At 63.2% G+C, this 47,783-nt stretch carries 46 protein-coding genes, 1 other RNA gene and 1 riboswitch; of the genes, 19 read left to right on the top strand and 28 right to left on the bottom strand.

Annotation, left to right across the window (positions count from 1 at the left end; all coding sequences use genetic code 11):
* Positions 1-203: 203 nt before the first annotated feature.
* Both L1069_RS16795 and L1069_RS16790 read right to left on the bottom strand, forming a co-directional pair.
* The gene (locus L1069_RS16795) at positions 204-419 is read right to left on the bottom strand and encodes a hypothetical protein (protein ID WP_237456442.1); all 216 of its coding nucleotides are present in this window, start codon (positions 417-419) and stop codon (positions 204-206) included.
* Positions 420-550: 131 nt separating this feature from the next.
* A complete protein-coding gene (locus L1069_RS16790) occupies positions 551-1,291 on the bottom strand; it encodes a Crp/Fnr family transcriptional regulator (protein WP_129369755.1) in 741 nt (246 codons plus the stop codon).
* Between the two features lie 61 nt (positions 1,292-1,352).
* Here L1069_RS16790 and hemN point away from each other — a divergent pair, with 61 nt between their 5' ends.
* Positions 1,353-2,708 carry an oxygen-independent coproporphyrinogen III oxidase gene (hemN, locus tag L1069_RS16785; RefSeq protein WP_237456441.1) on the top strand — a complete coding sequence of 452 codons (1,356 nt, stop codon included), beginning with the start codon at positions 1,353-1,355 and terminating at the stop codon, positions 2,706-2,708.
* A gap of 319 nt (positions 2,709-3,027) precedes the next feature.
* Here the strand turns inward: hemN and L1069_RS16780 are convergent, their stop codons facing one another.
* The 4 genes from L1069_RS16780 to L1069_RS16765 form a co-directional block, all read right to left on the bottom strand.
* Positions 3,028-4,620 carry an ABC transporter ATP-binding protein gene (locus tag L1069_RS16780; protein ID WP_237456440.1) on the bottom strand — a complete coding sequence of 531 codons (1,593 nt, stop codon included), beginning with the start codon at positions 4,618-4,620 and terminating at the stop codon, positions 3,028-3,030.
* Positions 4,621-4,723: 103 nt separating this feature from the next.
* The gene (locus L1069_RS16775) at positions 4,724-5,830 is read right to left on the bottom strand and encodes an ABC transporter permease (RefSeq protein WP_237456439.1); all 1,107 of its coding nucleotides are present in this window, start codon (positions 5,828-5,830) and stop codon (positions 4,724-4,726) included.
* A gap of 3 nt (positions 5,831-5,833) precedes the next feature.
* The gene (locus L1069_RS16770; RefSeq protein WP_129369751.1) at positions 5,834-6,919 is read right to left on the bottom strand and encodes a microcin C ABC transporter permease YejB; all 1,086 of its coding nucleotides are present in this window, start codon (positions 6,917-6,919) and stop codon (positions 5,834-5,836) included.
* 9 nt (positions 6,920-6,928) lie between these two features.
* Positions 6,929-8,854: an extracellular solute-binding protein gene (locus L1069_RS16765; RefSeq protein WP_237456438.1), complete on the bottom strand. Its 1,926-nt coding sequence runs from the start codon at positions 8,852-8,854 to the stop codon at positions 6,929-6,931.
* 217 nt (positions 8,855-9,071) lie between these two features.
* Here L1069_RS16765 and L1069_RS16760 point away from each other — a divergent pair, with 217 nt between their 5' ends.
* Positions 9,072-9,308 (top strand): DUF333 domain-containing protein, encoded by a 237-nt coding sequence (locus L1069_RS16760; RefSeq protein ID WP_129369749.1) that lies wholly within the window; start codon positions 9,072-9,074, stop codon positions 9,306-9,308.
* 85 nt (positions 9,309-9,393) lie between these two features.
* Here L1069_RS16760 and L1069_RS16755 read toward each other — a convergent pair whose 3' ends face one another.
* Positions 9,394-9,900 (bottom strand): cytochrome c family protein, encoded by a 507-nt coding sequence (locus L1069_RS16755; protein WP_237456437.1) that lies wholly within the window; start codon positions 9,898-9,900, stop codon positions 9,394-9,396.
* Positions 9,901-10,019: 119 nt separating this feature from the next.
* On the opposite strand from L1069_RS16755, the gene L1069_RS16750 reads away from it, so the two are divergent.
* The gene (locus L1069_RS16750; RefSeq protein WP_129369747.1) at positions 10,020-10,853 is read left to right on the top strand and encodes a prephenate dehydratase; all 834 of its coding nucleotides are present in this window, start codon (positions 10,020-10,022) and stop codon (positions 10,851-10,853) included.
* 219 nt (positions 10,854-11,072) lie between these two features.
* Here L1069_RS16750 and ffs read toward each other — a convergent pair.
* Together ffs and L1069_RS16740 are read right to left on the bottom strand one after the other, a co-directional pair.
* Positions 11,073-11,171: signal recognition particle sRNA small type (gene ffs, locus L1069_RS16745), an RNA gene on the bottom strand.
* Positions 11,172-11,235: 64 nt separating this feature from the next.
* Positions 11,236-13,095: a 5'-nucleotidase C-terminal domain-containing protein gene (locus L1069_RS16740; protein ID WP_237456436.1), complete on the bottom strand. Its 1,860-nt coding sequence runs from the start codon at positions 13,093-13,095 to the stop codon at positions 11,236-11,238.
* Between the two features lie 334 nt (positions 13,096-13,429).
* Here L1069_RS16740 and nudC point away from each other — a divergent pair, with 334 nt between their 5' ends.
* Both nudC and L1069_RS16730 read left to right on the top strand, forming a co-directional pair.
* A complete protein-coding gene (gene nudC, locus L1069_RS16735) occupies positions 13,430-14,413 on the top strand; it encodes an NAD(+) diphosphatase (protein WP_129369745.1) in 984 nt (327 codons plus the stop codon).
* Positions 14,414-14,470: 57 nt separating this feature from the next.
* Positions 14,471-14,938: an SRPBCC family protein gene (locus tag L1069_RS16730; RefSeq protein ID WP_129369744.1), complete on the top strand. Its 468-nt coding sequence runs from the start codon at positions 14,471-14,473 to the stop codon at positions 14,936-14,938.
* A gap of 24 nt (positions 14,939-14,962) precedes the next feature.
* On the opposite strand, the gene L1069_RS16725 is transcribed toward L1069_RS16730, so the two are convergent.
* A complete protein-coding gene (locus L1069_RS16725) occupies positions 14,963-15,841 on the bottom strand; it encodes an alpha/beta hydrolase (RefSeq protein WP_237456435.1) in 879 nt (292 codons plus the stop codon).
* A gap of 84 nt (positions 15,842-15,925) precedes the next feature.
* On the opposite strand from L1069_RS16725, the gene L1069_RS16720 reads away from it, so the two are divergent.
* Together L1069_RS16720 and L1069_RS16715 are read left to right on the top strand one after the other, a co-directional pair.
* Positions 15,926-16,516 carry a TetR/AcrR family transcriptional regulator gene (locus L1069_RS16720; RefSeq protein ID WP_237456434.1) on the top strand — a complete coding sequence of 197 codons (591 nt, stop codon included), beginning with the start codon at positions 15,926-15,928 and terminating at the stop codon, positions 16,514-16,516.
* A gap of 18 nt (positions 16,517-16,534) precedes the next feature.
* Positions 16,535-16,757: riboswitch (cobalamin riboswitch) on the top strand.
* Positions 16,758-16,866: 109 nt separating this feature from the next.
* On the top strand, positions 16,867-17,271 hold the full coding sequence (locus L1069_RS16715) for a hypothetical protein (RefSeq protein ID WP_134830692.1): 405 nt from the start codon (positions 16,867-16,869) through the stop codon (positions 17,269-17,271).
* A gap of 79 nt (positions 17,272-17,350) precedes the next feature.
* On the opposite strand, the gene L1069_RS16710 is transcribed toward L1069_RS16715, so the two are convergent.
* A complete protein-coding gene (locus tag L1069_RS16710; protein WP_237456433.1) occupies positions 17,351-17,881 on the bottom strand; it encodes a protein-tyrosine phosphatase family protein in 531 nt (176 codons plus the stop codon).
* A gap of 194 nt (positions 17,882-18,075) precedes the next feature.
* Between L1069_RS16710 and L1069_RS16705 the strand changes: the two genes are divergently transcribed.
* Together L1069_RS16705 and L1069_RS16700 are read left to right on the top strand one after the other, a co-directional pair.
* Positions 18,076-19,884, top strand: coding sequence for a DNA polymerase III subunit gamma/tau (locus L1069_RS16705; protein ID WP_134830694.1), 1,809 nt, complete (start codon positions 18,076-18,078; stop codon positions 19,882-19,884).
* 192 nt (positions 19,885-20,076) lie between these two features.
* Positions 20,077-20,421: a YbaB/EbfC family nucleoid-associated protein gene (locus tag L1069_RS16700; RefSeq protein WP_024088825.1), complete on the top strand. Its 345-nt coding sequence runs from the start codon at positions 20,077-20,079 to the stop codon at positions 20,419-20,421.
* Between the two features lie 62 nt (positions 20,422-20,483).
* Here the strand turns inward: L1069_RS16700 and L1069_RS16695 are convergent, their stop codons facing one another.
* Positions 20,484-20,975: a GNAT family N-acetyltransferase gene (locus tag L1069_RS16695; RefSeq protein ID WP_129369738.1), complete on the bottom strand. Its 492-nt coding sequence runs from the start codon at positions 20,973-20,975 to the stop codon at positions 20,484-20,486.
* A gap of 183 nt (positions 20,976-21,158) precedes the next feature.
* On the opposite strand from L1069_RS16695, the gene recR reads away from it, so the two are divergent.
* Positions 21,159-21,758 (top strand): recombination mediator RecR, encoded by a 600-nt coding sequence (gene recR / locus L1069_RS16690; protein ID WP_129369737.1) that lies wholly within the window; start codon positions 21,159-21,161, stop codon positions 21,756-21,758.
* Positions 21,759-21,840: 82 nt separating this feature from the next.
* On the opposite strand, the gene ltaE is transcribed toward recR, so the two are convergent.
* Together ltaE and L1069_RS16680 are read right to left on the bottom strand one after the other, a co-directional pair.
* Positions 21,841-22,890, bottom strand: coding sequence for a low-specificity L-threonine aldolase (ltaE, locus tag L1069_RS16685; protein ID WP_237456432.1), 1,050 nt, complete (start codon positions 22,888-22,890; stop codon positions 21,841-21,843).
* Positions 22,887-23,564, bottom strand: coding sequence for a hypothetical protein (locus tag L1069_RS16680; protein WP_237456431.1), 678 nt, complete (start codon positions 23,562-23,564; stop codon positions 22,887-22,889). Before L1069_RS16680 ends, ltaE begins: the two co-directional genes overlap by 4 nt.
* A gap of 139 nt (positions 23,565-23,703) precedes the next feature.
* Here L1069_RS16680 and L1069_RS16675 point away from each other — a divergent pair, with 139 nt between their 5' ends.
* Positions 23,704-24,600: a LysR substrate-binding domain-containing protein gene (locus L1069_RS16675; protein ID WP_237456430.1), complete on the top strand. Its 897-nt coding sequence runs from the start codon at positions 23,704-23,706 to the stop codon at positions 24,598-24,600.
* A 159-nt stretch (positions 24,601-24,759) separates the two neighbouring features.
* Here the strand turns inward: L1069_RS16675 and L1069_RS16670 are convergent, their stop codons facing one another.
* On the bottom strand, positions 24,760-26,907 hold the full coding sequence (locus L1069_RS16670) for an ATP-binding protein (protein ID WP_237456429.1): 2,148 nt from the start codon (positions 26,905-26,907) through the stop codon (positions 24,760-24,762).
* A gap of 309 nt (positions 26,908-27,216) precedes the next feature.
* Positions 27,217-27,984, bottom strand: a complete 768-nt coding sequence (locus L1069_RS16665; protein ID WP_129369732.1) for a cell cycle transcriptional regulator TrcR — start codon at positions 27,982-27,984, stop codon at positions 27,217-27,219.
* 130 nt (positions 27,985-28,114) lie between these two features.
* On the opposite strand from L1069_RS16665, the gene L1069_RS16660 reads away from it, so the two are divergent.
* Positions 28,115-28,759 (top strand): ribonuclease T2, encoded by a 645-nt coding sequence (locus L1069_RS16660; protein WP_237456428.1) that lies wholly within the window; start codon positions 28,115-28,117, stop codon positions 28,757-28,759.
* A 286-nt stretch (positions 28,760-29,045) separates the two neighbouring features.
* On the top strand, positions 29,046-29,903 hold the full coding sequence (locus L1069_RS16655; RefSeq protein ID WP_129369730.1) for a DUF2189 domain-containing protein: 858 nt from the start codon (positions 29,046-29,048) through the stop codon (positions 29,901-29,903).
* Positions 29,904-29,969: 66 nt separating this feature from the next.
* Here L1069_RS16655 and L1069_RS16650 read toward each other — a convergent pair whose 3' ends face one another.
* From L1069_RS16650 to L1069_RS16640, 3 genes are all read right to left on the bottom strand, one after another.
* On the bottom strand, positions 29,970-30,953 hold the full coding sequence (locus L1069_RS16650) for an NAD(P)H-quinone oxidoreductase (protein ID WP_129369729.1): 984 nt from the start codon (positions 30,951-30,953) through the stop codon (positions 29,970-29,972).
* A 255-nt stretch (positions 30,954-31,208) separates the two neighbouring features.
* Positions 31,209-31,634, bottom strand: a complete 426-nt coding sequence (locus L1069_RS16645) for a hypothetical protein (RefSeq protein ID WP_129369728.1) — start codon at positions 31,632-31,634, stop codon at positions 31,209-31,211.
* Positions 31,635-32,006: 372 nt separating this feature from the next.
* Positions 32,007-32,708 carry a COQ9 family protein gene (locus tag L1069_RS16640; RefSeq protein WP_237456427.1) on the bottom strand — a complete coding sequence of 234 codons (702 nt, stop codon included), beginning with the start codon at positions 32,706-32,708 and terminating at the stop codon, positions 32,007-32,009.
* 118 nt (positions 32,709-32,826) lie between these two features.
* Here L1069_RS16640 and rpsU point away from each other — a divergent pair, with 118 nt between their 5' ends.
* On the top strand, positions 32,827-33,033 hold the full coding sequence (gene rpsU, locus L1069_RS16635; RefSeq protein ID WP_024088814.1) for a 30S ribosomal protein S21: 207 nt from the start codon (positions 32,827-32,829) through the stop codon (positions 33,031-33,033).
* 719 nt (positions 33,034-33,752) lie between these two features.
* Positions 33,753-34,805 carry a CAP domain-containing protein gene (locus L1069_RS16630; protein ID WP_134830705.1) on the top strand — a complete coding sequence of 351 codons (1,053 nt, stop codon included), beginning with the start codon at positions 33,753-33,755 and terminating at the stop codon, positions 34,803-34,805.
* 84 nt (positions 34,806-34,889) lie between these two features.
* Here L1069_RS16630 and ppk2 read toward each other — a convergent pair whose 3' ends face one another.
* Both ppk2 and L1069_RS16620 read right to left on the bottom strand, forming a co-directional pair.
* Complete coding sequence (gene ppk2, locus L1069_RS16625) at positions 34,890-35,807, bottom strand: polyphosphate kinase 2 (protein WP_237456426.1); 918 nt, start codon at positions 35,805-35,807, stop codon at positions 34,890-34,892.
* 228 nt (positions 35,808-36,035) lie between these two features.
* Positions 36,036-36,494: an Lrp/AsnC family transcriptional regulator gene (locus L1069_RS16620; RefSeq protein ID WP_027257950.1), complete on the bottom strand. Its 459-nt coding sequence runs from the start codon at positions 36,492-36,494 to the stop codon at positions 36,036-36,038.
* A gap of 139 nt (positions 36,495-36,633) precedes the next feature.
* On the opposite strand from L1069_RS16620, the gene ald reads away from it, so the two are divergent.
* The 3 genes from ald (at position 36,634) to L1069_RS16605 (ending at position 39,959) form a co-directional block, all read left to right on the top strand.
* Positions 36,634-37,752 (top strand): alanine dehydrogenase, encoded by a 1,119-nt coding sequence (gene ald, locus L1069_RS16615; RefSeq protein ID WP_237456425.1) that lies wholly within the window; start codon positions 36,634-36,636, stop codon positions 37,750-37,752.
* Between the two features lie 226 nt (positions 37,753-37,978).
* Positions 37,979-38,938 carry a calcium-binding protein gene (locus L1069_RS16610; protein WP_237456424.1) on the top strand — a complete coding sequence of 320 codons (960 nt, stop codon included), beginning with the start codon at positions 37,979-37,981 and terminating at the stop codon, positions 38,936-38,938.
* A 214-nt stretch (positions 38,939-39,152) separates the two neighbouring features.
* Positions 39,153-39,959, top strand: coding sequence for a mechanosensitive ion channel domain-containing protein (locus L1069_RS16605; RefSeq protein ID WP_129369722.1), 807 nt, complete (start codon positions 39,153-39,155; stop codon positions 39,957-39,959).
* Positions 39,960-40,066: 107 nt separating this feature from the next.
* On the opposite strand, the gene L1069_RS16600 is transcribed toward L1069_RS16605, so the two are convergent.
* The 5 genes from L1069_RS16600 to L1069_RS16580 all read right to left on the bottom strand — a co-directional run bounded on the left by L1069_RS16600 (position 40,067) and on the right by L1069_RS16580 (position 43,199).
* Positions 40,067-40,603 carry a hypothetical protein gene (locus L1069_RS16600; RefSeq protein WP_237456423.1) on the bottom strand — a complete coding sequence of 179 codons (537 nt, stop codon included), beginning with the start codon at positions 40,601-40,603 and terminating at the stop codon, positions 40,067-40,069.
* A gap of 270 nt (positions 40,604-40,873) precedes the next feature.
* Positions 40,874-41,416, bottom strand: coding sequence for a GNAT family N-acetyltransferase (locus L1069_RS16595; RefSeq protein WP_129369720.1), 543 nt, complete (start codon positions 41,414-41,416; stop codon positions 40,874-40,876).
* On the bottom strand, positions 41,413-41,862 hold the full coding sequence (locus L1069_RS16590; protein ID WP_237456422.1) for a YtoQ family protein: 450 nt from the start codon (positions 41,860-41,862) through the stop codon (positions 41,413-41,415). Before L1069_RS16590 ends, L1069_RS16595 begins: the two co-directional genes overlap by 4 nt.
* The gene (locus tag L1069_RS16585) at positions 41,853-42,515 is read right to left on the bottom strand and encodes a phosphoribosyltransferase family protein (protein ID WP_237456421.1); all 663 of its coding nucleotides are present in this window, start codon (positions 42,513-42,515) and stop codon (positions 41,853-41,855) included. The genes L1069_RS16590 and L1069_RS16585 overlap by 10 nt, the downstream gene beginning before the upstream one ends.
* A gap of 48 nt (positions 42,516-42,563) precedes the next feature.
* Positions 42,564-43,199 carry a class I SAM-dependent methyltransferase gene (locus L1069_RS16580; RefSeq protein ID WP_129369717.1) on the bottom strand — a complete coding sequence of 212 codons (636 nt, stop codon included), beginning with the start codon at positions 43,197-43,199 and terminating at the stop codon, positions 42,564-42,566.
* 87 nt (positions 43,200-43,286) lie between these two features.
* Here L1069_RS16580 and L1069_RS16575 point away from each other — a divergent pair, with 87 nt between their 5' ends.
* Positions 43,287-44,165 carry a LysR family transcriptional regulator gene (locus L1069_RS16575; RefSeq protein WP_237456420.1) on the top strand — a complete coding sequence of 293 codons (879 nt, stop codon included), beginning with the start codon at positions 43,287-43,289 and terminating at the stop codon, positions 44,163-44,165.
* A gap of 93 nt (positions 44,166-44,258) precedes the next feature.
* On the opposite strand, the gene pheT is transcribed toward L1069_RS16575, so the two are convergent.
* Together pheT and L1069_RS16565 are read right to left on the bottom strand one after the other, a co-directional pair.
* Positions 44,259-46,655 (bottom strand): phenylalanine--tRNA ligase subunit beta, encoded by a 2,397-nt coding sequence (pheT, locus tag L1069_RS16570; RefSeq protein ID WP_237456419.1) that lies wholly within the window; start codon positions 46,653-46,655, stop codon positions 44,259-44,261.
* A gap of 87 nt (positions 46,656-46,742) precedes the next feature.
* A complete protein-coding gene (locus L1069_RS16565) occupies positions 46,743-47,558 on the bottom strand; it encodes a polyhydroxybutyrate depolymerase (RefSeq protein ID WP_237456418.1) in 816 nt (271 codons plus the stop codon).
* Between the last annotated feature and the right edge of the window lie 225 nt (positions 47,559-47,783).

The raw sequence follows: 47,783 nt of genomic DNA, 5'->3' as shown, positions 1-47,783 counted from the left end.
AAGGCTGTGCGGTGCCACGCCCAAGGCTGCCAGCGGGTCCGGCACAGCCGGGCACGCGCAGGCGCGGGAGACCCCCTCCCTGTTCTTCCAGTCTTAGCCCTGGCGGACGTAGTGCATCCCTTGAAAAGCCTCGCGGAACTCTGCAGTTTTCCCCGCCAGCGCCACCGGGACCTCTGGCCGCAGGCCACAGGTCATCAGCTCCGCTAAGCGCCGTCGTGCTTTGGCTCCACCCCGCGGCGCACCAATTCAGAGGTCCCGATGCGCAACCCGATCATGCCGCCCGGCACCTGTGCCTGTGCCTGTGCCTGTGCCTGTGATAGATACGCCATGGCCTGGGCATAACCCGAACCGTGCTCCCCCCAATCCGGCAGGCTCATCGCCAGAGCCGCTGCTGGCCAGCGGCAAGCTGGTGGCGGCATTTGACATCCGGGCCAGCCTGCCACGGGACCTGCGGCTGTGGAGCCTGCGCGCCTCAGGCCCGCTCAGCCCCGCGGTACGGGTGGCGGGCTGGCTGGTAGAGAACAAATATGGGATTGCAGGAAATGCGGCCTTAGCCCAGGAAGCCGCCGTCGCTGTCGTCGCCGGCCTCTTCCATCAGGCGGCGCATGTCGGGCACTGTGACGTGACGCTTGCCTTCCAGCTCAATAACACCGTCCCTCTTCAAAGCCGAAATCTGCCGGCTCACGGTTTCCAGTGTCAGGCCCAGGTAATCCGCCATCGCCTCGCGGGTCAGCGGCAGGTCGAACACCATGCGGCTGGTGGCGCCGCGCGGTGTCAGCGAGGCATCGCGCCGGGCAATGATCGACAAGAGGCTGGCAATCTTCTCGCGCGCTGTCTTGCGGCCCAGCACCAGCATCCATTCGCGGGCGGCGTCCAGCTCATCCAGCGTCATCTCCAGCAGCCGGTGGGCGATATGCGGGGTGCGCTCCATCAGCTCTTCAAACGGTTTCTTGCGGAAGCAGCACATCACGACGTCGGTGGTCGCCACCACATCATATGCCGCCCCTTCACGTCCGGGCCGGCCGACAAAATCGCTGGGCAGCAGCAGCCCCACCATCTGGGTGCGCCCGTCCTCCATCGTCTGGGTCAGCGAGGCAATGCCCGACACCACGGACCCGACAAAGGTCATCACATCGCCGGACCAGATGACCGGCTGGCCGGCCTCATAGGTGCGGTAGTATTTGACCGCATCCAGCTCCTCCAGCTCATCCGCGTTGCAGCGCGCGCAGACGGCGCGGTGGCGGATCGGGCAGTCGCCGCATCTGGACTGTGACAATACTGGAGCGTGCATCAGGGGATCCCGGTTGATCTGGGTCAAGGTTTGCCTGTCAGGCGTGCCTAAAACTAAAGGAATGGATCAGAAACCTCAATTGGCCGAACTCGGATTATTCGACGCCAAAGTGCCGCGCTATACAAGTTACCCGACGGCGCCGCATTTCGGAAACGCAGTGGATCCCGCCCGGTTTTCCAGCTGGGTGTCAAAGGTTGCCCCCGGCAGCAGTATTTCCATGTACGTGCATGTGCCGTTCTGCCGCAGGCTGTGCTGGTTCTGTGCCTGCCGCACCCAGGGCACCCGCTCGGACGCGCCGGTGGAGGCCTATGTTCAGGTATTGAAGGCCGAGATTGCACTGCTGCGGCAGCAGCTGCCAGAGGGCGTGACGCTGTCACGCCTGCATTGGGGCGGCGGCACTCCGACGATCCTGAACGCTGAGCTGATCCGCGATCTGGCCAGAACCATCGCAGAGGCCATTCCACTGGCGCCCCGGGCGGAGTTCTCGGTTGAAATCGACCCGAATGAGATCGGGGACCGGCGGCTGGAGGCGCTGGCCGGGTCCGGCATGACTCATGCCACGGTCGGGGTTCAGGATTTCGACAGCACCATTCAGCAGGCGATTGGCCGCATCCAAAGCTTCGAGGCGACCCGGACGGCCATCGAACAGCTGCGCAGCCATGGGATTGACGGCCTGAACGCCGATATCCTGTACGGGCTGCCCTATCAGACACCGGCAGGAATGACCGAAAGCGTGCAAAAGCTCGTTTCGCTGACCCCAGGCCGGGTGGCGGTTTACGGCTATGCCCATGTGCCCTGGATGGCCGGGCGGCAAAGCATGATCCGCTCGGACACTCTGCCAACGCCCGAAGCCCGGCTGCAGCTGTTTGAGACCGCCCGCCGGCTGTTTCTGAGGGACGGCTACCGGGAGGTCGGTATCGATCACTTTGCACGGCCCGATGACGGGCTGGCGGTGGCGCAGCGGACCGGGCGGCTGCGGCGTGATTTCCAAGGTTATACAAATGACCCAGCGGAGGTGCTGATCGGGGTCGGCGCCTCGGCGATCTCACGGTTTCCACAGGGCTATGCGCAAAATGCACCGGGCACATCGGCCTATATCCGTGCTATCCGCGACGGGCAATTCGCCACTGCTCGCGGCCACGGGTTCAGCGGCGAAGATCTCTTGCGGGCACGGCTGATCGAGGCGCTGATGTGCGACTTCCGGATCAGCCGGGAGGAGATCCTGTCGCGCTTTGCCGTGCCTGCCGCAAGATTGGAAAGGATGTTCGCCGAGGCCGGCGCCGCCTTCCCTGGCATGCTTTCGGTGTCCGCCCAAGGCCTTGCGATCCGCGAGGAGGCCCGTCCGCTGACCCGGATGATCGCCCGCAGCTTTGACGCCTATGATCTCAGCACGGCTGCCCACAGTACAGCGGTCTGAAATCTCTCCCGGATTGCCAGCCTCTCCCGCCCGTCGCCGCTGCGCCATATGGCACAGCGCTTCCGTTGGGCCAGGCTCAGCGCCAGCGGCGCTGAGCCTGGCCCAAGGCCGCCAAGGCCCGTCCGGCATCAGCCGGGCGGGCCTGCGGGCGCGGGAGGTTTCCGCCTGTTCCGGGGTGACACAGATAGGTCAGCACCGCTGCCGCAATGTTTCGCGCGCGAAACATTTGGTCAATCGCACTGCCGCAACTTGTGGGCGTTGTGCCGGCAGCGCGCGCATAAATGCTGCAAAGCCTGCCAGAGGGTTAACCCGGGGCGGGTTACCCCGCCGCCGCCAGCAGCCTGCGGGTGTAGTCTGCCTGCGGGTTGGTGAACAGCGCCTCCGCCGCACCGGTCTCTACCACGTCGCCCTGGTTCATCACCACCACCTGATGCGACATCGCCCGCACCACGTTGAGGTCGTGGGAAATGAACAGATAGGCAAGCCCGTAACGGGTCTGCAGGTCGCGCAGCAGCTCGACAATCTGCACCTGCACCGTCATGTCCAAGGCCGAGGTCGGCTCGTCCAGCACCACCAGTTTGGGGCGCAGCACCATGGCGCGGGCGATGGCAATGCGCTGGCGCTGACCGCCGGAAAACTCATGCGGGTAACGGTCCATCGCCGCCGGGTCCAGGCCGACCTCCTGCATCACCTCGGCCACCAGCTCGCGGGGTTTGCGGTGCTGGTCGACCTTGTGGATCGCCAGCCCCTCGGAGATGATCTGAGCGCAGGTCATCCGCGGGCTGAGCGAGCCGAAGGGATCCTGGAACACGATCTGCATATCCTTGCGCAAAGCACGCAGGTCGCGGGTGGACCATTTGCGCAGGTCCTGCCCCTGGAATGTGACCGCGCCCTCGGAGGCAATCAGCCGCATGATGGCAAGTGCCAGCGTGGTCTTGCCGGACCCGGATTCGCCGACGATACCCAGGGTTTCGCCACTCCGCACCGAGAGCGACATCGGGTTCACCGCCTTCACATGGCCGACTGTGCGTTTCAACAGGCCGCGCTGGATCGGGAACCAGACTTTCAGGTCCTGCGCCGCCACCAGCTCTTTGGCGTCATCCGGCACCGGCGGAGGCGTTCCCGATGGCTCGGCTGCCAGCAGTTTCCGGGTGTAGGCGTGCAGCGGATTGGCAAAGATCTCTGCCGCCGGGCCTTCCTCGACTATTTCACCGTCCTTCATCACGCAGACACGGTCGGCGATGCGGCGCACGATGCCAAGATCATGGGTGATGAACAACAGCCCCATGCCCTCGCTTTTCTTAAGGTCCGCCAAAAGGTCCAGAATCTGCGCCTGGATGGTCACATCCAGCGCCGTCGTGGGTTCGTCCGCGATCAGGATGTCGGGTTTGTTGGCCAGCGCCATGGCAATCATCACCCGCTGCCGCTGGCCGCCCGACAGCTGATGCGGATAGGCGCTGAGCCGGCTTTCCGCGTCACGGATGCCGACCTTGTTCATCAGCTCCAGAATACGCTCCCGCGCCGCGCGGCCCGTCAGCCCTTGGTGCAGGGCGATGGATTCCTCCAGCTGGCGTTCAATGGTGTGCAGCGGGTTGAGCGAGGTCATCGGCTCCTGAAAGATGAAGCTGATGTCATTGCCGCGCACATCCATCAGGTGCTTCTCATCGGCGCCCACCATTTCGGTGCCGCCGTAGGTGACGGAGCCGCTCACCATGGCGCTGTCGCCCAGCAGCGACACAGTGGAAAGAGCCGAGACCGATTTACCCGAGCCGCTTTCGCCCACCAGGGCAACCGTCTCGCCGCGGCCGACGGAGAAGGAGACGCCGCGCACGGCCTCTGTCACCTTGCCGTCCTGGCGGAAGGAGACGCGGAGGTTCTGGACGTTCAGGAGGGGGGAAGAATTTGCGGTCATTCTTTTGCGGCTCCATTGCCCCGTTCTTCGCCCGGGACGTTTGCGGCCCGGGCTGCGCCTCCCCAGGCAGGCTTCGCCCTATTGCCGTGCTTCGACAGCATCCTCATGAAAACGTCTTCCGCGGGTCGAAGGCATCGCGCACGCCCTCAAAGATGAAGACCAGCAGCGACAGCATGATGGCAAAGGTGAAGAAGGCGGTGAAGGCCAGCCAGGGGGCCTCCAGGTTCTGCTTGGCCTGCAGGGTCAGCTCCCCCAGGCTTGGCGCCGAGGACGGCAGGCCGAAGCCGAGGAAGTCCAGCCCCGCCAGCGCCGAAATAGTGCCGGTCACGATAAAGGGCAGCATGGTCAGCGTTGCCACCATTGCATTGGGCAGCATGTGGCGGAACATGATGGTCATATTGCCGACCCCCAGCGCCTTGGCGGCACGGACGTACTCAAGATTGCGGGCACGCAGGAATTCGGCCCGTACCACGCCGACCAGCGCAGTCCAGCCGAACAGGATCATCAGGAACACCAAGAGCCAGAAACCGCGCCCCAGGATCGCAAACATGATGATGATCACATAAAGCGTCGGGGTGGAGCTCCAAATTTCAATGATGCGCTGGAACACCAGATCCAGCCAGCCGCCGAAAAAACCCTGCACCGCACCGGCCAGGATGCCCAGCACCGTGGCAGCACCGGTCACGATCAGGGTGAACAGGATCGACAAGCGGAAGCCGTGGATCACTCGTGCCAGCACGTCGCGTTTGGTGTCATCGGTGCCCAGCAGGTTCTGGCCATTGGGCGGCAGCGGCGCGGCACCGGGACGGTCAACGGTGGTGTTGAAGCTGTAGGGGATCGGCGGCCAAAGGGTCCAGCCCTGCTGGAACCCCTCCGCGGCATAGGTGCCAGCGGCGATTTCTTCCAGGATCTGTTCGGGTTCGTCAAAGCAGTCCTCGATCCCGCCGGAGCGGATCAGGCATTCCACCTCAGGATCGCTGTAGATCGCCTCGGTCTGGAAATCGCCGCCGAAACGGGTTTCGGGGTAGAATTTGAACACCGGTGCGTAGATCCCGCCGCGGTAGCTCACCAGGATTGGTTTGTCGTTGGCGATGAACTCGGCAAAAAGCGAACATGTGAACAGCACGGTGAACAGGATCAGCGACCAGTAGGCGCGCTTATTCTTGCGGAAATTGTTCCAGCGGCGCTGGTTCAGGGGGGAAAGTGCCATCAGTCAGCCCTCCCGCTTGTCAAAGTCGATGCGCGGGTCGACCAGCACATACATCAGGTCCGAGACGATGCCGACAACCAGACTCATCAAGCCGAAGATGAACAGAGTGCCGAAAATCACCGGGTAGTCGCGCGCCACCGCGGCCTCAAACCCCAGCCGGCCAAGTCCGTCGAGCGAGAAGATCGTCTCGATGATCAGCGAGCCGGAGAAAAACACGCCGATAAAAACCGAGGGAAAGCCGGCAATCACAATCAGCATCGCGTTGCGGAACACGTGACCGTACAGCACCCGGTTCTCGCTGAGGCCCTTGGCGCGGGCGGTCATCACATATTGCTTCTTGATCTCGTCCAGAAAGGAGTTCTTGGTCAGCAGCGTCAGCGTGGCAAAGGCGCCGATGGTCGAGGCGAGCACCGGCAGCGCGATGTGCCAGGCATAATCGCCGATCTTACCGATCAGGCTCAGCTGATCCCAGTTGTCGGAGGTGAGGCCCCGGAGCGGGAAGATCTGCCAGTAGGAACCGCCGGCAAACAGCACCAGCAGCATAATTGCAAACAGGAACGACGGGATCGCATAGGCGGCGATGATGAAACCGCTGGTCCAGGTGTCAAAGCGCGAGCCGTCCCGCAGCGCCTTGCGGATGCCCATCGGGATCGAGATCATATAGGCGATCAGCGTGGACCACAGACCAAGCGAGATTGAAACCGGCATTTTCTCCAGCACCAAGTCGGTCACGTCGATCTTGCGGAAATAACTCTCGCCGAAATCAAAGCGGGCATAATTGCCAAGCATTGTCAGAAAGCGCTCCAGTGGCGGCTTATCAAGGCCGAACTGCTGCTGCAGTTCCTCGATCAGCTCAGGCGGCAGGCCCTGACGGCCGGCGTAGTTTTCATTGGCGCTGATCGCCTCGGTGCCGGTGTCGCCGCCGCCGCCGGCAAAGCCCTCGAACACGTCGCCGCCGCCTTCCAGCTGGGCGATGATCTGCTCCACCGGGCCGCCGGGTACAAACTGCACCAGGGCAAAGTTCACCAGCAGGATGCCGAACAGCGTCGGGATCACCAACAGCAGGCGTCTGAAGATATAGGCTGCCATGTCTCTGTCTTACCGCAGCGCGCCGGCGGATTTGAGTTCGGCCTCGCGGGACGCATCGATCCACCACAGGTCCAGCATGCCGGTGTCATAGGGCGGCAGGTTGTCCGGCTGGCGGTACATGTCCCAATAGGCGATCCAGCTGACATCCAGATACCAGGCCGGCACCATGAACCGCTTGGCCCGCAGCACCCGGTCCAGCGCGCGGGCATTGGCGCGCAGGTCTTCCTGGGTTTTTGCGTTGACGATATTGCCGATCAGCGCATCCACCGCCGGGTCTGCCAGCCCTGCCGGGTTGAACACCGAATATTCATGCGCCTCGGATCCGAAATACTGGTACAGGCCGGTCGAAGGCTCCAGCGACATCCGGTAGGCCGAGGAGATCATATCGAACTCCTTTTCCCGGCGGCGGCTGGTGTATTGCGCGTAATCGACCCGGTTCAGCACCGCATCCACGCCCATGGTGCGCAGGTTGGTGACATAGGGCTGCACGATGCGTTCAATTGTCGGGCTGTCGGCCAGAAACTCCAATTTCAGCACGTCGCCTTGCGCATTGCGGCGCAACCCGTCATCGCCGACGGCCCAGCCGGCCTCATCCAGCAGTTTCATGGCGCGGCGCAGGTTTTTGCGGTCGCCAGGGCGCGACGCCTTGGAGCTATGCGCCATCACCGGTTCCGAGGTCAGCAGCGCAGGGTCGATCTGATCGCCCAGCGCCTCCAGCACCTCTTTCTCGCGGCCCTCAGGCAGGCCCTGCGCGGCCAGCGGCGAATCCTGCCAGAAAGAGGAGCGATGGCGGAACAGCCCGTACTGCAGGCTTTCGTTGGTCCACTCAAAGTTGAACGCCAGCTGCAGCGCCTCGCGGACGCGGATGTCCTGGAACTTGGGCTTCAAGAGGTTCATCACAAAGCCATTGGCAGAGGGCACATTGCCGTCGGGGATTTCACCCTTGATCACCTGCCCCTTATCCACCGCGGCAAAGTCATAAGACGTGGCCCAGCTTTTCGAGTTGTTCTCGGGGCGCAGTGTATAGACGCCCGCCTTGAACCCCTCCATCGCGGCAATTGCGTCGCCGAAGTATTCAACCCGGATGCGGTCATAGTTGTGGCGGCCGATGTTCACGTTCAGCCCTGCGCCCCAATAATCCGGGTTGCGGCGGTAGGTGATGCGCTGGTTCACCTCGGCGCTTTCCAGCACATAGGGGCCGGAGCCGATGCCCGGATCCAGCCGCGGCTCATCCAGGCGGCGGTTTTCGGGGTCGGCCTCAAACCAGGCCTTGGAGAACACCGGAGTGCCGCCGACCTGAGTGATCATCGCCCGGCGGGGAAAATCCGGACTGAAGTGGAATTTGACCCGGTGCGGATCCAGTGCCTCGGCCTTGGGGATGCGTTTGCGCACCGCTTCGGCATAAGATTTCAGCCCCTGATCCAGCAGGATATTGTGGGAAAACACCACGTCATCAGCGGTGACCGGGCTGCCATCGGAGAATTTTGCCTCGGGGCGCAGGTTGAAGATCACCCAATCCTGGCTTTCGGGGTATTCCAGGCTTTCGGCAATCAGCCCGTAATAAGAGCCGGGCTCGTCATAGGATTCCACCAGCAGGCTTTCGAACTGGTCCGAGGACAGGGCCCCCGCCCGCCCGTTACGAGTATAGGGGTTCATGCTGTCAAAGGTGCCGACGGCAGAGATCGACAATTCACCGCCCTTGGGGGCTTCAGGGTTCACATAGTCGAAACGGGCAAAGCCTTGCGGGTATTTCAACTCGCCGAATTCGGCAAAACCATGTGCCTTGATGACAGTCTCTTCCGCCTTGACCAGCGTCGCCGCAGCCAATGCCAGGAAAAGCCCCAGTATCAGTACCGGGGCCAATGCCGCCGCAGCCTGCAGCGGAGTCGCCCTTTCTTTTGCGCGCACGCGCGCCGCGGCTCGAGCGGTGTTCATCTGCCATGACCTCCTTTGCCCGGAACTTCGGCCCGGATTTCTGCTGCCAAGCTAATGGCCGGGGGCGGTAACATTCAAGTTGAGATTAAGTGATACCCCCGGCTCTCTTGGCACAAAGCAGCCGAAAACCATGCTTTTACAAGGCGGCGCTTGCCCGCAATAAAATTGCCTGCCAGCCTCGCATCACGATTGCGTTATATAACGAGGGAGTTTGCCGATGCCGACGTCAATGAAACTTGCCGCCCTTGCGGTTGCCGGGGCCGCCGCGCTTAGCGCCTGTGCCCAGCAGGAAGAGGAAGTGGTCTACAGCAGCCCGGAAGAGGCGTATTGCGTGCAGACCGGCGGCAGTTATGTGCTGCGCAGCGGCAAAGCGGGCACTATCGGCGTCTGCATTCTGCCGGACGGCCAGGAGCGCGATGCGCTGGCCTATTACCGGGAAAACAACCCGGCCTAAGGCGGTCCGGTTCATACCCGCATCAAAAAAGCCGCTGCAAATCTGCAGCGGCTTTTTAATTCGATAGCTGGGACAGCGGTCCGGATCAGCCGTCCAGGCTGTCCAGATAGGCAATAAGATTCACCCGGTCCTTTTGCTTCTTCAAACCTGAGAACGACATGGTGGTGCCCGCGGCATAGGCGGACGGCTTGGTCAGGAAGGCGTCCAGCGCCTCGGCAGTCCAGTCGCCGTCCAGGCCGGTCAGGGCGCCGGAGTAGCCAAAGCCCGGGGCCGCTGCGATATCGCGGCCGACAACGCCGTACAGATACGGGCCGGTCGAGTTGGCGCCATCTTCCAGCTTGTGGCAAGCAGAGCATTTCTTGAAAACCTTGGCGCCTTTGGCAACGTCGGCAACGGCCATCAGCTCTTCAAAGCTGACTTCCGGCTCGTCGCTGGCGGCGGCATCGCCCGAGGCGACTTCGATCACATAGGACGCCTCACCGTGGCTGTCCATGTGATACAGGCCGCTGGCGGCCCATTTGCCCAGCAGGAGAACCAGGAACGCGCCGCAGACGCCTGCGGTCGCTTTGGTAAGGGTCATTGTGTCAAACATGAATCGCGGGTCCATTTAGCTGTCTGCGTGGCTGTCTAAGGCTTCCCCTTCAAAGTGGCAAGGTATAGACAGCGCGACGAAACGCCCAATTCTTGAAGTTTTGCACGGGGAACACACCCATGAGCCGCAAAATCGCCATTCAGGGGGAGCTTGGCTCCTACAGCCACGAGGCCTGCCGCAATGCCCGGCGTGATCTGGAGGTGCTGCCGTGCCGCACCTTTGAAGACGTGATTGCAGCGGTCAAAAGCGGCGAAGCCGAACAGGCAATGCTGCCGGTGGAGAACTCCACCTATGGCCGGGTGGCCGATATTCACCGGCTGCTGCCGCACAGCGGGCTGCACATCATCGACGAGGCCTTTGTGCGGGTGCATATCAATGTGCTGGGGGTGCCGGGCGCCCGGCTGGAAGACATCCGCGAGGCGAAATCGCATCTGGTGCTGCTGCCGCAATGCGGGACTTTTCTGCGCGAGCACGGCATCACCGGCCGGATCAGCCCCGACAACGCCCGCGCGGCGCGGGATGTGGCGGAAGCCGGAGATAAGCATGTGGCGGCGCTGGCCAGCGAATTGGCGGGCGAGATCTACGGGCTGGAGGTGCTGGCCCGCCATATCGAGGACAACGGCGACAACACCACCCGCTTCCTGATCATGTCGCCGGAGCCGGACTTCCGCCGCCGCGGCGCCCACAGCATGATCACCAGCTTCGTGTTCCAGGTCCGCAACATCCCCGCGGCGCTCTATAAGGCGATGGGCGGTTTTGCCACCAATGGCATCAACATGACCAAGCTGGAAAGCTATATGGTGGACGGATCCTTCACCGCGACGCAGTTTTATGCGGATATCGAAGGCCACCCGGAAGATCCCAATGTGCAGCTGGCAATGGATGAGCTGAGCTATTTCACCACCAATGTGGAAATCCTCGGCGTCTATCCCGCCAACAACGGCAGATTCTGAGGCACGGAACGGGATGGGGCGCTGCCCCTCTTGGCCTTACGGCCAATTCACCCCGGGGTATTTCAAACCAGAAAGAAGCGGCACCCCGCCGCGCGTCAGCGCGGCGCCCGGCCCAACGGCCGCTGGGCAATCTTTGATTGCGCCGGGGCGGGCGGGAGCAAACCCGTCAATTGCCGCGCGCGCCTGTTTGTCGCGGATGGGTGATAGAGGGGCGGGGAAAAGTGAGAGGCTGGACATCGACCCAAGCGGGGCTCGTTGTGGCTGCTTCCTTCCGGATCTGACCAGGTTGGCGAGGCGCCTGCCCGCGCCAACCTCTCGAATCCCGATATAAGCGCCGCCGCCGGGATTGGCAAGTGCCCCCGCCTGTCCTGCCTTCTGCGTTTTAAAGCTGCAGCGCCAATTCCAGAAAGCCGCCGCTGTTGTGCCCTCGCGGCTCAGCCAGCCCGGCAGGCAGTTCCTCCAGATACCCGATGGCTCCCGGCCCGGTAACGGCAACCGCGCTAGTGCCGGGCACCGGCGCAAGTTGCCAGGGATAAGGCGCCTCTGCCAGCGGATCAGCGGGCAACCGCCCGGCGATGTAGTCGCGGATTGCCTGGCGGATCCGCATCGGCGGCAGCGGCAGATCTTTGGCCTCGCGCAGCATGCTGAAGCTGCCGCCGCCGCTGACCCGGTAGCTGTTGGCCGCGACCGCAAAATGCTGGCCTGGCTCCACAGGCCGGCCGTTCCAGCACAGGTTCCGGATCCGCCGGGCGCCTGGGTTGATCCGCACGCCCGCTGCCGAAAACCGCGGCGGCTGGACTGGGTCAATCTGATAACTCAGCCCGAAAATCACATCGAAATTATGCCCTGCCCGCTGCGGGTCGGCCAGCAACTGCCCTGAGCTGCCCGGCGTGATCCGGCTGAACAGCCCTGCCGACATTTCCAGCCAGTCCAGCAGCTGTGCACCAGTGACCTCGACCACCCGCAACTCATTGGGGAAGACCTGCAGATCAGCGATATTGCGGGCACAGAGATCCCCGGCCGCAATGTCGGTATAAAAATGCGGCCCGGAGCGGCCGCCGAATTTGCACGGTGCAACAGCCGATAGCAGCGGCAGGCTTTTTCCGCCGGCACTCTCAAGCAACGGCCGCACTGCAGCAGCCTGGGCACTGCCCACCAGTGCCAGGCCGCGATCCGGCGCGAAGAAAGTAAAATAGGAATGCATCGCAACCGAGCTGTAGCCCGCCGGCTGGCGCATACGTTGCAAAGTGCGCGCGTGGTCTTCTGCCAGCGCCTCCGTAAAACCAGGGTCCTCCGGCACCAGCGGCTGGGCAGCCCCGGCTTGCTGGTGGCGGCCCGCCGGCTGCAGGCTGGCCGAGCCGCCGGCAGGATGCCAGGCTCCGCTGCGATGCTCCAGATCCAGCCTCAGAACACCCAGATGCGAGCCATGCGCACCGGGCATCACGACGGGCTTGGCAAAAGGATGCGCGGGATTCGGCAGCGTCAGATGCGTGTGGCCGCCCACAACGGCATCAATTTCCGGCAGTGCGGCAAGCTGCTCCAGCTCATTTTCGCCGCGGCCCGCTCCGGCATTGCTGTCAATTCCGGTATGCGCCAGCGCCAGCACCAGATCGCAGCCCTGGGCCCTCAGCTGCCGGGCCTGGGCCGCGGCGGTTTCAACGATGCCGCCCGCGGCGAGTTGCTGCTGCAACGCCTTGCCGCACCAGATCAGGGTCTGCGGCGGCAGCACCGAAAACAAACCGATCCGGACCGGTGGCAAACCGGGACAGCCAGGCACCGCCCGCTCCAGCACCGCCCAGGGCACAAACGGCAGCCGAAGATCAGGCTGCCGCGCCGTCAGGCTTGAGCACAGCACCGGACATGGCACGTCTTTCAGGACGCCTGCCAGCGCCTCCAGGCCGAAATCAAAGTCATGATTGCCAAGACCAACGGCATCATATTCCAAAAACCGGAATGCGCGCGCCAGAGGATGGGGGCCTTTGGCGCCCGGCACGATGTCCCCCAGCGGCGACCCCTGGAAGCCGTCGCCGTTATCGACCAGAAGGCAGGCCGCGCCCAGGCGGTCAGCCTCAGCCCGTGCGCGGTTGATCAAGGTGGCAGCGCGGGACAGGCCGATGGCCCCGTCCGGGCGGTCGGCATAATAATCATGGCTCAGCAGATTGCAGTGCAGGTCCGTAGTGGCCAGCACGTGCAGCAGCCCGGTGGTGGTCCGGGAGTGCGAGGCGCGCGCCCCGCTTGTCATGTCCGATATTCCGCTGACACCGCCTGCTGCTGCTCCTTCCCGCACCGTTTGGTGCCGTTCTTGGTTTGCGGCTATTTGAATCAGCGTTTTAACGATTTGCAAAGAACCCTTTTTATTGCATTTGATTTTTTCCTGCTGCCGAGGCTTCAAACGGGCCGGCACGCCCTGTCCAGCAGTGAAAAGCCGCAATTCCCGCCCGGCAGGTGTGGCGGTGCAGTGACAGCCAAGCGCAGATCGCTGCCGATTGCTGGAAACGCCTGCGGCACACTGCCATGGATGGCGCTATTTCATCCATGGCACCCGAAAAACCGCAGCCAGCCAAAGGAGAGCCGCAATGAAACACGCAGAACAAGTGACTTTCGGCGGCGGCGGGCTGGAGCGGGCGGCCCATCTGCGCTTGGATACCGCTGCGCTGGAAGCGGCCTGGAACAGCGCGGAGGCGCAGGTGCTGCTGATGTGGCGCGGCAAGCCGCTGACCCGGCGCGAAAGGGATGCGGATCTGCCCTGCGGGCTGGGCTGGACCGATCCGGTGCATCCGCTGGCCGCTGACTGCAAGGATGCCGCATTGTTTCTTGGCCTGGCACCTGGCGGTGCGCCGTGTTTTGCCTGCGATATCAGCGGCTGGCAGCCCGAAGGCCTGGATCAGGAGGCGCTCAGCAGTTTTGCCGATGCCAGCGAGCAGCAGCACCCTGATCTGCCCGCGTCCCATGCCTTTGCCGAGCTGCGCCGGGTGATGACCTGCCTCACACCGCTGGAGGCGGAACTGGCCACCACCGCCAAGGCGCTGCTGGCCTGGCACCGCAGCCACCGGTTTTGCGCAGCTTGCGGCGCGCCCAGCGATTTGGCGCAGGCCGGCTGGCAGCGCATCTGCCCCGCCTGCAAGGCACCGCATTTCCCGCGCACCGACCCGGTGGTGATCATGCTGATCACCCATGGCGATGCTGTGCTGATGGGCCGTTCGCCCGGCTGGCCCGAGGGGATGTATTCGCTGCTCGCAGGATTTGTCGAACCGGGTGAGACGCTGGAAGCAGCCGTGCGCCGCGAAACATTTGAAGAAACCGGCGTGCAGGTCGGGCCGGTCAGCTACCTGTCCAGCCAGCCTTGGGCCTTTCCGATGTCGCTGATGTTCGGCTGCGCGGGCGAGGCGCTGAGCACGGACATCACCATCGACCCGGCTGAGATCGAAGACGCGCTGTGGGTCAGCCGCCAGGAGATGATGACGGTCTTTGCAGGCGAACACCCGGTTCTAAAGCCGTCACGTCAGGGAGCAATTGCGCATTTTCTGCTCCGAAACTGGCTTGCGGACACGCTGGACTAAAGCGCATATTGCAAAAAACAGCGCGGCAGCACGGCGGCGCAACTGAAGCAGGCGAGCATGGAATTTCAAAGCAAAGAAGATATCGAAGCCCCGATTGCCGACGTCTTTGGCGCGATCTCCGATTTCAGCCTGCTGGAGCGCTCGGCCCTGCGGCGCGGCATCGACGTAGAGCGGACTGGCGATACCGCGCATCCTGAAAACGGCCTGGCCTGGGATATCGGCTTTCGGTTTCGCGGCAAACAGCGCGACATCCGGCTGACACTGGCGTCTTATACCCCGGTCACCGGGTTGGCGCTGACCGGCAGCGGCAGCGGCCTGGACGGCCAACTGGAGATCGAGCTGCTGGCGCTGTCGCCGCGGCGGACCCGGATGTCGGTGCAATTGAAACTGGCGCCCACCACCCTGACCGGCCGGCTGCTGGTGCAATCGCTGAAACTGGCCCGCAGCAACCTCACCCGCCGGTTCAAGCTGCGGCTGGCCGACTATGCCCGGATCACCGAAGAACGGCTGAACCGCTCCGCCTGACTCCAAGGTTTGGGGGAAGCCGTGCTATTGCGGCGGCAGCAGCCGCGGCCACAGGTCGGCGTTGGCGCGGGCAAAGGCGCCCAGATGGCCAATCTTCTGCACGCCCGCCTCCTGCGGCACCAGCACCGTCCGGCACTGCGGCACATCGCCAAAGACGTCCCCCAGCCGCCAAACGGCCGCAGGCGGCACAACGTCGTCATCCGCCATCGCATACAGATCCACCGGCACGCCGGCGTCTGCCCATTTGGGCCGCGGCAAGGCCGAGCCGGTTTCCGGCAGGTAGCTGCCCGGCGTGGTGCACCAGCGCCGCCACTGCCAGTACACCCCGGCGGGCAAATCGGCCCCGAACCCCACCGCGCGCCCGGGCAGATACCCCAAGGCACGGACCAATGGCGGCACATGGCCGAACCAGAAAGCCAGCGCCAGCGCGCGGTAGGGCCAGGGATGATCGTGGTGATGCACCAAGCCGCCCGCAACCACGATCATGCGGGCGACGTCCTTCAGGCCATCCTGCAGGGGCATCAGCATTGCCCCCAGCGAATGGCCGATCACCCACAACGGCACGCCCGCATAGTGCCGTTGCAGTTCGGCCCGGGCAGCCGGCTGATCTTCCAGCGCCCATTGAGCCATTGTCGCATCGGAACGGCGCGGATGGCCCCGCGCCGAGTCTCCGAAATCCCGGTAGTCATAGGTCAGGCAGGCCACCTGCTGCTCTGCTGCCAGCCAGCGTGCGAAATGCCGGTAATAGCGCTGCGGCACCCCGGTTGCGCCATTCAGCACCACTGCTGCCCGCGCCTGCCCCGCCGGGTGGTACAGCCGCCCAGCCAGCAAGTGGGTGCCGGATGCAAACTGCAGTTCTTCCTCGCGGATAACCGCGGTATGTCCTGCGCTTTTATCCAGCATGGCAACCTCCTGAGTCGATTGGCCTAGACCGATTGGTCCAATCCATCTCTGGACCAATCGGTCCAATGCTGTCAAGCTGCCGCCATGAATGACGTGACGACAGCCAAGGCGGGCGGAACCAGCCCGCCCCCGACCCGCGAGCGGCTGATCCGCGCCGCTGCCGGCCTGTTCCGCAACAAGGGCTACAGCGGCACCGGACTGGCGGAATTACTGGCAGAGGCGGGGGCGCCCAAGGGCTCGCTCTACCACCATTTCCCCAGTGGCAAATCCGACCTGGCCCTGGCCGCGGCGGACTGGGCGTCAGGGCAGATGCTGCTGCTGATCGAGGCGTCTTTCACCCCGGCGCCCACCTTCCGGGAGGGGGCCAAGACGGTTTGCTACAAACTGGCGAAACTGTTTGACAAGCAAGGAAAATGGAGCGGCTGCCCGGTCTCTGCCACCCTGTTCGAAGGGCCGGAGAACGAGGCGTTCCACCAGCACGCCGCGCATCTGTTCGAGGGCTGGATTACTGAAACCACCCGCCACGCCCGCCGCCTGGGCCTGCCCGAACCTGAGGCCCGCGCGGCGGCGGAGAATTTCTATATCCTGCTGCAGGGCGGCTGGCAGCTGGCACGGGTGCGGCGGGACTCGGACTTGATCCGCGGGCTGTATTTGCAGATGCAGAAAAACGATTGACGACTCAGGCGTCCTGCCGCTACCGCTTGTGGCGATGGTTCCCGAGCCACAGAATCTTGTGTCCGGGATGAAAAGGGAACACGGTACGGCCCGCGCAAGCTGGCCAAGTCCGAGACTGCCCCCGCAACTGTAAGCGGCGAGCGACCCCGATAGAGCCACTGGCCCTCAATACGAGGCCGGGAAGGATCGGGAAAGCGACGACCCGCAAGTCAGGAGACCTGCCATCGGACGTGTAACTCGAACCCGGGCGGGGTGTCCGGACAGGGTCTGATGGCTGCGGCGGCTGTGATCCGTCTTTCATCCGGTCTCTTGTCCCCCAAACCCCCGTGCCACGCGCGGAGGGCGCAGATATGATGTGGACCGACAAGACGCATTTCTATGCGGCAACAGATTGCAAGTATTTGGGGCGCCCCTGCCCCGCGGCAGAGCGGATGATCGCCAAACTGGCCGAAGCGATGACCAAGGCCAAGCCGCTGACCCAGGAGGATTTTGAGATCACCGGCACCACCGCGCTGGACGGCTGCCCGCGCAACTGCCCGGCGCAGTTTGCCGCCAGCCATGACCGGATCCGGCTGTATTGCGGCGTCGGTGAAGAGGCGCCGCGCGAGGGGCTTGACCGCTTTGCCGATGCCATCCTCAGCCGCGACGGTACCGGTTTTGCCGCGTCCAAGCTGGACACCCGCCCCTGCGCGCTGATGGAGGCGCTGCCGAAAACCGCCGAAGCACGGCAGGCGGAACAGATGCTGGCGCTTTAGTTGAATACCTGAAGAGTGCTGTCCGGCTTATCGGCCGGGCGGTGCAGTATCTCATTGCGGTGCGCCTCTGGCGGCTGCTCTACGGTGAACAGGCCCAGTGCAATTGGTCCTTGGTTTCCACCGCACAGGGCCGTACCGCCCGCAGCCGGGCCAGCGCCTGCGCCGGGGCTTCGCCGCATTCGATCATCAGCCGCAGCACCGCCATGCCGGACCGCCCGCAGCCGCCCCTGCAATGCACCAGCACCCGGCCGCCGCCGCCCAGTGCTTGCCGTGCAGACCGGCTGGCCGCCGTCCATTTCGCCGCCACAGCGGGCGGCGGCACCTGGAAATCCGGCACCGGCAGATGCAGCCAGCGGCAGGCCATGCTTTGAATATCAATCCCCAGCCGCGGCACATCTGCGGCTGCGTGCTCGGCCTCGGTGGTCATTGAGATGACCAGACCCGGTTGCCACTGATAGATCTGGATCAGGTCATTGCGGTAATCGCCTCCCGCACCGGGCAGCGGGCATAGCGCCAGAATACCGCCGCCTGCTGACAGCGCGTGGATGGTCAGGCCTGCCGGCGCCGCGCCGTCCGGCGCCGCAGGTTCCGGTATATCCTCAGTTCGCATACCGCCTCCTTAGCCGCTGCGTTCCTGCATTTCCCCCGCAGTCCCCTGCCTTTGCAGCCTAGCGGTTAAGCAGGCAATCCCAAAGCTCTTTTGCGGCCCCGGACCAGCCCAACGGCGGTGGACGAACGGGCTGCGCTTCAATACCCTGCGCGCAACGCGGAGCACCCCGCATCCCGAATCCGGCACGAGACATCATGAACGATACCCCCAGCGGCACCTCCGGCGCATCCGGCCAATCCCAATACCAGGTTCTGGCCCGCAAGTACCGGCCCGAAACCTTTGCCGATCTGGTGGGGCAGGACGCCATGGTGCGGACGCTGAAAAACGCCTTTGCCGCTGACCGGATTGCCCAGGCTTTTATTATGACCGGCATCCGCGGCACCGGTAAAACCACCACTGCGCGGATCATCGCCAAGGGCATGAACTGCATCGGTGCAGACGGCCAGGGCGGCCCCACCACCGATCCGTGCGGCCAATGCGAGCATTGCACCGCGATCATGGAAGGCCGCCATGTCGACGTGATGGAGATGGACGCGGCCTCGCGCACCGGCGTGAATGACATCCGCGAGATCATCGACAGCGTGCAGTACCGCGCCGCCTCGGCCCGCTACAAGATCTACATTATCGACGAAGTCCACATGCTGTCGACCAGCGCCTTCAACGCGCTGCTGAAGACGCTGGAGGAACCGCCCGCGCATGTGAAGTTCATCTTTGCCACGACTGAGATCCGCAAGGTGCCGGTGACCGTGCTGTCGCGCTGCCAGCGGTTTGATTTGCGCCGGATCGAGCCGGAGGTGATGATTGCGCTCTTGCGGAAGATCGCCACCGCCGAGGGCGCCGAAATTGCCGAAGACGCGCTGGCGTTGATCACCCGCGCCGCCGAAGGTTCCGCCCGCGACGCTACCTCGCTGCTGGATCAGGCGATTTCCCATGGCGCCGGTGAAACCTCTGCCGATCAGGTCCGCGCCATGCTGGGTCTGGCCGACCGCGGCCGGGTGCTGGACCTGATGGACATGATCCTGCGCGGCGATGCGGCGGCCGCGCTCACTGAACTCAGCGGCCAGTATGCCGAAGGCGCCGACCCGCTGGCGGTATTGCGCGATCTGGCCGAGATCACCCATTGGGTCTCGGTGGTGAAAATCACGCCGGATGCGGCGGAAGACCCCACCGTCAGCCCGGATGAACGTGCCCGCGGCAAGGCGATGGCGGATGCGCTGGCGATGCGCGTCCTTACCCGGATGTGGCAGATGCTGCTGAAGGCGCTGGAGGAAGTCGCCGCGGCACCAAACGCTATGATGGCCGCCGAGATGGCGGTGATCCGCCTGACCCATGTGGCCGACCTGCCCAGCCCCGAAGAACTGATCCGCAAGCTGAAGGACACCCCGCCTCCGCCGCCGAATGGCCCCGGCGGCGGTGCGCCGATGCAGGGCATGGGCGCTCCGGCTTTAGGCGGCAGCGGCGGCGCTTCCGGTCATGGCGGCCAAACTGGTCCCGCAGGCGGCGCGCCAGTGGCACATGGCGGCGGCGGCACTATGGCGGCACTGGCGCCGCAGGTCAGCTCAGCACTGGCGCGCTATCCGTCCTTTGAACATGTGGTCGAGCTGATCCGCACCAATCGCGACGTGAAATTGCTGGTCGAGGTCGAGGGCGGCGTGCGTCTGGTCTCCTACCAGCCGGGACGGATCGAATTCACCCCGTCCTCGCAAGCGCCGCGCGACCTGGCGGCCCGGCTTGGCACGGCGCTGCAGAACTGGACCGGTGCGCGCTGGGTGGTGTCGATCGCGCCGGACGGCGACGCGGCCACGATTGCCGAGGTCCGCGATGCCGCCGAGAACGCCCTGCGTGAGAAAGCCGCCGCGCATCCGCTGGTGCAGGCGGTGCTGGAAAGCTTTCCCAAGGCAAAGATCAAACGCATCCGCACGGCGCAGGAGCTGGCCGCCGAAGTCGCCGCCGAGGCCCTGCCCGAGGTGGAGGATGAATGGGACCCGTTCGAGGACGGGTGACAAAAGTGACCCCGGGCATCGCCTGACCTTGGGTGGCCGCGATGGCGCTTTCCTTGGGGGAAGGTCAGGCGCTGCCCGGCCTGCCAGCCGGGCGGAAGGGTGTTAAACTCCGGCACCGAGGCAATCCTCCCCTTGTTTCACGCCCTCGCGGCCCGTATCTGTGCCCCGAACCGGAATCTCAGGAGATGACAGATGCTCAAAGGCCTCGGCGGCCTTGGCGATATGGCCAAGATGATGAAATCGGCACAGGAACTGCAGGGCAAAATGGCCCAGATGCAGGAAGAGCTGCACAATGTAATGGTGACGGGCGAGGCCGGCGCCGGCCTGGTCAAAGCGACCGCGTCCGCCAAGGGCGACCTCAAAGGCCTGGACATCGATCCGTCGATCTTCAATGGCGACGACAAGGAAGTGGTCGAGGACCTGATCCTGGCCGCGATTAAGGACGCCCAGGCCAAGGCCGCGGAAAAGGCGCAGGAAGAGATGGCCAAGCTGACCGAAAGCATGGGTCTGCCCAAGGACATCAAGCTGCCGTTCTAAGCGCTGCCAGCGATGCCAATCTAAAGGCGGCCCGTCAGGAGCCGCCTTTTTCTTTGCCTTGTTCAAGCTGTTTCCAACCGGAATTTCAGAAAACGCTGCCCCTCATACAGCACTTCATCGGTTTGCACCGCGCCCAGCCGTGCCAGCGGCCGCAGATGGCGCCGCGTCGGCGGCAGCAGGAAAGTCACATGAGGGATGCGCGGATCGCGGCGGGCAAACGCCAGCGCTTGCCGGGCAATGGCCGGCCCCAGGCCAAAACAGCCGGGCCTTAGGACCAGCCCGAAATCCCACTCGTTCGCCTCTTTCTGAAAACCGCCCCAGCCAAGATATTGCCCCTTTTGCACAAACGCCCAATGACCCAGTCCATCCCTTTGCCAGCAGTTCTCCTTGGCGGTAACAAAGTCTCTGGCAGTTTCTTCGTCCCAGGCGCCTGTCAGCAGCGGCATATGCTCTGCCATCCGCGGATCTGACATGTGGCGGGCAATCTCCAGCGGCGCGATCCCGGTCAGCCGGGCAAAACGCACCGGGTGCTGGGTGTTGTCCTGCCGTCCCATTGCCGCCCCTTTTCTTTCCCGCGCAAGATGTGCTGCAACAGATACGCCCTGCCGCCCGCCAGCTCAATTGCCCTTACCCTTGCAGTTGCCGAGGCAAAACAAACCCTGAACATTTTGCCGCCCTGCCCTTGCGCTTTCCGGCTGCAATCAGCCTATATAGCACGGCATACAAAGGCCCGGAGCATGATCAGAAATTCCACCAGCGATATCGAAGACCTGATTGCCCTGATGGCCAAGCTGCCAGGGCTCGGCCCGCGGTCTGCCCGCCGTGCGGTGCTGCATCTGATCCGCAAGCGGGCGCTGCTGCTGACGCCGCTGGCCGATGTGATGACCGAGGTCGCCGCCACCGCGCGCGAATGCCTCAACTGCGGCAATATCGGCACCAGCGAGATCTGCCCGCTTTGCACCGACCCGGAACGCGCCAATGGCGAGCTGTGCGTGGTCGAGGATGTCGCCGACCTTTGGGCGATGGAGCGCTCAGGCGACTTCAAGGGCCGTTACCACGTGCTGGGCGGCACCCTGTCGGCGCTGGACGCCGTGGGTCCGGAAGATTTGCGTATCCCGCGGCTCGCTGACCGGGTCGCAACCGAAGGTATCAGCGAGGTGATCCTGGCGCTGAACGCCACCATCGACGGCCAGACCACGGCGCATTACATCGCCGACCAGTTGCAGGGGCAGGTCAGGCTCACCTCGCTGGCGCAGGGCGTGCCGATCGGCGGCGAGCTGGACTATCTGGATGACGGCACGATCTCTGCAGCGCTCAGGGCGCGGAAGGAAATCTGACGGTGCCGCCGGGCGTGCAAAATTCTTCAAAGAATTTTGGCCGGAAAATTCGAATTTTCCGGAGCCACGCCCGCCTTTGGTTTCAGCAGTAGAAACTCTTTAGCCCTTGGACCGCGCGGTCCAATGCGCCGTTATCCACATCTTTGTGCAGCACCATGCGGATGGCGCCGGAACTGCCGCCACCGATTACTACGCCCTCAGATGCCAAATGCATCCGCAACGCATCATTGCTCCCGTCCCCCGGAGTGAAAAACACCATGTTAGTGGCCTGGGAAACCTCCCCCGCCCCCAAACCGCGCAGCACATCCGCCAGTTCCGCCGCGCGGTCATGGTCCTGCGCCAGCCGCGCCACGTTATGCTCCAGCGCATAAAGCGCCGCCGCCGCCAGCACGCCTGCCTGCCGCATGCCGCCGCCCAGCATCTTGCGCCAGCGCCGCGCCTTGGCAATCAGGTCTGCAGGCCCCGCCAAAACCGATCCAGCCGGCGTGCCCAGTCCTTTGGAAAGGCAGATGGACACCGTATCCATCAGCCCGGCCAGTTCCGCTTCCGAACACCCCAGCGCCACCGTCGCATTAAAGAACCGCGCGCCGTCCAGATGCACCGCCAGCCCCGCCGTCCGGCCCGCCGCCGCCGCCGCCGCCACATCCGCCAGGGGCACTGCAAGCCCGTTATGGGTGTTCTCCAGCGACAGCAGTCGGCTCACCGCCAGATGGCTGTCATCCGCCTTGATCGCCCCGGCAATCACCTCCGGGTCCAGCGCGCCATCGTCCCGCACCGGCACCGGGCACAGCGATAACCCGCCCAGCACCGAGGCCCCCGCGGCCTCATAGGCATAGACGTGATAGCCCGCGCCCAGGATGACTTCCTCGCCGCGCTGGCAATGGGCCAAGAGACCAGCCAGGTTGCTCATCGTGCCGGAGGGCAGGAACAGCGCCGCCTCCTTGCCCAGACGCTCGGCCAGCACAGCCTCCAGCCGGTTCACCGCCGGGTCTTCACCATAGACGTCGTCGCCCAGCTCCGCCGCTTGGATCGCCCGCATCATGCCCGCATCTGGCCGCGTCAGCGTATCACTGCGCAGATCGCAAAGGGCGCCGCCGCTCCCCACGCCCGCAAGCCCTGCGTAATGGCTCATTCCGTCACCTGATCATAAGCCAGCGCTGCCACGATATGCACCCGCCGGGTCTCGCCGCCGTTCAGCGCAGTGTGATAGCCGCGGGTATCGGTGAAATACACCGAGCCATCGGCCGGCAGATGCGTGACGTGATGATTCACTATGAACAATGAGCCGGGATTGGAGACCACCGGAATATGCAGCCGCGGCTCCGGGTCGCGGTGCCAGGAGTTGCAATTGTACAGCCCCTTGGACAGCACCCGTGTGCGCCCGATCGGAAACCGCTTGGCCAGCTCTGCGTGCACATACTCGAAGTAGGTGCCTGCGAATTTGGGATTAAATTCGGAAAAATCCACCTCCGGCACCAGATCCTCGCGCGGCTCTTCGACATAGCGGCTATCGGCGCGCAGCCAGTAGCGGCCCGACAGGTCATTGGCGGTCCATTCGGTCTGGCCCGGCCGCTGGGTCAGCGGCAGCGCGGCAAAGCCCTGGTCCTGCAAGCCGCCCATAAAGGCCTCGCGTTTCAGGCACTCCTCCAGCGCCTCCTGCAGCCTTTCGATGTCAAACTTCAACTCCAGCCTTTGGATACCCGGTCCGGGCACAAACTCTGCCACCGATGCAGAATCCGGCAGGGTGCCCATGGCCCTGGTGACAGCCTGCACATCGGTGTCGTTGATCTGCGGTTCAAAACTCATGTCGCGCGTTCCCATTCTTTGTGCTGATCGCAAGAGGGTGATGCTTTGAATGCGATACTGGCAGGCCAAGAGTCCGGGAAAAAGCCGGGATTTTGCAATCTATATTGCAAAAATTGCAACATATGGCAGGGTGCGGGCCATGCGCCGCAAGATCCCGCCCACCTCTGCCCTCTTGTGTTTCGAGGCCGCCGCCCGGGCCGGCAGCTTTGCCGGAGGAGCGCGGGAGATGAACCTGTCGCAAAGCGCTTTCAGCCGCCAGATCCAAAGCCTGGAGGCGCTGACCGGCCAAACCCTGTTCAAGCGTGAACGCCAGCGGGTGCAGCTCAGCGGTGCCGGACGGATGCTGCAGGAGGAGCTGGCACCGCAACTGGAAGCGCTGGAGGCCACCTTTTACCGTTTGCGCACCCGCGACAACCCATATGGCGCGCTCAATATCGGCACCTACCCGACACTGGGCAGCCGCTGGCTGATGCCGCGCCTGGCAACGCTGGCACAGGCGCAGCCGCGGCTGACAATCAATACCATCACCTATCTGGACAATAGCCAGGTGGACCCCAGCCTGGTGGATCTGGCCATCGTGCAGGGCGATCCGCCCTGGCCGGGCTTTCGCGCGGATCTGCTGATGCCGGAAACCCTGATTGCCGTTGCAGCACCTGATCTTCTGGATGGCCCGCTGCCATCCGCCGCCGGGCTTCTGGAATTTCCGGCCCTGCAGCACAGCACCCGGCCGCTTAGCTGGCAGATTTGGTTCGAGGATCAGACCGGAAGCCTCACTCCCCGCCCCACCGGGCCGTTGTTCAGCCAGTTCGAGATGCTGATCGACGCGGTGAAATACGGCCATGGCGTTGCCATTCTTCCAGAGCTGCTGGTGCGCCGGGAGCTGTCCGAGGGCACGCTGATCCAGGCCCATCCGCACCGCTGCACCCCCGCCAGCGCCTATTATCTGCTGACACCGCAGGCCAAGACGGGCACCAGCCGGATCGAGCGGGTCCGCGACTGGCTGCTGCGTGACGCCTGCAGCCCTGGCGCAGGCTGACCAGCCATTGCCCGCAATAATCCTGCAGCAAAATGCTACGTTTCTGCCGGGCGCATCCCGCCGCGCGCCAGCGCGGCGCCAGGCCCAAGGCCGCCAAGGGGCCCCGCCAGGGGCACATGCGGGCGCGGGAGCTTTCCGCCAGCGCCAAAGCCGACGCCCTTAGGTGAAAACCGCCTTATACAGCTTTTCCTTGGTAAACGGCTTGTCAAGCACCGGAACCCGGGACAGATCCGGAAACCCCGCCGCCACGGCGCTGATGGCAAAGCCGCTCATCATCACCGCCTTCAGCCCGGGCTGGATCTTGCGCAGGCCCGCCAAGGTCTCCCAGCCGCCGCGCCCCGGCATGCTCATGTCGATCACCGCGCCGTCAAACGGCCCTGCTGCCTGCAGCTGCGCCAGCGCCGCGTCATAGCCATCGGCCTGCAGCACCTCACAGCCGCGCAGCTGCAACAGCCCGGCCACTGCCCGACGCACGGTTTCCTCGTCATCCACCACCAGGATCCGCCGGATCTCCGCACCGCGCCGCTGCGCCGGCGGCCCTGCCGCGCACGCTTCCGCCACCGGCTCAGCGGTGCAGGCAGGAAAGTAGAAGCGGAAGGCACTGCCCTCGCCTTCGCGGCTTTCAACCGCCAGGCCGCCCTGATGGCGGCTGATGATCCCCAGCGCCGCAGCCATGCCGAGGCCGCGCCCGCCGGGTTTGGTGGTAAAGAACGGGTCAAAAATCCGGGTCACAGTCTCGCGGCCCATACCGCTGCCGGTATCGCGCACCTCCAGCAGCAGGCAGGCGCCGGCCGGCATGTTCCGCCCCTTCAGCAGCTTGCGCCGCTCTGCATCGCTCAGGCTGGTCTTGCGGGTGGTCACCGTGACAATGCCCGCACCGGGCCCGATGGCTTCTGCCGCATTGAAGACCAGGTTCAGCAACAGCTGGCCCACCTGAGACGGATCCATCTGCGCCGTCAGCGCCCCTTCTTCCAGGTCAAGCACCACCTGTTTACCCATCTTGCGCTCAACCGGGACCAGCGCCATGGTCTCTTGCACGATCCCGTTCAGATCGCATGGCCCCTGCTCCCGGCTGCCGCCGCCCTTGGCGTAATTCAACAGCTGCCGGACCAGCAAGGCAGAGGCCTGCAGCCCCTGCTCGACCACTTGCAAATGCCCTTGCGCCGGATGCGCGGCCTCCAGATGCGCCAGCGCCAGTTCGGCGCGGCCCTGCATCGAGGCCAGAAGGTTGTTGAAATCATGCGCGATGGTGCCCGCCAGCAATCCCAGGCTCTCGGTCTTGCGCTTGATCAGCAGCGCCTCTTCCGCCCGGGCGCGGCGCCTTTCGGCCTTGCGGCGGCGCAGCTCCAACCCGATCCGCGCGGCAAACAGCGCGATCAGATCAGTCTCCAGCTTGCGCTGTTTGATCTCCCGGTCGTGCTGCAGCGCAAAGTGGCCGATCACCCTGCCCTTCATATCGGTCAGCGGGATGCCCAGGTATGAGTGCAGATTCTGGCTGCGGAACTGTGCCTGCTCTGGAAACGCCTCCTGCAGCCCGTCCGGCACCAGGAATTTCTCCCGCCCCTTTAAATACGCGCAAGGGGTGCCGTCAAAAGGCACAACCGTGTCTTCCACCTCCTCCATTTGCTGCCCTTCAAAGCAGCAGGCCAGCACCCGGAAACACCCAGGTTTGTCGCCCAGGCATTCCGCAATGAAGGCCGAACGCACCTTGAGCGCGCCCTGCAGCTGCCCGGCCAGCTGCCGGAAGGCCTCACGCGCAGATGTGCCGCTTGGCCCTTCGGCCAGAACTGACAGCGTGGCCAGTGTCTGCAGCCCGGCGGTCTCGGCCCCTAGCCGGGGCGCGAATTGCTGCATTACAGCCGCGATATGCTGCGCCAGGGCGTCGTCGATTTCATAGCGCCACGAGGCCTGGACCAGGCCGATCGCCTCGCCATCGGCGTTTTTCAGGGCGACCCCGACATAGCTTTGGATGCCTTCCTCGATGAACATCTCGTCATCCGGATACAGCTCCTGCACCCGGCAGGGAAAGACATGCGGATCGCCGCTCAGCACCACGTCATGGCACGGCGTCACACAAGCCTCGTATTCGAAATCCCCCAGCTGCAGCCCGTCAAACCAGCTTGCCAGCACCTTGATGCGCTCGGTCTCCATGACCTTCAGCTCACCCACGGTGACCAGATCGGCCCCATAGACCTGCGCCAGCTGATCCACAAATTCCTGGCAGAACTCCAGGCCGCTCAAACAGGCCAGTGTCTCCAGATCCAAGCGGCTGCTTTCCCCAAGCGCCGCGGCCCCTGCTGCGTCCATTGCTTGTACTCCTGCCATCCCTTTGCGGACAGGCCTGCAAGACCGGACCGCTGGCAATACTCTGTAACGTCCCGTTCCTTACACTTTGGAAAACCGCCCCGGAACAAAAGGCCTTTCCCGCACCCTGGTCTTTGCGGGCAATCTGGAACACAACTGCCCCGCAACATCATGCTGCGCAAAACAGGGGTACATAGTCAACATATTGTAACGTAGAGAGTCAATTCTATCAGAAAAAGCCGCAAATCCTGAGTAAAGGATCTGCGGCTTTTTAATAAAATTCTTTAGCCGGCAGCGCCGGGGCAGATGGGATCAGAAGCGGGGATCTTCGTCGTCTTCCTCGTCGTCCCCGCCAGCAGGCAGGTTGAAGAAGCTGTCCGCGTCGGGGATTTCCTCTTCCTTCTTCCGGTCATCATCACTCAAACCGCCGCCCAGGGTAAAGGTCTCCAGCCCCTCGATCGCGCTTGGGATCTTCGGCTCGGCGTCCATCTCCAGAGACTGTTCGGTAGAGACCAGCTTGCGGCGCTCATCGTCGCTCATCACGCCGCCTTCGGCGGCTTTCTTGGCCGCGGCCTTCTGCACGACGGCATCCAGTTCGGACTGGCGGCACAGGCCCAGCGCCACCGGGTCGATCGGCTGCATGCTGGAGATGTTCCAATGGGTGCGCTCGCGGATCGACTGGATGGTCGGCTTGGTGGTGCCGACCAGTTTGGCGATCTGGCCATCGCTGAGTTCCGGGTGGAATTTAACCAACCACAGGATTGAGTTCGGACGGTCCTGGCGTTTGGACAGCGGGGTATAGCGCGGGCCGCGGCGCTTTTCCTCGCCGGCGGCAGCCGGGTTGAACTTGAGCTTCAGCTTGTGCAGCGGATTGGCTTGCGCCCTGTCGATCTCATCCTGGGTCAGCTGGTTGTTGGCCATCGGGTCGAACCCTTTGACGCCAGCGGCCACTTCGCCATCAGCGATGCCCTGGATTTCCAGCTCGTGCATGCCGACGAAATCGGCGATCTGCTTGAAGCTGATCGTGGTATTGTCCACCAGCCACACGGCGGTTGCCTTGGCCATCAACGGTTTTGCCATGCGCTCATCTCCTTAAAACACATCTTCCCCGCCGCCTGGATCAAGGCTGCCCCGCTTTCGGGGTCTGGTTTCCGTTGTCGGGGAACTTCAGGCCTGTATAGTCGGCTTCATTGCATAAGGAAAGAGGCCAATGCGCAAGTTATTGCTGGGGCTGGCGGCTGTTTTGGCCGGTTTTGCCACGTTTGCCGCAGCTGAGGGCGAGCCGGCCGGGGAGTTCGACTATTACGTGCTGGCGCTCAGCTGGTCGCCGAACTGGTGCGAGCAGGAAGGCGATGCGCGCCGCGCAGAGCAATGCGCGCCGCGCCAGGATTACGGCTGGACCCTGCACGGGCTGTGGCCGCAATTCCATCGCGGCTGGCCCAGTTACTGCCGCACAGCCGAAGCGCCGCCCAGCCGCCGCATGAGCCGGGAAATGGCGGATATCATGGGCAGCCCCGGCCTGGCCTGGCATCAGTGGAAGAAACACGGCACCTGTTCCGGCCTCAGCGCAAGGGCCTATTACACCCTGATGCGCGAAGCCTACCGGCACGTGGCCCGCCCCGCCGTCTTTCGCAAGCTGGACAAGCCCGTGACCCTGCCCGCCGCAGTGGTAGAGGAAGCTTTTCTCAAGGAAAACCCAAGCCTGGCGCCAGACAGCCTGACCATCACCTGCCGCAGCGGAGCCATCCAGGAAGCCCGCATCTGCCTGTCGAAAGCACTGCAGCCGGTACCCTGCGGGCGGGATGCAATCCGCGACTGCACGTTGAAAAACGCCCGCCTTGCGCCGGTGCGCTAAGGCGGAGGCGGAGTCAGGGGCGCTGCCCCTCTTGGCCTGACGGCCAATTCACCCTGGGGTGTTTTCCACCAGAAAGAAGCAGAACCCGCACCTTTGTCAGACCGCGTGATCCGCACAGCTGCCCCCCTGTCCCTTTGCCGGGAGTAGCCCTGCCCCGCTGCGCGCGCGGCAATAAATGGCCTGTGATCCACACTTCCCGGGGTTTTGTGCTAGTATTATGAAACGTGCCGCGCCCGGCCCTGCCTGAACGGCACTTCCGTTATGGTCAGCGAGGAGGAAGAAGCGCATGGCAAAGACAATCGGGAACCCGCTCAGCTGGCTTCTGCAGGGGGCAGAATCCACCGGGCAGCATATCGGCCAGACGGTCGAAGAAATGGGCAGCGACGGCGTCAAGGAACTGCCCAAGGCCTGCACGCTCACCATGGACGACATCATACATTCGCTGGCCGCCGGACTGGAGGACTTTGCCGCCTGCCGCAGCGATGCCATGTTCCTGGTGCTGTTTTATCCGCTGATCGGCATCACGCTGATCGTAATGAGCCTGTCGATGAATTTGCTGCCCCTGATCGTGCCGATGATCATGGGTTTTGCGATCCTTGGCCCGGTGGCCGCGGTTGGGCTTTATGAAATGTCCTCGCGCCGTGAAGCCGGGTTCGAGCCGCGCTGGATGGATGCCTTCGGCGTCCTCCGCTCGCCTGCGTTTGGCGGTATTCTGGTGCTGGGGCTGTATCTGGCAGTGCTGTTCATTGTTTGGCTGGTGGCCGCGGACATGATCTACAGCCGCACCCTGGGGCCGGAACCGCCGGCTTCGATTCTGGGCTTTGCCGCGGAAGTGGTGACCACCCGCGAGGGCTGGATCATGGCCATTGCAGGCGGCATCACGGGCGCGGTCTTTGCCTTTGCCGCACTGGCGATGAGCCTGGTGTCTTTCCCGCTGCTGCTGGACCGCCATGTGGGCCTGCCGGTGGCTGTGGCCACCTCGATCAAGGTGCTGCGCAAGAATCCGGTAATCTGCATGACCTGGGGGGTGATCGTCGGCACCGCGCTGGTGGTGGGCGCAATTCCCTTCCTGGCCGGGCTGATCATTGTGGTGCCGGTCCTTGGGCACGCGACCTGGCATTTGTACCGGCGCGCCGTGCAGTAAGGAAATCCGCATATCAAAACGGGCCGGCAGATCTGCCGGCCTTTCTGTGTCAGGCACCCTGAAGTTTCAGCCCACTTTCAAAACAATCTTGCCGATATGGCCGGAGCTTTCCATCCGCGTGTGTGCAGCGGCGGCCTGCTCCAGTGCAAATTCGCTGTCCATCACCGGTGCCACCTTGCCTGCTTCGATCAAGGGCCAGACCGCTTCGCGCAGGTCCCCGGCAATCTGCGCCTTGGCCAGATCGCTCTGCGGCCGCAGGGTCGAGCCGGTCAGGGTCAGCCGCTTGACCATCATCAGGGCAAAGTTCAGCTCCACCTTCGGCCCCTGCAGAAAGGCGATCTGCACCAGGCGGCCGTCTTCGGCCATTGCCTTCACATTGCGCGGAATATAGTCGCCGCCGACCATGTCGAGGACCAGATCAGCGCCGCCTTCGGCCTTCAGAACCTTGACGAAATCCTCGTCGCGGTAGTTGATTGCGCGTTCGGCGCCGAGATCCAGGCAGGCCTGGCATTTCGCATCCGACCCGGCGGTGGAAAACACCCGCGCACCAAAGGCCTTGGCCAGCTGGATCGCCGTGGTGCCGATCCCGGAAGAGCCGCCATGCACCAGGAAACGCTCGCCCGCTTTCAGCCCGCCGCGGGTGAAGACATTGGACCAGACGGTGAAAAACGTTTCCGGCAGGCAGGCCGCCTGTTTCAGATCCAGTCCGGCAGGCACCGGCAGGCAATGGGCGGCTGGAGCCGCCACATATTCCGCATAGCCGCCACCGGGCAGCAGCGCGCAGACCAGATCGCCCGCGCGGATGCCGCTGACACCTGCACCCACAGCCGTCACCTCGCCCGAGGCTTCCAGCCCCGGCAGGTCACTGGCACCCTTGGGCGGATCATAGGCGCCCGCGCGCTGCAGCGCATCGGGCCGGTTTACCCCGGCATAGGCCACCTTGATCACTACCTCGCCGTGGCCCGGCTGCGGCACCGGGCGCTGGCAAGGCTGCAGCACTTCCGGCCCGCCGGGTTTGGTGATCTCCACCGCGCGCATCATCTCTGTCATGGCAATTTGTCCTCCTGATCCTTGCCCCTTGCCTAGCACCCGTCCGGGGGAGCGCAAACAGCAAAGGCGCCGCAGTTGGGGCGCTTTGCGGACAGCACGATCCGGGAGAAGACTCTTGCCCGAACGGAATGCAAACCCAGCAAGGACATTGGAAGGTGCCGCGCAACTGTGCGAAAGCCCGGGGTACCGGCACACGCTGGATCAAGCGGAACGCCGGTGGCGCCAAGAAAAGCGCCACCGGTAGACTGGCAGGGCTTAGGTCAGCTTGCCGGTGCTGCAATCAAATGTCGCTTTGGTACCTGAGAGCTTCGGAGCAATTTTGAAGACACTCTTGCACGCGGCCGTCAGTGCCTTGTTCGGATCACCCTTGAAGTACTTGTTTGCAGTCCATTCTTTGCCAAGTTTGACGTGGTATCCTGTAATTTTGGTCCCCTTCGGGTGTCCCTTCTTGAAGGCCTGGTCCAGCTTCCCCTTCGCCGCCTTGAGCGGTTTGTCGTCAATCGTTATGTCTTCGGGAGGACCGCTCCGGCAGGATGTCGTCACAAAATGGTGCATCGTGCCGACTTGCTTGTTCTTGTCATAGGCCACAATGCAGATGCAGTCTCCCAGACCCGAGGTCTCAAGCGGATCCCACTTGTCGCTGTGCCCGAACCCGCCGATTTTGACATTCACTTTTCCCATTGGAATACCCCTCAACTGAAAATTCCAGTTTCATCAGCACACTGCCGGTTTCGCTCGCAATGTACTCAAGCAGCCCGTTTGACGATCAACGGCAGACTGGCTGCCCACATGCTGAGCAGCGCTCGCACCAGCGCTGCGGCAATGCCTTCTGCATAGTGCGGCAGAGGTTTACTTTGGATTAACAGGAGAAATGCTCCGGCTGGTCATCGCCGCCCGGCCAAGGCACATTTGCCGGCGCAGGGAATCCATTCTGCACCAGGGCAGCATGGGGCGGCACGCATTTGCGTAATGTGCTTCAGGGTACTGAAAGCCTGCCTTTGCTTTTTACCGGGAGTGGCAGCGGTGACAGCCCAGGCACCTCTGGCCTCCGCCCTACCGCCGCGGGTTAATCGACCCCGGCAGATCGTCCCGCCCTTTTGGCGGCTTGATCTGTTCGGCCAGCCAGTTCGGCCCCACCAGCAGCGGCTTCAGCAGCGGGTTTTTCTGCAGCCCTGCCTTCAGCTTTTCAAAATCCATCACATTGCCGATCCGGCGGTCGAGGAATTCCCAGGTTGCCTGATGCTCAAGACTGTCATCGCCCAGCCAAAACAGCACGGTGGCGGAATAGATCCCGGCCAGCGATGCGCGCTTGGTATACCAGTTCAGATCATCCGAGCCGTCGCCCAGCGTCTCCCAGATCAGATCGCAGGTGCCCCAGATCGCCTTGATCCCGTCGCCGGCATATTGCGGCAGTGTCAGCAGCGTTGTGCCGCGGCGCACCGCTTCCTTGTCATCCACGGCTTCCAGCCGGAACCGTACCGCCGCCGCCACCTTGTCGCGGAACCGCAGGCCGGACAGGTCCTCGGCGTCCAGCCGCGCCAGCATCCGCGAATCGCCGCGGGCGTGATAGGCCAGTGCCAGGTCCACCCCGCCGCGCGGGCAAACCGCATGGGCCAGCACTTCAGCCACCTGCACGTCCTGGCAGGCGGCCCGGAATGTCACCTCGGACCAGCCGTCAAACGGCACATGATTCAACGCCGCATCCAGCAGCTTTTCCTTGATATCGTCCTGCGCGCGATCCTGGTCTTCGGTCATGTCACCCTCCCGCTTTCAGCGTCCTGATACCCTACTAGACAAAATAGCCGGCCTTTGCTATACGGCCACTTCCTGCAATTTCCTTGCAACTCAAACTTAGAAAGGTGGTGAAAACCACATGCAGGTTAGTGTTCGCGACAACAATGTCGATCAGGCGCTTCGTGCCCTGAAGAAAAAGCTGCAGCGTGAAGGCGTATTCCGCGAAATGAAGCTCAAGCAACATTTCGAGAAGCCGTCCGAGAAAAAAGCGCGCGAGAAAGCTGAAGCGATCCGCCGTGCCCGGAAACTGGCACGTAAGAAGCTCCAGCGCGAAGGTTTGCTCTAAGCGGCAGGCCGTCCGGCTTTGGACAGCACTGGGCCGGTCTTGCGACCAGCCGGAACTTAAGTTCAGACGACCCCCGCGGCTCTGCCTCGGGGGTTTGTCATTTCTGCGCTCCTAAAGAAATTGCCGTTTCTTAAGTGGATACACAGAAATACCGCAATTTTGCCCGAATTACATCTTTAGGGTGTATTTCGTTAATTTTCTCTGCTATACAGAGTATACGGCAGGGTAAATCTGATGCGTTTCCCTAAACACTGCCCCGCCGTCCGGGATTGGAACACCCGGTTCATTGAAACCCGGGGCAGGCCGCGTCTCCCCCCCCAAACGACTCCGGCGCCTGTCTTGGTCCCTGCAAACAAGACATTGCCTCTCCGGGTTTTCAGTATTGCCGGGCACCGACAGCTTCCCCCCGACGGTGCCCGGCCCCCCTTCTTCTTCTGATTCTGCGGCACAAACCTGTCTCCTTACGGCAGCTGCCCCCCGAATCCTGCGCTGCCCGGCCCGTTGCCCCGCAGCAGGATTGCGCCGATGCCCTGCCAGCAGTTGCTCAGCGCTGCCCGCGGCCGCCGCGCGCGCAGAAATCCGCGTATCCGCCCCCATGCGACGGGCAGAGCTTCGCCGCATTTCTGCTGCTCCACCTTCCGGCCCTTTCGGCGCCTTAAATTTCCGTTAACCGAAGGGAGCACCGCCGCACAGCCGGCACACTCACGGAGCAGTTACAGATGTCACAGGCAAGCCAACTCGAGCGCCAGATGCTCGACCTGATCAACGCCGAGCGCACGTCGCGCGGGCTCAACCCGGTCCAGCTGGAGCTGCGCCTGAACGATTCGGCCGAAGACCACAGCGAATGGATGCTGCAGCAGGATGTCTTCTCCCATACCGGCTCTGGCGGTTCCAGCGCCGGCGACCGGATGAAAGATGCCGGCTTTCAGTTCTCCGGCAGCTGGACCTGGGCCGAGAACATCGCCTGGCAAAGCGAACGCGGCGCCGCCGGGCTGGCTGATGATGTCGTCAACCTGCACGAATCGCTGATGAACAGCCCCGGCCACCGCGCCAACATCCTCAACGCCAATGTCGAGGTGATCGGCATCGGCATCGAGCAGGGCAATTTCAACGGCTGGGATGCGGTGATGGTCACCCAGAACTTCGCCCGCACCAGCGCGGACCTGCAGCTGGATTCCGGATCCGGAGGCGGTAATGGCGGAGGCTCCGGCGGCAATACCGGCACCGGTGCCACCTCCGGCAACGATGCCCTGACCCTTGGCAGCGCAGGCAGCCTGGACGGTCTCGGCGGCAATGACACGCTGACCGGCAGCAGCGGCCAGGACCGTCTCGACGGCAGCGAAGGCCGGGATAAACTGCACGGCAAGGCCGGCGGCGACGAGTTGAACGGCGGCTCAGGCAATGACACGCTGCGCGGCAACAACGGCGCGGATGAACTGAACGGCGGCAGCGGCAATGACAAACTGTTCGGCGGCCGCGGCAAAGACACCCTGGACGGCGGCAGCGGCAACGACAAGCTGGTCGGCAAGGGCGGCGGCGACCTCTTCATCTTCAGCGGCGGCGATGACACCGTGAGTGATTTCAACCCGGATGCCAGCGGCGAGCGCATTGACCTGGGCGCGGCGACAGGCATCACCGGCTTCAGCGACCTGATGAACAATCACACCAGCCAGACCAATGCCGGCCTGCTGATCAGCGACAGCGATGGCGACAGCCTGCTGCTCAGCGGCATCACAGAGCAGGAGCTTCAGGCCAGCGACTTCCTGTTCTGACCCTCGCCGGGCAACCATGCAAAGGGCGTGCCTTGGCGCGCCCTTTCGCAATTTCAACGCCGACAGCCAGGCCCCCTGCAAGCCTCAATAGATCTTGGGCACGTACAATTCATCCGGCAGCACCTGGCGCTCGTAGTCGGGATTGTACTTGCGGTCTGGCAGATCCACCTTTTCGTGCTGCACCTCGGCATAGGGGATCTTGGTCAGCAAGTGTTCGATGCAATTCAGCCGTTCACGCTTTTTGTCATTGCCTTCAACAATATACCAAGGCGCCTCTGGGATGTTAGTGCGCTTGAACATCTGTTCCTTCGCCTTGGTGTACTTTTCCCAGCGGATCCGGCTTTCCAGATCCATCGGCGACAGTTTCCACTGCTTCATCGGATCGTGAATGCGCATCATGAACCGCAGCTGCTGTTCCTCGTCCGTGATCGAGAACCAGTATTTCAGCAGAATAATGCCCGAGCGCACCAGCATCCGTTCAAATTCCGGAACGTCCTGGAAAAACTGGTCGACCTGGTCGTCGCTGGCAAAGCCCATCACCCGCTCGACACCGGCCCGGTTGTACCAGGAGCGGTCGAACAGAACGATCTCGCCCCCCGCCGGCAGATGCGGCACATAGCGCTGAAAATACCATTGGCTTTGCTCGCGGCGGTTCGGTGCCGGCAGCGCCACCACCCGCGCCACCCGCGGGTCCAGCCGCTGGGTGATCCGCTTGATCACCCCGCCCTTGCCCGCCGCATCGCGGCCTTCAAACAGGATACAGACCTTGGCGCCAGAGTTCTGCACCCAGTCCTGGACCTTGATCAGCTCTGCCTGCAGCCGCAACAGGTTGCGGAAATAGATCTGCCGGTCGAGCATTTCCGGGTGCTGCTCGCGGTAGATCTTGCGGATCTCCTGGCTCAGCATCGGCTCCGAGAATTCAATCTCGATATCCTCGTCCAGCGTGTCCTGCAGTTCCGCTTCCAGCCAATCAAGGGATGCGGTTTCAAATTCGCGGGTCACGGGCAGGGTTCCTTCCTTGTCAGGTCGTGCAAACGCCGCCTTTTACGGGCGGCATGCGACTGTTTGATGTCACGCGGCCGGGGCGGCAGCAGAAAGCAGTCACCGCCGCACGGGCGGCTCGGGCGGCAAACATGCGGCCCCGGCTGCGCCTTCCCCCAAGGCAACCGGAATTTACACCGGGGTTCAAGCGCAAAAGCCCCGGACCCGGCCATCAGCATCAAAGCCGCATCAAACCGGCAGCGCCGTGGTCTTGAACACCGTGCGCAGCGCAAAACTCGACTGCATCTGCGCCACCCCCGGCAGCCGCGCCAGATGCTGGCGGTGGATGCGGGCGAAGTCCTCGGTGTTTTCCGCCACCACCTTAAGGATATAATCCGCGGTGCCTGCCATCAGGTGGCATTCCAGCACATCCGGTATCCGCGACACCGCTTTTTCAAACGCGTCCAGCACCTCATCCGCTTGGCCGGACAGGGTGATCTCGACAAACACCGTGGTCGGCACGTTCATCTTGCGCGCGTCCAGCAGCGCAACATAATCACGGATGTATCCGTCAGCCTCCAGCCGCTGCACCCGCCGGTGGCAGGCCGAGGCCGACAGGTTCACCCGCTCCGATAGGTCGGCGTTGGAGATGCGGCCCTGCTTTTGCAGCACCGAGAGAATGCGACGATCTGTTTCGTCCAGCGACATTTCGCGAAGATCCTTGCTGTTCAACACCATTATACGCGAAGAATCTTCGAAAGGTATGTTTTTCTTCCGCCCAAAAAAGAAGCACATTTTGCCAGCGCTGCGGCAAAATGCCCGCACAGAGTTTTGAGGAGATACTCACATGAAAATCGGCTGCCCCACCGAGATTAAACCCCAGGAATTCCGTGTTGGCATGACCCCGGATGCTGCCCGCGAAGCGGTGTTCCACGGCCACGGCGTTGTGATCCAGAAAGGCGCCGGCCTGGGCGCCGGCTTCACCGACGAGGACTATGTGTCCGCCGGTGCCGTGATCCTGGACACAGCCGAGGAAATCTTTGCAACCGCCGACATGATCGTCAAGGTGAAGGAACCCCAGGCGGTTGAGCGCAAGATGCTGCGCGAAGGCCAGCTGCTGTTCACCTACCTGCACCTGGCCCCCGATCCGGAGCAGACCCACGACCTGCTGGAATCCGGTTGCACCGCGATTGCCTATGAAACCGTGACCGACGACCGCGGCGGCCTGCCGCTGCTGGCGCCGATGTCCGAAGTGGCCGGCCGTCTGGCACCGCAAGTGGGCGCCTACACCCTGCAAAAGGCCAACGGCGGCCGCGGTGTGCTGATGGGCGGCGTGCCCGGCGTGGCCCCGGCCAAGGTTGTGGTGATCGGCGGCGGCGTCGTCGGCACCCACGCGGCCAAGATCGCAGCCGGCATGGGCGCGGATGTCACCATTCTGGACCGTTCGCTGACCCGCCTGAAGTATCTGGACGACGTCTTTGGCCGCACCTTCAAGAACCAGTACTCCACCGCCGGTGCAACGGCTGAGCTGGTGCGTGAAGCCGACATGGTGATCGGTGCGGTGCTGATCCCCGGTGCTGCGGCGCCGAAACTGGTGTCCCGTGCCCAGCTTGGCGAAATGAAGCCGGGTGCGGTGCTGGTGGACGTCGCCATCGACCAGGGCGGCTGCTTTGAGACCTCCAAGGCGACCACCCACGCCGACCCGATCTATGAGGTCGACGGCATCATGCACTACTGCGTGGCCAACATGCCGGGCGCCGTGGCGCGCACCTCGACCCAGGCACTGGGCAACGCGACCCTGCCCTTCCTGCTGAACCTGGCCAACAAAGGCTGGCGCAAGGCCTGCGAGGACGACCCGCACCTGCTGAACGGCCTGAACGTGCACGCAGGCCAGCTGACCTATTACGCGGTTGGCGAAGCTCTGGGCATGGATGTGCTGTCACCGAAACTGGCGCTGAAGCAGTAAGCGAAGCGTTTCCAGAACACCGATTTGAGGAAAGCCCCGCCGGTTTGGCGGGGCTTTTCCATTACCAAGGCGGCATCCCCTATCATGCGGCGCTCAGTTAATGACTGTGCGTAAACCTCGGACATGCGGCACGGTCGCGGCTTGAACCCTCCGCAACCAGTGGTGTAGGCCCTTCTCAAATCCGTCTTCAGCCAAAAACTGGCGAAACTTTTCAAAGGTTAAATCCATGCCGACTATGACCGTGACAGGTTCCCTGACGACCCAGATGACCGGGCTTATTCAAACCTTCAACGGGGCACGGCTGACCAATAAATACGACACCGGAACATTCTTGCTGATTTCCAACTACCCCGAAACCGTGAGCCTAAACGGCTATGATTTGCGGGTTCCTGGCTCAGGCAGCTATTTTATCACCGGCGACATCACCAAATTCCGCTATGCCGAGATTTCCTTGACCCCGTCTTTCCACACCATTGAAAAACTGGTGCTGGACGACGTCGATGTCAGCGCTGAAGGCCTATTTGACCTGACCAGCCGCACGGCCACTACCGCAACAGGGAAGTTCGACCTTGAAAGGTTCCAGTCCTTTGTGAACGGAAAAGACTGGACCATCAAAGGTTCGCGCGAAGACGATGACATCCGGCCCGGCGCCTTTTTCAAGATGTCCGGAAGCGAGACCATCAGAGCCGGGCATGGCGCAGATTCTGTCGCAGGCGGGACCGGTGCCGATTCCATTTCCGGCGGCAGCGGTAAGGATGTTCTCAAGGGACAGAATGGCAGAGATACCCTTGATGGCGGCGGCGGAAATGACGAACTTCTGGGCGGCAATGGACGTGACAAACTGCTGGGTGGTGCCGGAAATGACAAACTGCTCGGCGGCGGGGGTAACGACATCCTTGTTGGCGGCAACGGCAAGGATGTCTTGCGCGGCAACAAAGGCAACGACAGGCTCGATGGCGGCGACGGCGCCGACCTGTTTATCTTCAAGAGGGGCGACGGCCACGATACGATCCGCAACTTTGACGCAAGCGAAGACCTGATCAGGATTTACCGCGGTGCATCCAAATTCTCCGATCTGGAGATCAGCGACACCGGCAAAGGCGCCGATATCAGGTTTGCAGATGTTTCTATCACCCTTCGCAACTTTGACGCGGACGATGTGACTGCTGATTTGTTTGTTTTCTGAATCCAGGGCGAGGCGGGGGCGCTGACCCCCGCTCCTCCTCTGTGCCGGCTGATTGTTCTCAGGCGCGCGTCCGCACCATCCTGCGGCACGCGGGCTGCCTCCCCCAAAGGTTGAGCCTTTGCCGCCCGATCTTTCCCCGCTGCTCCCTATTGCCTCAGCACGCCTCTTCCACGACATTCGGGCACATTTAGGGAAACCGGTTGGGACTGCGGACATGGAACAGATGATTGAACAGGCGGGGGCCTATTGGCCCCTGATGGTAAATGGCGCCAAAGCGCTGGTGGTGCTGATTCTCGGCTGGATCGCTGCCGGCTGGATCAGCGGCGCGGTGCGCCGCCGCATCAACAAGACCCCGCAGATCGACCCGACATTGGGGAATTTCGCGGCCAGCGTAGTGCGTTGGGTGCTGCTGCTGGTAGTGCTGGTCGCGGTGCTTGGCATCTTCGGCATCGAGGCCACCAGCCTTGTCGCCATGCTGGGTGCGGCGACCCTGGCGATCGGCCTGGCGCTGCAGGGCACGCTCAGCGATCTTGCAGCCGGATTCATGCTGATCCTGTTCCGCCCCTACAAAATCGGCCAGTTTGTCGATATCGGCGGCACCTCCGGCACAGTGAAGGATCTGAATCTGTTCATCACTGAACTGGCCACGCCGGACAATGTGCAAATCATCGTACCAAACGGCCAGGCCTGGGGCGCGATCATCACCAATTTCTCTCATCACGACACCCGCCGCGTCGACATGGTGTTCGGCATCGACTACGGCGACAGCGCTGATGCTGCCAAGGCGATCATCCTCGAACAGGCCGCCGCCGACGCGCGGGTGATGCAAGATCCAGAACCTTGGGTGCGGGTGACCAATCTGGGGGACAGTTCCGTCGATCTGACAGCCCGTGTATGGTGTGAAGCGGCGGATTACTGGGAAGTGAAGTTTGCCCTGACGCAGGGTGTGAAAGAGGCTTTCGACGCCAAGGGCATTTCTATTCCTTATCCGCATTCTGTGGAAATCAAGAAGGAGGGCTGAGGCGCTCCCGCCCGTCTTCGACCCTGACGGGCCTCATCCCGTTGGGTCTGGCGCCCCGCCTTTGGCGGGGCGTTTGTGCGCTGCAGCCCGGGTGGGTGGCCGGGGTCCTAGCCTGTCCGCGCTGCCTGTGCGGCCCGTGCCGCGGCCAGCTGGGCCCGCGCGGCGCGGGCGCGGTCTTGCAATCTGTCGTCCGGCTCGGCGGGCGGCCAGCCGCACAGAACAGTATACCCATCCGCATCGGCAAAGACCCATTGCGCGGCCAGCAGCTGATAGCTCTTGACCTCCCAGCCGGACGCATCGCGATCAAAACGCAGCCGCCAGGTGCCGCGCACCTGGACCGGCAGCCGCAGCCGCCGGATACTGTTCATCGCCTCGTGGCCATGTATCGCCGTACGCACCCCCTGCACCCGCAGCTTCTTCATTTGCGTCACCAGACCGGCTGCCTCACGCATCCGGCGCCCGGCAAAGACCACCTCGATCTCCGCATCCGGCTGAACAATCCCCTTCACCACCAGATCACCGCGGTTGTTCCGGTTAAACACCGGCACCAGCTCCAACGGGACATCCCGCACCTCGCGCTTGAACAGGCCCGCGTCCTCGATCAGCGGGGTGATTTGCAAAACAGGTCTGCGGCGGTTCGTCATGCTGTCTTCCTAAGCACCGCACCCAATCAGCGCGCGGTGCTTTACGTAAAGTCGTCGTGCGTTAAGAGGCCAATTTGGCCGTCCAGCGTTAAGGAACCGTTGAAGGGCGCGGCAAATCGCAAAATCGGCGTAAAAAATCCCAGCAAAGTTACACCGGATTCTGCAATGGAAACTGGCACCGGCGGCACAGGGCCTGCACCGCGCATCGCGCGGTGCCGTGCCCAACGCTGCAATGCGCTTCCTTTGGAAGCGCTTTCAGGGGCGGGAGCCTTACGCTGCCGTGCCAGGCTGCCCGGTCTTGCGCGCCATCACCAGCGACGTGCCGCCGCGGTACTGGACCTCCTGGCGAAATTCATAGCCGGTCTTTGCGGCCAGTTTTTGTGACGCCGTGTTCTCCGGGTCCAGCAGGCAAACCGTTTCCGGCCAAAGACCTGCGGTGTCCGCCCAGGCATGGGTCCGCAGCACCGCCTCTGCCGCAATCCCCTGCCCCTGAGCTTCCGGTGCCAGCACCCAGCTTGCCTCAACCGCATCCCCCAAAAGCGGGTCGCATTGGCGCGGTGTGACGAAAAAACCGGTCTCGCCTAGATACCGGCCGCTGCTGCGCCCGGTGATCACCCAGACTCCGAACCCCATCGCCTGCCAGTGGCCGTGATGGAACATCAGCTTGGCCCAGGCGCCCTCCGGCGTCTCAACGGCCGGCTGAATAAAACGCACAGTCTCAGGGTTTGCCCACAGGGCGGCCACATCAGCAAAATCCTGTACCCGGTGCGGGCGCAGGATCAGCCGGTCCGTCTCCAGCACCGGGGGTGTCATGCAGGCAGTTTGCCCGTCAGCACATAAGCGAGGATTTCAACGACCTGGCGCGGCTCTTCCGCCACTGCCAGCGCTGCTGCGTGGACCTCTTTCAACGCGTGCTGATGCTCCGGCGGGCTAAGGACAATGATCGATTTGCCAAGGGCGGCGGCATAGCCCGCATCAAAGGCCGCATTCCACTGTTTGTATTTATCGCCAAAGCGCACAACCACCACATCGGCATCGGCAATCCCCTTGCGGGTGCGGATCGCGTTGACCATCGCACCCTTGTGGTCATGCCAGTATTTATTGTCCTCGGCACCCAGAACCGCCACGCCGCAATCATCGCTGGCACCGTGATCTGTGACTGGCGCGCTGAAACTGACCTCCAGCCCTTTTGCGCCTGCTATGATCTGCTCCCGCCAGTCGGTGTGAATCTCGCCCGAGAGATAAACCTTCAATGCCACGTTCTGTCCTTTCCTGCGCCAGCCTGCGGGGCCGCAGCCAAAGCAGCCATGACCTCTGCGTCGCTGGTTTGCGTAAAATCCCTGTAGTGCCCGCCGACAGCCCGAAATTCCTCCGGACACAGCAAGCAGATCACAGTATCCACCAGCGGGCGCAATTCGTCCACCGCTTCCGGCGGCGCCACAGGGACGGCAAGGATAACACTGGCCGGTCCGCGTTCCTTAAGCCAGATATGTGCCGCCATGAAGGTCGCGCCGGTGGCAATGCCGTCATCCACCACAATCGCCGTGCGCCCGGCCAGCTCAACCGGCGCCCGCCCGCGCAGATACCGGGCGCGGCGGGCGGCATTCTCCTCCCGCGCCTGGCCAACCTGGGCTGCAAAATCCTCGGGCCTCAGGCCCGCAATCTGCAGCAATGCGTTATTAAAAATGGGATTGCTGCCCTCCGCCAGCGCGCCGGCCGCCAGCTCCGGATTGGACGGCATGCCGATTTTGCGCACCAAAAGCAGGTCCATCGGCGCCTGCAAGGCCTGCGCAATGGGCAGCGCAACAAGCGCCCCGCCCCGCGGCAGCGCCAGCACCACGGGGTCCTTCACCGGCAGTTCAACCAAATGCCTAGCCAGCTGAAGCCCGGCGGAAATCCGGTCCTCGAACATCAAAGCCTCCGCCTTGTAACCTAGGGCAGGCAGGCGAAAGGCAAAGGTTCAGCGCCGCCGCGCCACCAAATAGCGGCCTGGCGTGTCCGCCGGGTAGTTGCCGGTCTCAATGATGTCGAACCCGGCCCGCTGCACCGCCGCCTCCAAGGTGCGGATGTCGATGAAATCCACATAACTGGGCGCATATCCCACAAGCCGCATCAGCGGAATTGCCACCTGAAACATCCGGTACTTCCAACTGCCCCGCATCTCTCCCAGACAAGGTGTTTTGGAGATGAACAGCCCGCCGGGCGCCAGCCGCGCCGCTACACCATTCAGAACAGCCTCCAGATCCGGCAGCAGATGCAGCAGGTTATGCGCCAGAACCGCATCAAACGGGCCCTCCGGCGCCTCGCCAGCGCTGCTGCATTGGAACTCCACATTGCTGGCGCCAGCGTCCCACGCCCGCTCGCGGCCCACCTCCAGCATTGCTTCCGACAGATCGGTTGCAGTGATTTTCGACACGCTGCGTGCCAGCTCAATCGCGGTGGAACCGGTGCCGCAGCCCAGTTCAAGCACGCTGTCCTCCGGTTTCAAATAAGACCGGGTCCGTTCCAGCGCATAGCGGTAAGCATCTTCGTCGCGGATCGCCGATTTGGCGTATTTCGGGGCGACCTTGTTCCAAAATCGGGCGTCGGCTGTCATCGCGGATCTCCTTGGTTGCCGGAACCCTACCCATGCAGGAACCACAGATAAATTGCCGAAATTCGCAAGTTCGTTATACATATTTGCATGAACAGCCCCGACTGGAACCACATTCGCGCCTTTCTCGCCACCGCTGAAACCGGCTCGCTTTCAGCAGCGGCGCGTCGGCTCGGCCTCACCCAGCCTACGTTGTCGCGCCAGGTTGCAGCCCTTGAAGGCGAGCTGGGCGTGCTGCTGTTCGAACGCCTAGGCCGCACCCTGTCCCTGACCGAGGCGGGGCATGAGCTGCTCTCCCACAGCCGCAAGATGGGAGCGGCAGCCGACGGCTTGTGTCTGGCCGCCACCGGCCAGGCGCAATCCATCGACGGCACGGTGCGGATCACCGCCTCGGATGTGATGTCCGCCCATGTGCTGCCGCCGGTGCTGCACCAGCTGCGCCAGCGCGCGCCCCGGCTCACCATCGACGTGGTGGCCGCCAATGATATCCGCGACCTGATGCGGCGCGAAGCTGATATCGCCATCCGCCACGTCCGCCCCGAACAGCCCGAGCTGATCGCCCGTCTGGTGCAGGAAGCCACTGCCCACTTCTATGCCGCCGCCAGCTATCTGGAACGGCGCGGCCGCCCTGCATCAGCGGCAGAGCTGGCGGATCATGATTTCGTGGGTTTCGCCGATGTGGAACGCTCGATCGCGTTCATGGCGCCGCTGGGTATTCCCCTGACGCCTGACAATTTCCGTATCAAGTCCACCAGCGGGCTGGCCACGTGGGAGCTGGTGAAACAGGGGTTCGGCATCTGTCCGATGATGGACAGCGTCGCAGCCGCCGCGCCGGAGGTGGAGCGGCTTCTGCCTGGCATGGAACCGATTGTTTTCCCGGTCTGGCTCACCACTCACCGCGAGCTGCACACCAGCCGCCGGATCCGGCTGGTGTTCGACCTGCTGGCGGAGTTCTTCTCCGCGAGGTGACGCATAGAAAGGCCAGCGCCCCAACGGGAGCGCTGCCAAAAGTTTTACAGAAAACTTTTGCCAAGACTTTTCTTCAAAAGTCTTGGTCCAGCCTTAGCCCCGCAGGGTGCCGCCGGTGGCCTTGGTCACTTTGGCGATGATTTTACCGCTCACCGCCTCAATATCCTTTTCCTGCAGCGTCTTGTCGCTGGGCTGCAGCCGCACGGTGATGGCCAGCGACTTCTTGCCCTCACCCAAGGAACCGCCGATGAATTCGTCAAAAACGCGCACATCTGAAATCAGCGCCTTATCAGCCCCGGCTGCCGCATTGACCAGGGTCAGCGCCTCAACCTCAGCATCAACAACAAAGGCAAAGTCCCGCTCCACCGCTTGCAGGTCGCTGATATCCAGCGCCGGGCGGCTGGCACCGGATTTACGCGGCATCGGAATCTCATCCGGCCAGATAGTAAAGGCAACAGCCGCGCCCTTGATCCCCATCTCCTTCAGCACCTTGGGATGCAGTTCGCCAAACACGCCAAGCGTCTTCTTCGGACCCAGGCAGATGCGGCCATGGCGGCCCGGATGCCACCAGGACTGCGCCCCGCGCAGGATCTGCACCTTGGCCGGCGCGCCGATGGCTGCCAGAACCGCCTCAACGTCAGCCTTGGCATCATAGAGGTCAACAGCGCGCGAAGCGCCATGCACATCCTTCGGACCTGTGCGGCCCACCAGCAGGCCCGAAATCAGGTTGTGCTGCTCACCCGGCTCACCGCCGTGGAAGGCGGGACCAGCCTCAAACAAGGCCAGATCCATGTAACCGCGCGCCTGATTGCGGGCCGCAGCCTGCAGCAGGCCCGGCAGCAGCGCCGGGCGCATGTGCGACATCTCGGTTGAGATCGGGTTCGCCAGCATGGTCGCATCACCGCCGCCGCCGAACAGCGCAGCCGAGGGTTTGTCGATGAAGGTGTAGCTCACCACCTCGTTATAGCCGAGGCTGGCGCAGGTGCGGCGCGCCATCTGCTGGCGGCGCTGCTGCGGTGTCATCACCGGCTTCGGGATACCGTCGCTCAGCCGCGGCAGCGGCTTGCCCTGCAGCTTGGTCAGCGAGGCAATCCGCGCCACCTCTTCCACCAAGTCGGCCTCGCCCTGCACATCCGGGCGCCAGCTGGGCACATGCGCCATGTTGCCCTCCAGGCGGAAGCCCAGGCGGGTCAGGGTCTGGCGCTGATCGCTTTCCGGGATTTCCATCCCCACCAGCGACTGCACCCGGCCGGAATCCAGTTTGTAGGCGCGCGCATGATCCGGCACGTCGCCGGCGATCACCACCTCCGACGGCTCACCGCCGCAGATATCCAGGATCATCTGCGTCGCGCGGTGCAGGCCCTCGATAGTGTACTCCGGGTCCACGCCGCGCTCAAAGCGGTAGCGCGCGTCGGAGTTGATCTTGAGCGCCCGGCCCGCCATCGCGATCTGCACATGGTCCCAGAACGCGCTTTCCAGGAACACATCCACGGTTTCCTCAGTGCAGCCAGTCTCTTCGCCGCCCATGATGCCGCCGATGCTTTCGGGGCCGTTCGCATCCGAGATCACCATCTGGCCTGCGCCGAAGGTATATTCCTTCTCGTCCAGCGCCTTCAACGTCTCGCCGCCTGCCGCGCGGTGGACGCGCAAGTCACCAGATACTTTGGCCGCATCGAACACATGCAGCGGGCGGTTCTGGTCGAAGGTGAAGAAGTTGGTCACATCCACCAGCGCCGAAATCGGGCGCAGGCCAATCGCTGTCAGCCGGTCCTGCAGCCATTGCGGGCTGGGACCGTTTTTCACACCCTTGATCAGGCGGCCGGCAAACAGCGGGCAGCCGTCCAGCGTGTCTTCGTCGATGGTCACTTTGATCGGGCTTGCGAAATCGCCCGGGATCGCCTCAAACGCGCGGGTTTTAAGGGTGCCAAGACCCCGCGCTGCAAGGTCGCGGGCAATGCCGTAGACGCCCAGCGCATCGGGCCGGTTCGGGGTAATCGCGATCTCGATCACCGGATCGACCTTGGCCGGATCGTTTTCCGCCAGCCAGTCGATGAACCGGTCGCCGACCTTGCCCGAGGGCAGCTCGATGATGCCGTCATGCTCTTCCGACAGCTCCAGCTCGCGCTCGGACGCCATCATGCCATAGCTTTCCACACCGCGGATCTTGCCGACGCCGATGGTGATATCCAGCCCCGGAATATACATGCCCGGCTTGCAGACCACCACGGTGATGCCCTCGCGGGCGTTCGGCGCGCCGCAGATGATCTGCAGTTCGCCCTCGTCGGTATCCACCTTGCAGACCCGCAGTTTGTCGGCATCCGGGTGCTTTTCGGCATGTGTCACATAGCCAAGTTTAAAGTCCTTCAGCGCGTCGGCTGGATTGACGACCCCTTCAACCTCAAGACCCAGATCGGTCAGAGTCTCGGTGATCTCTTCCACCGAAGCATCGGTGTCGAGGTGGTCTTTCAGCCAGGAAAGCGTGAATTTCATCGGTCGGGGACCCCTTGGCAGACATGCAGTTTGCCAGAGGCAATGACAAAGAATGCGCCAAGGTTCAAGGGTTCTGCGCCCCTGCCCTCAAGGATAGCTGGGAGTGAGGTTCAAAAGCTCGTCCAATTGCCGCCCGATCCAGCCATGCGGGATGAAATGACCGCCCGGATGAATGTCCAGCACCACCCGGCCCTCCGCACAGTTCCGCCATTCGGTGCGGCTGAGTTTCAGGAAATCCACCACCTGCCAGTCGCCCGCCACCTGCCCTGCGCCGCAGTCCAGCCTGGCGCGCCACAGCCCCATGGGCACCGCCTGCCCGCCGGGACCGTCGTCGGGAAAGGGCATCACAGTATCGCTTACCCCGTGTACATGGCGCACCTCGCGCGGAGCCTCGGGGCAGGTCTCCCCCGGTGGAAACGCCCCGGCAATTCCCAGCAAAGCGGCCACATGATTGCCGCTCTCGCAAACATACCGCCAGGCCATCGCCGAACCATAGGAATAACCCGAGACATAGATACGCCCCGCATCAACAGGATAGCGCTTGGCCACGTCCCGCAGCACTTCGTTTGTGAAACCGACATCCCCGGTCTTTGGCGACCAGAAGTCCCAGGTCTTGCGCCGCCCGTTCGGCGTCACCAGCAGCACACCGCGCCGTTTGGTTGAGGCGCCGATCCGGCCGCTGCGCTGCGCATTGACCCCGGTCCGCGCCCAGCCGTGGAAATGCAGCAGCACCGGTAGGGGTGAGACCCCGTCCCAGCCCTCCGGCTCCATCACGTGATAAGAGCGGTCCCCGAGCTGGCAAGGCGTCCCGCCATGGCAGTCAGAGGGTTTCGACGGCCCCATGGCGGCAGCGGCGGAGGCCCATAGGAGGACGGCAGAGAAGGAAAGAGCGCTTCGGATCATTTGGCTGAGCCTAGCCAAGGGGGGGCAAGTGTCACGTCACAAGTTTGTGGGCAGGCGCTCCAATCAGACCCAAAAAGGATAAAGCCAGCAAGTTGTTTCACAGGTCGGGTGGGTGCTTGTTTCAACTACGACGCTATACACGTTCGCTCCGACTATCACTGATAAAAACACGATGGAGCTGAAAGCCATACTCAGGAGCGCGCAGCGAAATGCGCGCTCCTTTCT

The organism is Leisingera sp. MMG026 (genome assembly GCF_021654205.1).
Lineage (GTDB): Bacteria > Pseudomonadota > Alphaproteobacteria > Rhodobacterales > Rhodobacteraceae > Leisingera.
The sequence above is the reverse complement of the archived record's forward strand: the minus strand, read 5'-3'. Positions and strand labels throughout refer to the sequence as shown.

Bases quoted from the DNA above. Each gene is read 5' to 3' on its own strand.
- recR (WP_129369737.1), top strand. From the start codon at position 21,159: ATGATCAGAAATTCCACCAGCGATATCGAAGACCTGATTGCCCTGATG.
- L1069_RS16760 (WP_129369749.1), top strand. From the start codon at position 9,072: ATGCCGACGTCAATGAAACTTGCCGCCCTTGCGGTTGCCGGGGCCGCC.
- L1069_RS16765 (WP_237456438.1), bottom strand. From the start codon at position 8,854: ATGAACACCGCTCGAGCCGCGGCGCGCGTGCGCGCAAAAGAAAGGGCG.
- L1069_RS16720 (WP_237456434.1), top strand. From the start codon at position 15,926: ATGAATGACGTGACGACAGCCAAGGCGGGCGGAACCAGCCCGCCCCCG.
- L1069_RS16770 (WP_129369751.1), bottom strand. From the start codon at position 6,919: ATGGCAGCCTATATCTTCAGACGCCTGCTGTTGGTGATCCCGACGCTG.
- L1069_RS16645 (WP_129369728.1), bottom strand. From the start codon at position 31,634: ATGGGAAAAGTGAATGTCAAAATCGGCGGGTTCGGGCACAGCGACAAG.
- L1069_RS16585 (WP_237456421.1), bottom strand. From the start codon at position 42,515: ATGTTCGAGGACCGGATTTCCGCCGGGCTTCAGCTGGCTAGGCATTTG.
- L1069_RS16795 (WP_237456442.1), bottom strand. From the start codon at position 419: ATGCCGCCACCAGCTTGCCGCTGGCCAGCAGCGGCTCTGGCGATGAGC.
- L1069_RS16620 (WP_027257950.1), bottom strand. From the start codon at position 36,494: ATGTCGCTGGACGAAACAGATCGTCGCATTCTCTCGGTGCTGCAAAAG.
- L1069_RS16580 (WP_129369717.1), bottom strand. From the start codon at position 43,199: ATGACAGCCGACGCCCGATTTTGGAACAAGGTCGCCCCGAAATACGCC.
- L1069_RS16700 (WP_024088825.1), top strand. From the start codon at position 20,077: ATGCTCAAAGGCCTCGGCGGCCTTGGCGATATGGCCAAGATGATGAAA.
- L1069_RS16740 (WP_237456436.1), bottom strand. From the start codon at position 13,095: ATGACAAGCGGGGCGCGCGCCTCGCACTCCCGGACCACCACCGGGCTG.
- L1069_RS16715 (WP_134830692.1), top strand. From the start codon at position 16,867: ATGATGTGGACCGACAAGACGCATTTCTATGCGGCAACAGATTGCAAG.
- L1069_RS16650 (WP_129369729.1), bottom strand. From the start codon at position 30,953: ATGACAGAGATGATGCGCGCGGTGGAGATCACCAAACCCGGCGGGCCG.
- L1069_RS16640 (WP_237456427.1), bottom strand. From the start codon at position 32,708: ATGACCGAAGACCAGGATCGCGCGCAGGACGATATCAAGGAAAAGCTG.
- L1069_RS16630 (WP_134830705.1), top strand. From the start codon at position 33,753: ATGTCACAGGCAAGCCAACTCGAGCGCCAGATGCTCGACCTGATCAAC.
- L1069_RS16705 (WP_134830694.1), top strand. From the start codon at position 18,076: ATGAACGATACCCCCAGCGGCACCTCCGGCGCATCCGGCCAATCCCAA.
- L1069_RS16575 (WP_237456420.1), top strand. From the start codon at position 43,287: ATGAACAGCCCCGACTGGAACCACATTCGCGCCTTTCTCGCCACCGCT.
- nudC (WP_129369745.1), top strand. From the start codon at position 13,430: ATGAAACACGCAGAACAAGTGACTTTCGGCGGCGGCGGGCTGGAGCGG.
- L1069_RS16655 (WP_129369730.1), top strand. From the start codon at position 29,046: ATGGCAAAGACAATCGGGAACCCGCTCAGCTGGCTTCTGCAGGGGGCA.
- L1069_RS16695 (WP_129369738.1), bottom strand. From the start codon at position 20,975: ATGGGACGGCAGGACAACACCCAGCACCCGGTGCGTTTTGCCCGGCTG.
- L1069_RS16605 (WP_129369722.1), top strand. From the start codon at position 39,153: ATGGAACAGATGATTGAACAGGCGGGGGCCTATTGGCCCCTGATGGTA.
- ald (WP_237456425.1), top strand. From the start codon at position 36,634: ATGAAAATCGGCTGCCCCACCGAGATTAAACCCCAGGAATTCCGTGTT.
- L1069_RS16780 (WP_237456440.1), bottom strand. From the start codon at position 4,620: ATGACCGCAAATTCTTCCCCCCTCCTGAACGTCCAGAACCTCCGCGTC.
- L1069_RS16595 (WP_129369720.1), bottom strand. From the start codon at position 41,416: ATGACACCCCCGGTGCTGGAGACGGACCGGCTGATCCTGCGCCCGCAC.
- L1069_RS16610 (WP_237456424.1), top strand. From the start codon at position 37,979: ATGCCGACTATGACCGTGACAGGTTCCCTGACGACCCAGATGACCGGG.
- L1069_RS16670 (WP_237456429.1), bottom strand. From the start codon at position 26,907: ATGGACGCAGCAGGGGCCGCGGCGCTTGGGGAAAGCAGCCGCTTGGAT.
- L1069_RS16710 (WP_237456433.1), bottom strand. From the start codon at position 17,881: ATGCGAACTGAGGATATACCGGAACCTGCGGCGCCGGACGGCGCGGCG.
- L1069_RS16725 (WP_237456435.1), bottom strand. From the start codon at position 15,841: ATGCTGGATAAAAGCGCAGGACATACCGCGGTTATCCGCGAGGAAGAA.
- L1069_RS16600 (WP_237456423.1), bottom strand. From the start codon at position 40,603: ATGACGAACCGCCGCAGACCTGTTTTGCAAATCACCCCGCTGATCGAG.
- L1069_RS16730 (WP_129369744.1), top strand. From the start codon at position 14,471: ATGGAATTTCAAAGCAAAGAAGATATCGAAGCCCCGATTGCCGACGTC.
- L1069_RS16660 (WP_237456428.1), top strand. From the start codon at position 28,115: ATGCGCAAGTTATTGCTGGGGCTGGCGGCTGTTTTGGCCGGTTTTGCC.
- ltaE (WP_237456432.1), bottom strand. From the start codon at position 22,890: ATGAGCCATTACGCAGGGCTTGCGGGCGTGGGGAGCGGCGGCGCCCTT.
- L1069_RS16665 (WP_129369732.1), bottom strand. From the start codon at position 27,984: ATGGCAAAACCGTTGATGGCCAAGGCAACCGCCGTGTGGCTGGTGGAC.
- L1069_RS16750 (WP_129369747.1), top strand. From the start codon at position 10,020: ATGAGCCGCAAAATCGCCATTCAGGGGGAGCTTGGCTCCTACAGCCAC.
- L1069_RS16775 (WP_237456439.1), bottom strand. From the start codon at position 5,830: ATGGCACTTTCCCCCCTGAACCAGCGCCGCTGGAACAATTTCCGCAAG.
- rpsU (WP_024088814.1), top strand. From the start codon at position 32,827: ATGCAGGTTAGTGTTCGCGACAACAATGTCGATCAGGCGCTTCGTGCC.
- L1069_RS16565 (WP_237456418.1), bottom strand. From the start codon at position 47,558: ATGATCCGAAGCGCTCTTTCCTTCTCTGCCGTCCTCCTATGGGCCTCC.
- L1069_RS16755 (WP_237456437.1), bottom strand. From the start codon at position 9,900: ATGTTTGACACAATGACCCTTACCAAAGCGACCGCAGGCGTCTGCGGC.
- pheT (WP_237456419.1), bottom strand. From the start codon at position 46,655: ATGAAATTCACGCTTTCCTGGCTGAAAGACCACCTCGACACCGATGCT.
- hemN (WP_237456441.1), top strand. From the start codon at position 1,353: ATGGATCAGAAACCTCAATTGGCCGAACTCGGATTATTCGACGCCAAA.
- L1069_RS16680 (WP_237456431.1), bottom strand. From the start codon at position 23,564: ATGAGTTTTGAACCGCAGATCAACGACACCGATGTGCAGGCTGTCACC.
- L1069_RS16790 (WP_129369755.1), bottom strand. From the start codon at position 1,291: ATGCACGCTCCAGTATTGTCACAGTCCAGATGCGGCGACTGCCCGATC.
- L1069_RS16675 (WP_237456430.1), top strand. From the start codon at position 23,704: ATGCGCCGCAAGATCCCGCCCACCTCTGCCCTCTTGTGTTTCGAGGCC.